The organism is Dechloromonas agitata is5 (assembly GCF_000519045.1).
Classification (GTDB): domain Bacteria; phylum Pseudomonadota; class Gammaproteobacteria; order Burkholderiales; family Rhodocyclaceae; genus Azonexus; species Azonexus agitatus.
This window is the reverse complement of sequence record NZ_KI912532.1, coordinates 1,693,063-1,748,581: the sequence shown is the minus strand read 5'-3', so window position 1 is coordinate 1,748,581 and position 55,519 is coordinate 1,693,063. Positions and strand designations below refer to the sequence as shown.

At 63.6% G+C, this 55,519-nt stretch carries 58 protein-coding genes (1 of these 58 cut by a window edge); 28 read left to right on the top strand and 30 right to left on the bottom strand.

All coding sequences use genetic code 11. The annotated features are described in order from the left end of the window. The first annotated feature begins 48 nt into the window (after positions 1–48). The 6 genes from K420_RS0108660 (at position 49) to K420_RS0108635 (ending at position 4,181) form a co-directional block, all read left to right on the top strand. Positions 49–1,047, top strand: coding sequence for a KpsF/GutQ family sugar-phosphate isomerase (locus K420_RS0108660; protein ID WP_027457708.1), 999 nt, complete (start codon positions 49–51; stop codon positions 1,045–1,047). Continuing rightward, complete coding sequence (locus K420_RS0108655; RefSeq protein WP_232422748.1) at positions 1,044–1,574, top strand: KdsC family phosphatase; 531 nt, start codon at positions 1,044–1,046, stop codon at positions 1,572–1,574. Before K420_RS0108660 ends, K420_RS0108655 begins: the two co-directional genes overlap by 4 nt. Beyond that, positions 1,571–2,152, top strand: coding sequence for an LPS export ABC transporter periplasmic protein LptC (gene lptC, locus K420_RS0108650; protein WP_027457706.1), 582 nt, complete (start codon positions 1,571–1,573; stop codon positions 2,150–2,152). The genes K420_RS0108655 and lptC overlap by 4 nt, the downstream gene beginning before the upstream one ends. Beyond that, positions 2,149–2,751: a lipopolysaccharide transport periplasmic protein LptA gene (gene lptA, locus K420_RS0108645; RefSeq protein WP_027457705.1), complete on the top strand. Its 603-nt coding sequence runs from the start codon at positions 2,149–2,151 to the stop codon at positions 2,749–2,751. The genes lptC and lptA overlap by 4 nt, the downstream gene beginning before the upstream one ends. A 226-nt stretch (positions 2,752–2,977) precedes the next feature. Beyond that, positions 2,978–3,535 (top strand): phasin family protein, encoded by a 558-nt coding sequence (locus K420_RS0108640; RefSeq protein ID WP_027457704.1) that lies wholly within the window; start codon positions 2,978–2,980, stop codon positions 3,533–3,535. A gap of 76 nt (positions 3,536–3,611) precedes the next feature. After that, a complete protein-coding gene (locus tag K420_RS0108635) occupies positions 3,612–4,181 on the top strand; it encodes a phasin family protein (RefSeq protein ID WP_027457703.1) in 570 nt (189 codons plus the stop codon). A 70-nt stretch (positions 4,182–4,251) separates the two neighbouring features. Here the strand turns inward: K420_RS0108635 and K420_RS0108630 are convergent, their stop codons facing one another. The 6 genes from K420_RS0108630 to crcB form a co-directional block, all read right to left on the bottom strand. Next, complete coding sequence (locus K420_RS0108630) at positions 4,252–5,016, bottom strand: competence/damage-inducible protein A (protein ID WP_027457702.1); 765 nt, start codon at positions 5,014–5,016, stop codon at positions 4,252–4,254. Further along, positions 5,013–5,747, bottom strand: coding sequence for an EI24 domain-containing protein (locus tag K420_RS0108625; protein WP_027457701.1), 735 nt, complete (start codon positions 5,745–5,747; stop codon positions 5,013–5,015). The genes K420_RS0108630 and K420_RS0108625 overlap by 4 nt, the downstream gene beginning before the upstream one ends. After that, complete coding sequence (hrpA, locus tag K420_RS18480; RefSeq protein WP_051453023.1) at positions 5,740–9,687, bottom strand: ATP-dependent RNA helicase HrpA; 3,948 nt, start codon at positions 9,685–9,687, stop codon at positions 5,740–5,742. The genes K420_RS0108625 and hrpA overlap by 8 nt, the downstream gene beginning before the upstream one ends. A gap of 108 nt (positions 9,688–9,795) precedes the next feature. Further along, entirely contained in the window at positions 9,796–10,260 is a 465-nt protein-coding gene (locus K420_RS0108615) for a VF530 family protein (protein WP_027457700.1), read from the bottom strand. A 268-nt stretch (positions 10,261–10,528) separates the two neighbouring features. Further along, the gene (locus K420_RS0108610) at positions 10,529–10,783 is read right to left on the bottom strand and encodes a hypothetical protein (RefSeq protein WP_027457699.1); all 255 of its coding nucleotides are present in this window, start codon (positions 10,781–10,783) and stop codon (positions 10,529–10,531) included. 224 nt (positions 10,784–11,007) lie between these two features. Next, entirely contained in the window at positions 11,008–11,415 is a 408-nt protein-coding gene (gene crcB, locus K420_RS0108605; RefSeq protein ID WP_035854638.1) for a fluoride efflux transporter CrcB, read from the bottom strand. A gap of 68 nt (positions 11,416–11,483) precedes the next feature. On the opposite strand from crcB, the gene K420_RS0108600 reads away from it, so the two are divergent. From K420_RS0108600 to K420_RS0108570, 7 genes are read left to right on the top strand one after another with little or no spacing between them, the layout of a single operon-like run. After that, positions 11,484–13,289: a glutamine--tRNA ligase/YqeY domain fusion protein gene (locus K420_RS0108600; RefSeq protein WP_027457697.1), complete on the top strand. Its 1,806-nt coding sequence runs from the start codon at positions 11,484–11,486 to the stop codon at positions 13,287–13,289. 1 nt (position 13,290) lies between these two features. Beyond that, positions 13,291–13,503: a hypothetical protein gene (locus K420_RS0108595; RefSeq protein ID WP_027457696.1), complete on the top strand. Its 213-nt coding sequence runs from the start codon at positions 13,291–13,293 to the stop codon at positions 13,501–13,503. Then, the gene (locus tag K420_RS0108590) at positions 13,503–14,672 is read left to right on the top strand and encodes an Eco57I restriction-modification methylase domain-containing protein (RefSeq protein WP_027457695.1); all 1,170 of its coding nucleotides are present in this window, start codon (positions 13,503–13,505) and stop codon (positions 14,670–14,672) included. The genes K420_RS0108595 and K420_RS0108590 overlap by 1 nt, the downstream gene beginning before the upstream one ends. Next, a complete protein-coding gene (pyrF, locus tag K420_RS0108585; protein WP_027457694.1) occupies positions 14,669–15,481 on the top strand; it encodes an orotidine-5'-phosphate decarboxylase in 813 nt (270 codons plus the stop codon). The genes K420_RS0108590 and pyrF overlap by 4 nt, the downstream gene beginning before the upstream one ends. A gap of 13 nt (positions 15,482–15,494) precedes the next feature. Then, positions 15,495–16,349, top strand: a complete 855-nt coding sequence (ypfJ, locus tag K420_RS0108580; protein WP_027457693.1) for a KPN_02809 family neutral zinc metallopeptidase — start codon at positions 15,495–15,497, stop codon at positions 16,347–16,349. Between the two features lie 7 nt (positions 16,350–16,356). Next, on the top strand, positions 16,357–16,887 hold the full coding sequence (locus tag K420_RS0108575; protein ID WP_232422747.1) for a protein disulfide oxidoreductase: 531 nt from the start codon (positions 16,357–16,359) through the stop codon (positions 16,885–16,887). 2 nt (positions 16,888–16,889) lie between these two features. After that, positions 16,890–17,699, top strand: a complete 810-nt coding sequence (locus K420_RS0108570) for a peptidoglycan DD-metalloendopeptidase family protein (protein ID WP_027457691.1) — start codon at positions 16,890–16,892, stop codon at positions 17,697–17,699. A 51-nt stretch (positions 17,700–17,750) separates the two neighbouring features. Here K420_RS0108570 and K420_RS21045 read toward each other — a convergent pair whose 3' ends face one another. Beyond that, positions 17,751–17,879 (bottom strand): hypothetical protein, encoded by a 129-nt coding sequence (locus K420_RS21045; protein ID WP_269746423.1) that lies wholly within the window; start codon positions 17,877–17,879, stop codon positions 17,751–17,753. A 30-nt stretch (positions 17,880–17,909) separates the two neighbouring features. On the opposite strand from K420_RS21045, the gene K420_RS0108560 reads away from it, so the two are divergent. After that, the gene (locus tag K420_RS0108560; RefSeq protein ID WP_232422746.1) at positions 17,910–18,263 is read left to right on the top strand and encodes a hypothetical protein; all 354 of its coding nucleotides are present in this window, start codon (positions 17,910–17,912) and stop codon (positions 18,261–18,263) included. Between the two features lie 16 nt (positions 18,264–18,279). Here K420_RS0108560 and K420_RS0108555 read toward each other — a convergent pair whose 3' ends face one another. The 5 genes from K420_RS0108555 to K420_RS18475 form a co-directional block, all read right to left on the bottom strand. Beyond that, entirely contained in the window at positions 18,280–18,624 is a 345-nt protein-coding gene (locus K420_RS0108555; protein WP_027457688.1) for a RidA family protein, read from the bottom strand. Positions 18,625–18,887: 263 nt separating this feature from the next. Then, positions 18,888–19,304, bottom strand: a complete 417-nt coding sequence (locus tag K420_RS0108550) for a hypothetical protein (protein WP_027457687.1) — start codon at positions 19,302–19,304, stop codon at positions 18,888–18,890. A gap of 3 nt (positions 19,305–19,307) precedes the next feature. Further along, complete coding sequence (locus tag K420_RS0108545) at positions 19,308–20,588, bottom strand: hypothetical protein (protein ID WP_157275045.1); 1,281 nt, start codon at positions 20,586–20,588, stop codon at positions 19,308–19,310. Between the two features lie 24 nt (positions 20,589–20,612). Further along, positions 20,613–21,698, bottom strand: coding sequence for a response regulator (locus K420_RS0108540; protein ID WP_035854636.1), 1,086 nt, complete (start codon positions 21,696–21,698; stop codon positions 20,613–20,615). Continuing rightward, the gene (locus tag K420_RS18475) at positions 21,691–24,924 is read right to left on the bottom strand and encodes a hybrid sensor histidine kinase/response regulator (RefSeq protein WP_051453021.1); all 3,234 of its coding nucleotides are present in this window, start codon (positions 24,922–24,924) and stop codon (positions 21,691–21,693) included. The genes K420_RS0108540 and K420_RS18475 overlap by 8 nt, the downstream gene beginning before the upstream one ends. 156 nt (positions 24,925–25,080) lie before the next feature. Here K420_RS18475 and K420_RS0108530 point away from each other — a divergent pair, with 156 nt between their 5' ends. The 6 genes from K420_RS0108530 (at position 25,081) to K420_RS0108505 (ending at position 30,549) form a co-directional block, all read left to right on the top strand. Next, positions 25,081–25,668 (top strand): hypothetical protein, encoded by a 588-nt coding sequence (locus tag K420_RS0108530; RefSeq protein ID WP_027457684.1) that lies wholly within the window; start codon positions 25,081–25,083, stop codon positions 25,666–25,668. 7 nt (positions 25,669–25,675) lie between these two features. Next, positions 25,676–26,824, top strand: a complete 1,149-nt coding sequence (locus K420_RS0108525) for an efflux RND transporter periplasmic adaptor subunit (RefSeq protein WP_027457683.1) — start codon at positions 25,676–25,678, stop codon at positions 26,822–26,824. Next, positions 26,825–27,508 carry an ABC transporter ATP-binding protein gene (locus K420_RS0108520; RefSeq protein WP_027457682.1) on the top strand — a complete coding sequence of 228 codons (684 nt, stop codon included), beginning with the start codon at positions 26,825–26,827 and terminating at the stop codon, positions 27,506–27,508. 2 nt (positions 27,509–27,510) lie between these two features. Next, positions 27,511–28,719 (top strand): ABC transporter permease, encoded by a 1,209-nt coding sequence (locus K420_RS0108515; protein WP_027457681.1) that lies wholly within the window; start codon positions 27,511–27,513, stop codon positions 28,717–28,719. 119 nt (positions 28,720–28,838) lie between these two features. Next, positions 28,839–30,038: an ABC transporter permease gene (locus tag K420_RS0108510; protein ID WP_027457680.1), complete on the top strand. Its 1,200-nt coding sequence runs from the start codon at positions 28,839–28,841 to the stop codon at positions 30,036–30,038. 73 nt (positions 30,039–30,111) lie between these two features. Continuing rightward, the gene (locus tag K420_RS0108505; protein WP_027457679.1) at positions 30,112–30,549 is read left to right on the top strand and encodes a MaoC family dehydratase; all 438 of its coding nucleotides are present in this window, start codon (positions 30,112–30,114) and stop codon (positions 30,547–30,549) included. 71 nt (positions 30,550–30,620) lie between these two features. Here K420_RS0108505 and K420_RS20105 read toward each other — a convergent pair whose 3' ends face one another. Continuing rightward, positions 30,621–31,946: a pseudouridine synthase gene (locus tag K420_RS20105; protein WP_084019598.1), complete on the bottom strand. Its 1,326-nt coding sequence runs from the start codon at positions 31,944–31,946 to the stop codon at positions 30,621–30,623. Next, positions 31,943–32,287, bottom strand: a complete 345-nt coding sequence (locus tag K420_RS0108495) for an FKBP-type peptidyl-prolyl cis-trans isomerase (RefSeq protein WP_027457677.1) — start codon at positions 32,285–32,287, stop codon at positions 31,943–31,945. The genes K420_RS20105 and K420_RS0108495 overlap by 4 nt, the downstream gene beginning before the upstream one ends. Before the next feature lie 128 nt (positions 32,288–32,415). On the opposite strand from K420_RS0108495, the gene rplU reads away from it, so the two are divergent. From rplU to proB, 4 genes are all read left to right on the top strand, one after another. Then, entirely contained in the window at positions 32,416–32,727 is a 312-nt protein-coding gene (rplU, locus tag K420_RS0108490) for a 50S ribosomal protein L21 (protein ID WP_011289195.1), read from the top strand. Positions 32,728–32,749: 22 nt separating this feature from the next. Beyond that, positions 32,750–33,013, top strand: coding sequence for a 50S ribosomal protein L27 (gene rpmA, locus K420_RS0108485; RefSeq protein WP_027457676.1), 264 nt, complete (start codon positions 32,750–32,752; stop codon positions 33,011–33,013). 132 nt (positions 33,014–33,145) lie between these two features. Further along, a complete protein-coding gene (gene cgtA / locus K420_RS0108480) occupies positions 33,146–34,225 on the top strand; it encodes an Obg family GTPase CgtA (protein ID WP_027457675.1) in 1,080 nt (359 codons plus the stop codon). Further along, on the top strand, positions 34,222–35,376 hold the full coding sequence (proB, locus tag K420_RS18470) for a glutamate 5-kinase (protein WP_051453020.1): 1,155 nt from the start codon (positions 34,222–34,224) through the stop codon (positions 35,374–35,376). The genes cgtA and proB overlap by 4 nt, the downstream gene beginning before the upstream one ends. A 485-nt stretch (positions 35,377–35,861) precedes the next feature. Here the strand turns inward: proB and K420_RS0108470 are convergent, their stop codons facing one another. From K420_RS0108470 to K420_RS0108455, 4 genes are all read right to left on the bottom strand, one after another. Next, on the bottom strand, positions 35,862–37,031 hold the full coding sequence (locus K420_RS0108470; protein ID WP_027457674.1) for a porin: 1,170 nt from the start codon (positions 37,029–37,031) through the stop codon (positions 35,862–35,864). Positions 37,032–37,379: 348 nt separating this feature from the next. Continuing rightward, the gene (gene trpC, locus K420_RS0108465; protein WP_027457673.1) at positions 37,380–38,168 is read right to left on the bottom strand and encodes an indole-3-glycerol phosphate synthase TrpC; all 789 of its coding nucleotides are present in this window, start codon (positions 38,166–38,168) and stop codon (positions 37,380–37,382) included. Further along, positions 38,168–39,196, bottom strand: coding sequence for an anthranilate phosphoribosyltransferase (gene trpD / locus K420_RS0108460; protein ID WP_027457672.1), 1,029 nt, complete (start codon positions 39,194–39,196; stop codon positions 38,168–38,170). The genes trpC and trpD overlap by 1 nt, the downstream gene beginning before the upstream one ends. Next, positions 39,193–39,765, bottom strand: coding sequence for an aminodeoxychorismate/anthranilate synthase component II (locus K420_RS0108455; RefSeq protein WP_027457671.1), 573 nt, complete (start codon positions 39,763–39,765; stop codon positions 39,193–39,195). Before K420_RS0108455 ends, trpD begins: the two co-directional genes overlap by 4 nt. A gap of 114 nt (positions 39,766–39,879) precedes the next feature. On the opposite strand from K420_RS0108455, the gene K420_RS0108450 reads away from it, so the two are divergent. Continuing rightward, positions 39,880–40,890 (top strand): glycosyltransferase family 2 protein, encoded by a 1,011-nt coding sequence (locus K420_RS0108450; RefSeq protein ID WP_027457670.1) that lies wholly within the window; start codon positions 39,880–39,882, stop codon positions 40,888–40,890. 71 nt (positions 40,891–40,961) lie between these two features. Here K420_RS0108450 and trpE read toward each other — a convergent pair whose 3' ends face one another. The 3 genes from trpE to rpe all read right to left on the bottom strand — a co-directional run bounded on the left by trpE (position 40,962) and on the right by rpe (position 43,951). Further along, positions 40,962–42,437, bottom strand: coding sequence for an anthranilate synthase component I (trpE, locus tag K420_RS0108445; protein WP_027457669.1), 1,476 nt, complete (start codon positions 42,435–42,437; stop codon positions 40,962–40,964). A 139-nt stretch (positions 42,438–42,576) separates the two neighbouring features. Further along, entirely contained in the window at positions 42,577–43,248 is a 672-nt protein-coding gene (locus K420_RS18465) for a phosphoglycolate phosphatase (RefSeq protein ID WP_035854633.1), read from the bottom strand. 1 nt (position 43,249) lies between these two features. Further along, positions 43,250–43,951 carry a ribulose-phosphate 3-epimerase gene (rpe, locus tag K420_RS0108435; RefSeq protein ID WP_027457668.1) on the bottom strand — a complete coding sequence of 234 codons (702 nt, stop codon included), beginning with the start codon at positions 43,949–43,951 and terminating at the stop codon, positions 43,250–43,252. Between the two features lie 36 nt (positions 43,952–43,987). On the opposite strand from rpe, the gene apaG reads away from it, so the two are divergent. Further along, positions 43,988–44,368 carry a Co2+/Mg2+ efflux protein ApaG gene (apaG, locus tag K420_RS0108430; RefSeq protein WP_027457667.1) on the top strand — a complete coding sequence of 127 codons (381 nt, stop codon included), beginning with the start codon at positions 43,988–43,990 and terminating at the stop codon, positions 44,366–44,368. Next, positions 44,365–44,958: a class I SAM-dependent methyltransferase gene (locus K420_RS0108425; RefSeq protein ID WP_027457666.1), complete on the top strand. Its 594-nt coding sequence runs from the start codon at positions 44,365–44,367 to the stop codon at positions 44,956–44,958. The genes apaG and K420_RS0108425 overlap by 4 nt, the downstream gene beginning before the upstream one ends. On the opposite strand, the gene ydiK is transcribed toward K420_RS0108425, so the two are convergent. The 5 genes from ydiK to K420_RS0108400 all read right to left on the bottom strand — a co-directional run bounded on the left by ydiK (position 44,914) and on the right by K420_RS0108400 (position 52,118). Further along, positions 44,914–46,041 (bottom strand): AI-2E family transporter YdiK, encoded by a 1,128-nt coding sequence (gene ydiK, locus K420_RS18460; protein ID WP_035854632.1) that lies wholly within the window; start codon positions 46,039–46,041, stop codon positions 44,914–44,916. The two genes, K420_RS0108425 and ydiK, sit on opposite strands and share 45 nt — an antisense overlap. A gap of 23 nt (positions 46,042–46,064) precedes the next feature. Further along, complete coding sequence (locus tag K420_RS18455; protein ID WP_051453019.1) at positions 46,065–46,976, bottom strand: ankyrin repeat domain-containing protein; 912 nt, start codon at positions 46,974–46,976, stop codon at positions 46,065–46,067. Between the two features lie 134 nt (positions 46,977–47,110). Continuing rightward, complete coding sequence (gene argJ / locus K420_RS0108410; RefSeq protein ID WP_027457665.1) at positions 47,111–48,337, bottom strand: bifunctional glutamate N-acetyltransferase/amino-acid acetyltransferase ArgJ; 1,227 nt, start codon at positions 48,335–48,337, stop codon at positions 47,111–47,113. A gap of 53 nt (positions 48,338–48,390) precedes the next feature. Beyond that, positions 48,391–51,102 (bottom strand): preprotein translocase subunit SecA, encoded by a 2,712-nt coding sequence (gene secA, locus K420_RS0108405; RefSeq protein WP_027457664.1) that lies wholly within the window; start codon positions 51,100–51,102, stop codon positions 48,391–48,393. 95 nt (positions 51,103–51,197) lie between these two features. Continuing rightward, positions 51,198–52,118 (bottom strand): M23 family metallopeptidase, encoded by a 921-nt coding sequence (locus K420_RS0108400; protein WP_027457663.1) that lies wholly within the window; start codon positions 52,116–52,118, stop codon positions 51,198–51,200. Between K420_RS0108400 and K420_RS0108395 the strand changes: the two genes are divergently transcribed. Then, positions 52,108–52,563 carry a DciA family protein gene (locus K420_RS0108395; RefSeq protein WP_198293818.1) on the top strand — a complete coding sequence of 152 codons (456 nt, stop codon included), beginning with the start codon at positions 52,108–52,110 and terminating at the stop codon, positions 52,561–52,563. The genes K420_RS0108400 and K420_RS0108395 overlap by 11 nt on opposite strands. Here the strand turns inward: K420_RS0108395 and K420_RS0108390 are convergent. The 4 genes from K420_RS0108390 to ftsA form a co-directional block, all read right to left on the bottom strand. Next, a complete protein-coding gene (locus K420_RS0108390; RefSeq protein WP_027457661.1) occupies positions 52,550–52,738 on the bottom strand; it encodes a hypothetical protein in 189 nt (62 codons plus the stop codon). The genes K420_RS0108395 and K420_RS0108390 overlap by 14 nt on opposite strands. Before the next feature lie 6 nt (positions 52,739–52,744). Next, a complete protein-coding gene (gene lpxC, locus K420_RS0108385) occupies positions 52,745–53,659 on the bottom strand; it encodes a UDP-3-O-acyl-N-acetylglucosamine deacetylase (protein ID WP_027457660.1) in 915 nt (304 codons plus the stop codon). Positions 53,660–53,744: 85 nt separating this feature from the next. Next, positions 53,745–54,932, bottom strand: a complete 1,188-nt coding sequence (gene ftsZ / locus K420_RS0108380; RefSeq protein ID WP_027457659.1) for a cell division protein FtsZ — start codon at positions 54,930–54,932, stop codon at positions 53,745–53,747. 35 nt (positions 54,933–54,967) lie between these two features. Beyond that, on the bottom strand, positions 54,968–55,519 hold the 3' portion of the coding sequence (gene ftsA, locus K420_RS0108375) for a cell division protein FtsA (protein ID WP_027457658.1). It continues 678 nt past the right edge of the window; the window shows 552 of its 1,230 coding nt (coding positions 679–1,230); the start codon falls outside the window, past its right edge; its stop codon occupies positions 54,968–54,970.

The window sequence follows — 55,519 nt, the reverse complement described above, 5'->3', positions numbered from 1 at the left end:
GTTTTCTCGATTCGGGTATACTTCGCACATCTTAACCGCAGCCCAGCCATGAACCCAAGCCTCAACGCCCATCGCTTTTCCCCGGAACGCGCTCTGGAACTGGGTCGCCAGACCCTGAGCATCGAGGCTGCGGCAGTTTCCGCCCTGCAAGGCCGCCTGAATGGCGATTTCAGCCGCGCCGTCGAGCTGATCCTGAGCAGCCAAGGCCGCCTGATCGTCAGCGGCATGGGTAAATCCGGCCACATCGCCCGCAAGATCGCGGCGACCATGGCCAGCACCGGCACGCCGGCCTACTTCGTCCATCCCGCCGAGGCCAGCCATGGCGACCTCGGCATGATCACCCGCGAGGATGTGCTGCTCGCCCTCTCCAACTCCGGCGAATCGGGTGAACTGCTCAGCATCCTGCCGGCGCTGAAGCGCCAGGGGGCCAAGATCATCGCGATGACCGGCGTACCCACCTCGACACTGGCCCGCGAAGCCGACATCCACCTCGACGCCGGCGTCGCACAGGAAGCCTGCCCGCACAACCTGGCGCCCACCGCCAGCACAACGGCCGCCTTGGCGCTGGGCGATGCGCTGGCCGTCGCCCTGCTCGACGCCCGCGGTTTCGGCCCGGAAGATTTTGCCCGCTCGCATCCCGGCGGCTCACTCGGCCGCCGCCTGCTCACCCATGTCCGCGACGTGATGCGCGGCGACGACCGCGTGCCGGCCGTCAGGCCTGACACCCCGATTACCGACGCCATCATCGCCATGTCGCGCGGCGGGCTGGGCCTGGTGGCGATCACCGACCCCGCCAACGCCGTACTGGGCATCTTCACCGATGGTGACCTGCGCCGCGCCTTCGAAAAGCGCATCGATCTGCAGCAGGGCGACATCGCCTCGGTCATGCACCCGAACCCCCGCACCATCGGCCCGGATCGCCTGGCCGTGGAGGCCGTCGAAATGATGGAGCGCCTGCGCATCAACGCGCTGCTCGTCGTCGACACCGACAATCACCTGATCGGCGCCCTCAACATGCACGATCTGTTCACCGCCAAGGTCATATGATGGACGCCAAAGCCCGCGCCGCCCGCATCAAACTCATCGCCTTCGACATCGACGGGGTGATGACCGACGGCGGCCTGCACTATTCCGACGACGGCCACGAGTTCAAAACCTTCAACGTCCAGGACGGCCTCGGTATCGTGCTGCTCAAGCGCGTCGGCATCGAGGTGGCGATCATCACCGGTCGCAATTCCGGCGTCGTCTCGCACCGCGCCGCCGACCTTGGCGTGGCGCACGTCTATCAGGGTGTCGGCAACAAGCGCGATGTTGCCGAGAAACTGCTCCAAAAACTCGGCCTGACCTGGTCCGAACTGGCTTTCATGGGCGATGACCTGATCGACCTGCCGGCCATGGCACTGTGCGGCCTGGCCATCGCACCGGCTAACGCCCGCCCGATCGTCAAGGAACGCGTGCATGCCATCACTGAGGCAGCCGGCGGCCACGGTGCCGTGCGCGAGGCCATCGAATTCATCCTCGCCGCCCAAGGCAAGCTGGACGAAGCCTTCGCGCCCTACCTCGCCGCCGCATGAAGCACTGGCCGAGCCAACTCTTCCCGATCATCATCCTGTCCGTGCTGGCCGGGCTGACCTTTTGGCTGCAAAGCGCCACCGCTCCCGGTGACGACAAGCACGACGGCAAGTTCCGCCATGACCCCGACGCCATTGCCGAAAACTATGTTGTGCGCCGGTTTGATGAAACCGGCCAGGTCAAGTACCGGTTGACTGGCCCCCACCTGGTGCACTACCCGGACGACGACAGCTCCGAACTGACCTCGCCGGTGCTGATCAGCTACCGCCCGGATGCACCGCCGATCAAGGTCGAATCGAATTTCGCCAAGGTCACCTCGAAGGGCGAAGTGGCCTTCCTGTGGGACAACGTGCGCATCACACGCGCCGCGACGCCGGACAGCCTCGAACTGGTGGCCCGCACGCCCGACCTGACGGTGCAGACCGAGACTGGTTTCGCCTTCACCAACAGCCCGGTCGAGATTACCCAGGGCCCCTCCTGGATAACCGGCGTCGGCGCCGAGATCGACAACAACAAATCCACCTTCGTTCTGCAATCGCAGGTCAAGGGGCAGTACATTCGACCGAGTAACAAGCCATGAACGTTCGCCTCGTCACGCTGAGCCTCTGCCTACTGGCCACCCTTCCCGCCCACGCCGAAAAAGCTGACCGCGACAAGCCGATGCTGGTCGAAGCCGGCAAGGTGTCGATCGATGACGCCAAAAAGATCCAGATCCTCGAAGGCGACGTCGTCATCACCAAGGGCAGCATGGTGCTCAAGGCCGAACGGGTGATCATCACCGAAGACCGCTACGGCTTCCAGAAGGGTACCGCCTTCAGCGGCAAGAAAGGGCTCGCCTATTTCCGCCAGAAGCGAGAAGGCAAGGACGAATACGTCGAGGGCGAGGCCGAACGCATCGAATACGACACCAATACCGAGGTCGCCGAACTGTTCCACCGCGCCTGGGTGAAAAGCGGCGAGGATCAGGTCAAGGGCGACTACATCTGGTACGACGCGGTGAATGAAAAATACCTGGTCACCGCCGGCGAGACGCGTACGCCGACAGGCGCCGCACCGCGCGTTCGCGCCGTCATCCAGCCAAAGAACAAGGAAACGGAACCGGAACGCCCGGCCAACCGCGGCGAACGCCTGCAGCTCAAGGGTGCCGCCGGCCTGGGCGTCGAACCTGCACAAGAATAGTGCAACACCGCCTGCTGCGCCGCGAAAAGCTTCAGCCATCCGCCATTTCAAGCAACGCCAAGCACATGATTTACATCGGTTTATTCAATTTGGTGCACTGCACAAAATAGGCTTGACAAGCAGGCAATCATCCCTATAATGAAGTCCATGCTGCAGCGCAACATCCAACAGGGCAGCACTGCAAAAACTCATAGCACTGCATGACTTTTCATTAGGAGATAAACCCATGTTCACCACCCCCGAGCAATTCGCCGCTGCCAACAAGGCCACCGTCGACTCCCTGCTGTCCCTGGCCAACACCGCCCTGGCTTCCGCCGAGCGCATCGCCGCCCTGAACCTGAACACCGCCCGTTCCGTGATGGAAGATTCCGTCTCCGGTGCCAAGGCCCTGATGGGTGCCAAGGATGTCCAGGAAGCCATGTCCATCCAGGCCTCCCTGGCCCAGCCGAACGTCGAGAAGGCCGTTGCCTATTCCCGTTCAGTCTATGAAATCTCGGCCCAGACCCAGGAAGAGCTGTCCAAGATGGTTGAAGCCCAGTTCTCCGAGTTCCAGAAGTCGGTCGCCGGCCTGCTGGACAAGGCTGCCAAGTCTGCCCCGGCTGGTTCCGACGTTGCCGTCGCTGCCGTCAAGAGCGCCATCGCCGCCGCCAACTCCGCTTTCGACAACATGAACAAGGCTGCCAAGCAGGTTGCCGAAATCACCGAAGCCAATGTTGCCGCCGCCACCAACGCCACCGTCAAGGCCGTTGGCGCTACCGCGACCGCCGCCAAGAAAGCCAAGTAATCTCGCTGCAATCAGGCCCCTGCCCCGGCAGGGGTCTTGTTTCATCCACGCCTGCAAACACGAACTGGAGAAGATGATGAGCAACCCGAATATCGAACAACTGACCGCCGCCCAGAAAGCCAACGCCGAAGTCATGATGGCCCTGATGCGTACCGCCTTCAACGGTGTCGAGCGCCTGACCGCCCTGAACATGGCGGCCTCCCGCGAGTTCTTCAACAACACGGTTGCCAACGCCCAGCAACTGTTGTCGGCCAAGGATGCCAACGAAGTCGCCAAGCTGAACAGCGAACTGGCCCAGCCGAACGTCGATAAGCTGATGAGCTACTCACGCAGCGTCTATGACCTGGTTTCCGAAATGCAGAAGGAAATCACCTCGGTCATGGAAGCCCAGTACAGCACCTTCACCAAGACAGCCGAAACCGCCGTCGAGAAAGCCAAGGCCTCCGCACCGGTCGGTGGCGACGTGTTCGCCGCCACGATGCAGTCCATGCTCGGCGCCTCGACCAAGGCCTTCGACCAGATGACCTCGATGGCCAAGCAACTGTCGGATATCGCCGAAGCCAACCTGCAAGCAGCCTCCCAGGTTGCCGCACCGGCCAAGAAGAGCGCCACCGCGGCCGCCGCCAAGAAGGCCGCCGCCAAGTAATTCACCGCGCTCCGGCAAAAGAAAGCCCGCTTTGCAGCGGGCTTTTGCTTTTGGGGGGGGGCGCAAAAAACTACGGCCGCCAGACCCAGGTAATGCCGCGCCGCTCGACCTCAAGGCGAATCTCCTCCATCGCCTTGTCGACCAAGGCCGGAGCCCCCTCGACGCCGAGTTCCAGATGCTTGCGCTCCTTGCCGACCAGCGACGGCAGCGAGAACAGCCGCAAGGTCGGGTAGACGGCGACGATGCGCTCCATCAGGTCGAGCAGCGCGCTCTCGTAGGCGGTCGGGCCGGTGAGCAGGAAGGCCTTCTCGATGGTATCGGCGACCGGCTGGAATTCGCTCTTGTAGAAGGTGTCGAGCACCCACTCGATCATCGGGTGCGCCATCTGCGGGAAGCCCGGCACGAAGTAATGCTCGTTGGCCATGAAACCGGCGATGCGGTTGAAGGGATTGGGAATCATCTTCACCCCTTGCGGGAAAGTGACCAGCAGCTTGCGCTGGTCGGTGATCTCCTCGCCGGCAAAACGGATCTTCAGATCCTCGAACGCTTCAGCATGCAATTCCAGCCCGACACCAAGCGCTGCAGCGGCCGCCTGCCGGGTGTGGTCGTCCGGCGTATTGCCGATGCCGCCGCAGGAGAACACCACGTCGCCAGCGGCCATCGTGCGCTTGAAGGTCTCGGTCAGGCGTTGGCGGTCGTCGCCCAGGTATTCCACCCAGCTCAGGCGCAGGCCGCGCGCACCGAGCATTTCGGCAATTTTGGCGAAGTGCTTGTCCTGCCGCTTGCCGGACAGGATTTCGTCGCCAATGATGATGGCGCCAAAGGTACGGCTCATACACGTTCTCCCTCGATAGTGACCAGCGCGCCGCCGCGCGAGCGGCGCAGGGCCTCCAGCCCGTAATGGACGAATGATAGCGCCGCCAGCGCCGGCACCAGCAAGCCGATGACCGGGATATGGGCAAGCAGGGCCATGGTCAGGCCGAGCATGAAGAGCGGCGTTTTCTGGTCGCGGCGGATGGCCTGCCATTCGCTCTCCGTGGCGTGCATCGACAGCGCGTCGTAGGCAAAGGTACGGCGGTTCAGCCAGCCCATCAGCAACAGGGGGATGAGCAGCGAGAAGCCGGGAATCAGCCAGAGCGGGATGGTTGCCACCCAAGCCAGCACAAAAACGACCGACGCAACCAGGCTGTTCATGGCTGCCGCCACGAAGCTGTCCTTGCCCATGGCCGCCACGTCGCGGTACTCGCTGGCCGACAGATGATTGAGGATCAGCGGCAGGATGACGACGGCGGCGAGCAGCGAGGCCGTCAGGTAGGCGATGGCAAAGATCGCCATCCAGCCCCCCAGGTAAGCCAAGATGTTGGCCAGCCAGACCAGCCCCCAGCCGACGAGCAAGGTCATCGGCGGGTATTCCATCATTTGCTGCACGACAGCGCCCAGCACCCAAACGGCAAGGCCGATGGAGAGCAGCAGCGAGAACAGTGCCGGGGTCAGCACATAGAGCCAGACCTTGCCTTGGCGCAGTGAGGCGAAGGTGCGCGCCAGCGCCAGCATGACATCACCCATGCTTGATGCCCTCCCATTGTTTTTCCAGACGTTTGACCGAGACCGGCACCGGCGTCCGGAGTTCCTGCGCGAACAGCCCGACACGCAATTCTTCGAGCAGCCAGCGGAACTGCTCGACCTGCGGATCGACCGCGCCCATCTTGGCCAGTTGCAGCGCCCGGCGCTCGTAGTTGGTCCATAGCTTGGCGTAGTCGGCCATCGACTGGGCATCGCGCCCCGGGTTCGCCTTCAGCTTGTCGAGCCGCACGCCGATCGCCTTCAGGTAGCGCGGGAAATGTTGCAGGCGCTCAAAAGGTGTCGCGACGACGAAGTTCTTGCTCACCAGCCGCTTCAACTGCGCCTCGATGTCGGCGACCACCGCCGCCTGCGCCTTGAAGGCCGGCAGCTTCTTGGTCACCACCTGCCATTCGGTCAGGATCGCGCCAACCAGCCGGCAAACCTCCTGCATGATCAGACCCAGCCGCGCCTTGGCTTCGCCACAGCGCGCCTTGAAGGCTTCCAGCGTGGTCGGCAGCGGTTCGGTCAGGCAGGCGCGCTCGAAGGTCAGGTCGACGATCTGTCGCTTCAGTTCGTCGGTCGTCCCCAAGGCCATGAACTGCATGCCCATCTGGCTCATGCCCGGCACGTTCTTGTCGAAGTACTTCACCTGCTCGCGGAACTGCAACATGAACAACCGGGCCAGGCCCTTGCGGTGCGTCTCGGCGGCCTCCTCGGCCGAATCGAAGACCTTCAGACTGACCGTCTCGCCGTCATCGACCAGCGCCGGGTAGCCGATCACCGTCTGCTTGCCGACCGGCACCTCCATCAGTTCTGGCAATTCGCCGAAGGTCCAGTCGGTCAGGTTGGTGTATTCGGACGGCGTTTCGTGCAGCTCGGCGAATTCCTCCTTGGCTTCCTTACCCCACTCGCCGCGCAGGGCGACCAGGCTGCGGTTCATGTCCAGCTGCCGCCCATGTTCGTCGATCAGCTTGTAGTTCATCGAGAAATGCGGCGGCAGCGCGTCGGGCCGGAAGGCGTCTGGCGTCACCGCCCAGCCGCGGGCATTCAGGCCGCGCGCTTCGAGGATGTAGTCGATCAGCGGCGGGATCAGCCCGGCGTTCATCTTCTTGTCGTTGCCGGCCGTAGCGGCGATGAACTCGTCGACGAACTCCGGCACCGGCACCAGCTTGGCGCGGATTTTCTGCGGCAGCGTCTTGATCAGCTGCACCAGTTTTTCCTTCAACAGCCCGGGGACCAGCCACTCCATGCGCAGCGCCGGAATCTGGTTCAGTTGCGCCAGCGGCAAGGTCAGCGTCACGCCGTCCTTGGGCGAACCCGGCTCGAAGTGGTAACTCAGCGCGTAATCGACGCCGCCGACCTTCAGGTGATGCGGGAAAGCCTCGGTGGTCACGCCGGCCGCCGAGTGGCGCATCAGGTCGTCCTTGGCCAGGAACAGCAGCTTGGCGTTGTCCTGCTCGGCGGTCTTGCGCCAATGGTCGAAGGTGGCGCCGTTGTGGATGCCTTCCGGGATGATGTGGTCGTAGAAGGCGAAGATCAGCTCGTCGTCGACCAGCACGTCCTGCCGGCGCTGTTTGTGCTCGATCTTCTCGATGTCGCGGATCTGCTTCTGGTTGTGCTGGAAGAAGGGCCAGCGCCTGGCGTAACTCTCGTCGATCTCCTCGGCAACCAGGCCCTGGCGGATGAAAATCTCGCGCGCCTCGGCCGGCGCCAGCGGGCCGTAATGGATGCGCCGCTTGGGGTTGATCACGATACCGTAGAGCGTCGTCCGCTCCCAGCCGGCGACCTGCATCGCCTTCTTTTCCCAGTGCGGATCGAAGTACTGGCGCTTGATGAGGTGAGCGCCCACTTTCTCGATCCAGCCATCTTCGATGCGGGCGACGCAGCGACCGAACAGGCGCGTCGTCTCGGTGATCTCGGCGGCCATGATCCATTTTCCGGCCTTTTTTTGCAGCGGCGACGAGGGGTGGATCAGGTAGCGGATGCCGCGCGCGCCGAGGTAGTAGCCGGATTCGTCGGACTTGCAGCCGATGTTGCCGAGCAGGCCGGAGAGCAGCGCCATGTGGATGGCGTCGTAGGTGCCGGGAATCTCGTTTTCCTTCCAGCCCAGCTCGGTGACCATCGCGTGCAACTGGCCATGTACCTCGCGCCACTCGCGCAGGCGCAGGTAGGACAGGAAATGGGCGTGGCAGGTGTCGACCAGCGACTTGTTCGATTTCTTGTGGTCGACGGCATTCTTGAACCATTGCCAGAGCTTGACCCAGCTGAGGAACTCCGACTTCTCGTCGGCAAACAGCTTGTGCTTTTCGTCGGCGGCCTGCTGCCGCTCCTGCGGCCGTTCGCGCGGGTCCTGCGTCGATAGCCCGGCGGCGATGATCAGCACTTCCGTCAGGCAGCCGAGGTCGCGGGCAGCGACCAGCATGCGGCCAATGCGCGGATCGAGCGGCAGTTTGGCCAGCGCCTCGCCGACCTTGGTCAGGCGATTCTCGTCGTCGAGCGCGCCGAGCTCCTGCAACAGCGCGTAGCCGTCGCTGATCGCCTTGCTCGGCGGCGGCTCGATGAAGGGGAAGGTCTCGACGTCGGTCAGGCGCAGCGACTTCATGCGCAGGATGACGCCGGCCAGCGAGGACCGCAGGATTTCCGGATCGGTAAACGGTGCCCGGGCGTTGAAATCGGCCTCATCGTATAAACGGACGCACACGCCGGCCGCCACCCGGCCGCAACGGCCGGCCCGCTGGCGCGCCGCGGCCTGCGAAATGGGCTCGACCTGCAACTGCTCGACCTTGTTGCGGTAGGAGTAGCGCTTGACCCGGGCCAGCCCGGTATCGATCACGTAGCGGATGCCCGGCACGGTCAACGAGGTTTCGGCGACGTTAGTCGCCAGCACGATGCGCCGCTGGCCGCCGGAAGGTTTGAAGATGCGGTCCTGCTCGCCGGCCGACAGGCGCGAGAACAAGGGCAGGATTTCCGGTGCGTGCGCCGTGCTCAGGCCGGGCCGGGCCAGCGCGTGCTTGCGCAGCGCTTCGGCGGCCTCGCGGATTTCCCGCTCGCCGGGCAAAAAGACCAGGATATCGCCGGGGCCGAGGCGGGCCAGTTCGTCGGCGGCATCGACGATGGCGTCGTAGAGATCGCGCTCGTCGTCCTGCTTGTCGATATCCTCGACCGGCCGGTAGCGCACCTCGACCGGGTAGAGCCGGCCTGACACTTCGATCACCGGCGCGCCGTTGAAGTGCTGCGCAAAACGCTCGGCGTCGATGGTCGCCGAGGTAATGATCAGCTTCAGGTCCGGGCGCTTCGGCAGCAGCTGCTTCAGGTAGCCGAGCAGGAAGTCGATGTTCAGGCTGCGCTCGTGCGCCTCGTCGATGATGATCGCCTCGTAGGCGTTCAGGTAAGGATCGGACTGCGATTCGGCGAGCAGGATGCCGTCGGTCATCAGCTTGACCCAGCTGTCCGGCGTCGTCTTGTCATGGAAGCGGATCTTGACACCGACGCCAGCCCCGACCTGCGTCTTCAGTTCCTGTGCCAGACGCGTCGCCACCGAGCGGGCGGCCAGCCGGCGCGGCTGCGTGTGGCCGATCAGGCCACGGGCGCCAATGCCGAGGTCGAGGCAGATTTTTGGCAATTGCGTCGTCTTGCCCGAGCCGGTTTCACCGCAGACGATCACGACCTGGTGCTTGGCGATCAGCTCGGCAATGTCGGCCCGCCGCTCGTTGACCGGCAGGTCGGACTGGAATTCAGGCTTAGGCAGCTTGTCGCGCCGGGCGGCCACAGCAGCCTGCGACTGCGCCAGCAAGGCCCCGAGGTCGGCCTGCAGTTTTTGTTTTTTTTCCCCGCTCGACCGCAGCAATTCGCGCTGCAGGCCGCGCAGGCGCTTGGCATCTGCTGTCAGGAAATCAGGGGAAAGATCATCATGCGCAAGGCGCTTGCGGGAGGGAGTAGCCATGGGGCCGCATTATATTCGCCCACCCGGACAAAACCGGCGCTTGCCCCCCGGACAGCCATCGTCTCCAGGCTCACTGCGAGAACGACCCCACCAGGCATTCAGCCCCCTCTATTTTCTCCACTTGGCCCAAGGATCAGAAGCGTCCACGGCGGCAGCTCCCGCCGTGTTCGGGGCTCGTCGGCCGGCAACGGCTGCACGGTCGTGCAAGGCCGCCTTCTTGGCGCGCTTCTCGCGCAGGCGTTCGGCATCTTCCAAACTCAACTCGGCCGGCGCCCCCGGCTTCTGGTCTGCCGGCACGATGCGGTCGCGCGGCGGCAATTCGAATTGCTCGGCCGACGCCCGCGGTAGGCTCTTGAACTGGTAAAGATAAAAAGCCTCGACCTTCTCCCGCGCCCAATCGGTCTTTTTCAGGAACTTGACGGCGGACTCGACGCTCGGGTTATTCGCGAAGCAGTTGATGTTCAGGTAGGCAAAGAGGATTTTGAACCCATAGTGCTGGGCGATCTCGGTCACGAGCTGTTTCAGACTGACGCCGTGCAAGGGGTTGTTCTGGTAATCGGGATCTTGGGTCATGGCGGTGTCCAAACGAGCGCGGGGTTGTTCAATTCGTCAGACGCAGAGACGACAAAACAGTCCCCACGCCCTCTCCGAGTCTGCCAGAGAAGGGGCGGCATGCTACCTGTTTTTGTTGCTGTCGGTTGCCCGCTGAGTCAAAACAACAACTGCCACTCCCTTTTGGCAGGCCCCCGAACGTGAACGCCGGGCACCGGGACGATTTCCGGGCATACCAATGACAACGCCGCCCGCAGGCGGCGCTGGCTGCTCGGCGGGGTGCCGGCGATCAGTGCTTCTTGCCCATCCACTGGGCGTTCTTGCCGTCCGAGGTCTTTTCGCAGGTGACTACAACACCGGAGATGGTGGCCTGGGTGCCGACATCCTGGAAGGCACCGGCATCGCCGTTCCAGCACTGCGGCGCCTTTTTGGCAGCCGGGGCAGCTGCGGCCGGAGAGGCCGGCTTTTCGGCGGGGGTCGGGGCTTGGGTAGCACAGGCGGTCAGGCCGAGCGCAATGGCGGAAGTTGCCAGGAAGGAACGCATGGAAGTCTCCGGATAGTGAGTTGGGGCAGATAACGGCGCGCATTGTGGGCGTCGAATGTTTCCGTTTCTTTGCAACTTGCTTTCTGCCCGAACAGGACGGGCTGCGGCAATCGGTCACATGGTCAGGCATGAGCGGTCCGGCTATGCTGGCGGGGCTTCAGACATGCCGGAAAAACCGGCCTCCTTTTACCAGCCTCGCCCAAGCAGCGAGGCTGTTTTTTTGCTCAGCCCCAGATGCGCGTTGCGCCGACGGTGAGCAGGCCGAGGTAGGTAGCAAGCAGCGAGCCGGCGAGATGTACCGTCGCCAACCCGATGGCCAGCGCAGCTTGGCCAGCCAGCAGACGTTCGACGACTTCAGCCGAGAAGGTGGAGAAGGTGGTCAGACCGCCAAGGAAGCCGGTGATGGCGAACAGTTTCCAGGCCAGCGGAAAATGCGTGTTCAGATGGAACACGCCAACCGCCACACCGACCAGGTAGCCACCGAGCAGGTTGGCGGCCAGCGTGCCGAGCGGCAGGGCGATGAAGAGGGGATTCAACGCCAGCCCGAGCAACCAGCGCGCCCAGGCGCCAAAGGCGGCACCGAGGCCGACGGCGAGAAAATTCAGCGGGCTGAGGAGGTGCAGGACGGACATGGCCGAATTCTACTGTCTGACAGCGTTCGGGCGGGTAAAATAGTGCGCTTAATCAAAGAGGTTTAACCGTGAGCAGCCCGAACCAGCCCGCCAACACCCCGGCCCCCGCCGCCAATTTCATCAAGAACATCGTCGAGGCCGACCTCGCCGCCGGCAAGCACGCGCAACGCCGCTGGGCCGGCCGCCCCGGCACGGCCACCGACCATGCCGCCGCACCGCTCGATCCGGCCAAGATCCGCACCCGTTTCCCGCCCGAGCCGAACGGTTACCTGCACTTTGGCCATGCCAAATCCATCCTGTTGAACTTCGGCCTCGCCGAACAATACGGCGGTCGCTGCCACCTGCGTTTCGACGACACCAACCCGGAGAAGGAAGAGCAGGAATACGTCGACGCCATCATCGACTCGGTGAAGTGGCTGGGTTGCTCGTGGGAACAGGCCGGCGAAACCAACCTCTACCAGGCCTCCAACTACTTCGACTGGATGGCCCGCTTCGCCGAATACCTGATCAGCACCGGCCACGCCTACGTCGACAGCCAGAGCGCCGAGGCAATGCGCGCCAACCGCGGCACGCTGACCGAGCCGGGCAAGGATTCCCCCTTCCGCAATCGCACCGTCGAAGAGAACATGGACCTCTTCAAGCGCATGCAGACCGGCGAGTTCCCGGACGGCGCCCACATCCTGCGCGCCAAGATCGACATGGCCTCGCCCAACATCAACCTGCGCGACCCGGCCATCTACCGCATCCGCCACGCCACCCACCACAACACTGGCGACAAGTGGTGCATCTACCCGATGTACACCTTCGCCCACCCGATCGAGGATGCGCTGGAGTGCATCACCCACTCGATCTGCACGCTGGAGTTCGAGGACCAGCGCCCGTTCTACGACTGGCTGCTCGAACGCCTGGCCGAAGGCGGCCTGCTGCAGCGCCCGCTGCCGCAGCAGATCGAATTCTCCCGCCTCAACCTGACCTACATCGTGCTCTCCAAGCGCAAGCTGATCCAGCTGGTGCAGGAAAAACACGTCGACGGCTGGGACGACCCGCGCATGCCAACCCTGGTCGGCGCCCGCCGCCGCGGCTACTCGCCGGACGGCTTCAAGCTGTTCATGGAACGCGTCGGCGTCACCAAGAACGACTCGCTGATCGACTACGTGCTGTTCGAGGACGCCCAGCGCGAGGTGATGAACGAATCGGACGAACGCCGCGTCGCCGTGCTCGATCCGCTCAAGCTGATCATCGACAACTATCCGGAAGGCCAGTTCGAGGACTGCACCGTCACCAACCACCCGCTGCATCCGGAACTCGGTTCGCGCACCATGCCCTTCGGCCGTGAGCTGTGGATCGAAGGCGAGGATTTCCAGGAAGTGCCGGAAAAGGGCTTCCGCCGCCTCTTCCCGGGCAACAAGGCACGCCTGAAGTACGGCTACATCGTCGAATGCACCGGTTGCGACAAGGACGAAAACGGCAAGGTCATCGCCGTGCATTGCACCTACCTGCCCGACACCAAGTCCGGCACGCCGGGCGCCGACAGCGTCAAGGTCAAGGGCAATCTGCACTGGGTCTCGGCCGCCCACGCCTACCCGGCCGAAGTGCGCCTCTACGACCGCCTGTTCGCCGTGCCCGCCCCCGGCGCCCGGCGCGAGGGCGATGCGCCGGATCTCGAGCGCGACTTCCTCGACGACCTCAACCCGGCTTCGAAGACCCTCATCACCGCCATGCTCGAACCCTCGCTGAAGGATGCCCTGCCCGAGCAGCGCTTCCAGTTCGAGCGCCACGGCTACTTCGCCGCCGACCGCATCGACTCCAAGCCCGGCGCCCCGGTCTTCAACCGCACCGTGACGCTCAAGGACTCCTGGGGAAAGGGGAACTGACATGGCCGGAAGCTGGGGCTGCCCGCATGAGGTCAACGACCGCTGCACCAAGATCAACAACCTGCCGTGCAACCCCGGCATGAAGGGCTGCGAACTCGCCGGCCGCTACCGCTTTGTCGACGAGAGCAAGAACGAACGCTACTGGGAGAAGAAGGCGCGGGAGCAGGCTGCGGCGGAGCAGGCTGGTCATAAAAAGGCCGACGATAGCCGCTGATGCCGCTCGACGTCGCGCAACTCGGCCAGGTCTTCACGCCGCCCAATGTCGTGGCCTTCATGCTCGACCTGTGCCGCAACAAGGGCCGGGTGCTCGAACCGTCGGCCGGTGATGGCGCTTTCTTCGACACGCTGCGCCAGCGCGGTGCCGACGTCGTCGGCATTGAGATCGACCGCGGCGTGGCACCAGAAGGGGCGCAGGTCGGCGATTTCTTTGCCTACCCGCTGAGCGAGCAGTTCGACACCATCATCGGCAACCCGCCTTACGTACGTTATCAGGATGTCGCCCGGGAAACGAAGAAGCATCTCCGTTCCGAGCTGTTCGACGCACGCAGCAACCTCTTCCTGTTCTTCATCGAAAAAGCCGTGCGCCACCTGAAACCGGGCGGTGAGCTGGTTTTCATCGTGCCGCGCGAGTTCATCAAGCTGACCGCCGCCAAGAAACTCAACGCGTGGCTGTACGAGCAGGGCAGCATCACGCATTTCTACGAAACAGGCGACGTGCGCGTCTTCGATGGCGCGACGCCCAACTGCGCCATCTTCCGCTTCGAGAAGGGACGCTTCGACCGCCACATGGCCGACGGCCGCATCTTCACCGAAGTCGATGGCCAACTGATGTTCCTGCGCGACGATCATCGGATCCGGTTGGCCGATGTATTCACGGTAAAAGTCGGCGCGGTATCCGGGGCCGACCATATCTTCGCCCACCCCAAGGGCAACATGGAATTTGTCTATTCCAAAACCGTCGACACCGGCGAGACGCGCCGCATGCTCTATGGCATCAAACACCCGCACCTCGACAAGCACAAGGCCGAGCTGCTCGCCCGCCGCGTCCGCAAGTTCGATGAAAGCAACTGGTGGCAATGGGGCCGCCATTTCCCGATCAACGAACTGCCACGCATTTATGTGAATGGCCGGACGCGCCGCCCCGAACCCTTCTTCCTGCACGACTGCCACGCCTTCGACGGCTCCATCCTCGCCCTGTTCACCAACAACCGCCGCATGCAACGCCGCGACCTGATCGAATGCACGATGATGCTCAACAAGGAAGTCGACTGGCAGCAACTCGGTTTCGTCTGCGACGGCCGTTTCATCTTCACCCAGCGCAGCCTGCAGACCTGCCTGCTTCCGGACAAATTCGCCCGCTATCTACCCAAGGATCAGTCATGACCTTCACCCAGCAACTCGCTGCCGCCTGGCAGAAGAACAACTCCCTGCTTTGCGTCGGCCTCGATCCCGATCCCGCCAAGTTCCCGGCCCACCTGAAAGGCCGCGACGATGCCATCTTCGAATTCTGCAAGGGCATCGTCGATGCCACGGCCGACCTCGCCTGCTCTTTCAAGCCGCAGATCGCCTACTTCGCCGCCCGCCGCGCCGAAGATCAGTTGGAAGCGCTGATCGCCCACATCCACGACCAGCACCCGGGCATCCCCGTCATTCTTGATTCCAAGCGCGGCGACATCGGCTCGACCGCCGAGCAATACGCCGTCGAGGCCTTCGAGCGTTACCAGGCCGACGCCGTCACCGTGAACCCCTACATGGGCCGTGACTCGGTCGAGCCCTACCTGGCCTATCCGGACAAGGGCGTCATCCTGCTCTGCCGCACCTCCAACCCGGGCGGCTCCGACCTGCAGTTCCTCGATGTGAATGGCGAAAAACTGTATGAACGCGTCGCCCGCCTGGCGGCCCAAGACTGGAACACCACCGGCCAGATCGGCCTTGTCGTCGGCGCCACCTTCCCGACCGAAATCGCCCGCGTGCGCGCCATCGTCGGCGACATGCCGCTGCTCGTCCCGGGCATCGGTGCCCAGGGCGGCGACATCGAGGCCACCGTCAAGGCCGGCAAAACCGGAAATGCCACTGGCTTGATGATCAACTCCTCGCGTGCCATTCTGTACGCCGGCAAGGACGAAGGGTTTGCCGCTGCCGCCCGCCTGGCGGCACAGGAAACCCGCGACGCGATCAACCTGTACCGTTAAGAGGAAAACCGCCATGCGCATGGACGACTACCGCGAGAGCGACAATATCGAAGACCGCCGGGGCGGCGGTGGCATCGGTCGCGGCGGGGTCGGCATTGGCGGTATCGTCCTCGCCCTGGTCATCAGCTACTTCACCGGCATCAATCCGATGACCCTGCTCGGCATCATGGAGCAGACGCCGCTCGCCCGCCAGGAAGCACCGGTCGCGCACAAGCCGCCGGCCAACGACGAGACAGCGCTGTTCGTCTCCAAGGTGCTGGCCTCGACCGAGGATGTCTGGAACCAGACCTTCCGCGAAGCCGGGCGCCAATACGAGAACCCCAAGCTGGTGCTGTTCACCGGCGCGACACCGACCGCCTGCGGGACCGGCCAGACCGCCATGGGGCCGTTCTACTGCCCGGGCGACCACAAGGTTTACATCGACCTCGCCTTCTACCGCGAGTTGAAGGACCGCTTCCGCGCCCCCGGCGAATTCGCCCAGGCCTACGTCGTCGCGCACGAGGTCGGCCATCACGTGCAGAACCTGCTCGGCATCGCCGACCAGGTGCACAAGGCCCGTCAGCGGGTCAGCGAACGCGAGGCCAATGCTCTGTCGGTACGCATGGAACTGCAGGCCGACTGCCTGGCCGGCGTCTGGGGCAAGCGCACCGACACGATGAAGCAGGTACTCGAACCGGGTGATCTGGAAGCGGCGCTGACCGCTGCCTCGGCGATCGGTGACGACCGCCTGCAACAGCAGGCGCAGGGTCGCATCGTGCCGGAAAGCTTTACCCACGGCTCCTCCGAGCAGCGCGTGCGCTGGTTCCGCCGCGGTTTCGAGACCGGCGACATGAACCAGTGCAATACCTTCAAGACCGACCGCCTGTAAGCCCCGCTTGGACGACCACACCCCTCGCACGAGACCGCGCTGGCGCCGCTGGGGCATCGAAGCCCTGATCTTCATCGCCGGCATGGTCGCCCTCCTGCTCTGGCAGAACCGCAACGCCCCCAGCGGCCCCGCCCCGACCCTCGCCGCGCAGAGCATCGCCGGCCAGCCCTTCGACCTCGCTGCCTGGCGTGCCAGGCACCCCGGCCAGCCGGCCCTGATCTACTTCTGGGCCGAGTGGTGCACCATCTGCAAGACGACCGCCGGGACGGTCGAGAACGTCGCCCGCGACTGGCCGACCGTGACCCTCGCCATCCAGTCCGGCGAGAGCGCCGCAGTCGCCGGTATCGTGCAGCAGCGCGGCTATACCTGGCCGATCACCCTCGCCGACCCCCAGGCCGAGCACTTCCGGCACTACGGCTTCCAGGGGGTGCCCGCCATGGCCGTCATCGATCCGGCCGGCAACATCCGTTTCGTCAGCCAGGGCTACACCAGTGAAATCGGGCTTCGCCTGCGCCTGTGGTGGGCCGGACTGCACTAGCCATGCGCCATCTCCTGCTACTGTTCGTCCTGTTCACTCCCCTGCTGGCCGGCGCCCTGCCAAAGCAGGCAGCCGTTCCCGGCGGCGTCGCCGTGATCGACCTCGGCCCGGCCGGCAATACGCTGCCGACCGCCCATTGGGGCGAGCAACCGCTGGCGGTGATCCAGGAAAATGGCCGCTGCTTCGCCCTGCTCGGCATTCCGCTCGACACCCTGCCCGGCGAGCTGGCAATACGCATCAGCCGGGGTCGTGCGGTAGAGACGAAAGCGGTTGCCATCGGCATCAAGAATTACCCGGAGCAGCGCCTGACCATCAAGGACAAGCGCAAGGTGGAGCCGTCACCGGAAGACCTGGCGCGCATCGAGCGGGAACAGAAAATCACCGAGGCGGTGAAGAAGCGCTTTTCCGATGGCCAGCCCGACACCGCGCTGGCCCAGCCGTCAGCCGGGCCGCTGTCGTCACGTTTCGGCCTGCGCCGCATTTTCAACGGCCAGCCGCGCAATCCCCACGCTGGACTGGATGTGGCGGCCGGCACCGGTACACCGGTGCGCGCCCCGAGCGATGCGGTGGTCGCCGATACCGGCGATTACTTCTTCAACGGCAACACCGTTTTCCTCGACCACGGCCAGGGCCTGATCACCGCCTACATGCACCTCTCGCGCATCGATGTCCATCCCGGGCAGAAGGTCAGGCGCGGCGAACTGCTCGGCGCCATCGGCGCCACCGGCCGGGTAACCGGCCCCCACCTGCACTGGGCCGTCATCCTCAACAACACGCCCGTCGATCCGGAACTCTTCCTGTCACCCCGCTAAAAAAACGACGGCGGCCGCAGCCGCCCTCGCTGACGGACCGATGGCCGGATTTCAGACTTTGGTCTTGCCCGGGGTACTCATCTGTTTCTCGTCCTTCGCCTTGTCGCCTGGGCAGGCGATGGCATTAACGCTGCCGATGACGAAAACGGCGGCCAACAGACTGGAAAGCAATTTCTTCATGGCGAACTCCTGTCGTGAGAGGACAGTCGTTTGATCATTGTCGTCAGACATGGTTCATTACGCACGATGCGCGAGGAAATCATCCATCTCCACCCGGCCGCACCTGCCAAGCCGCCGGCCGGCCAGCCCTGCAACGGCTGCGGTGTCTGCTGCGCGCTGAGTACCTGCCCGGTGGCGCGATTGCGCTTCCTGCAAATCAACGGCCCCTGCCCGGCGCTGACATGGGACCCGCTGGTACACCGTTATCGCTGCGGCCTGCTCAGCGAACCGGCCCGCCACCTGCGCGGGCTGCCAGCCCGCGCCGTACCACTGGCCCGACGGCTGATGCACCGCTGGATCGCCGCCGGCCGGGGTTGCGATTGCGATGTCGACATCCTCGGCTGACGCGCCCCCATCAGTCTCAGCAGGCGGCCGTGATCGCCATCTCGACCCGCCAACCCGGCTTGGCCAGGCGCGCCTGGACACAGGCACGGGTCGGCGCATGGCCGTCGGGCACCCAGGCGTCCCAGACGGCATTCATGCCATCGTAGTCGGCCATGTCGGCGAGATAGACGGTGACCATCAGCAGTTTGCGTTTGTCGCTGCCCGCCTGGGCCAGCAAGGCATCGACCCCGGCCAGCAGGCTGGCGGTCTGGGTGGCGATGTCACCCTCGGTACTGGCCGGCACCTCGACCAGATAAACAGTGCCGTTATGCACCACACTGTCGGAATAGCGGCGGGTCGTGCCGTGACGCTGAATCTGCATTTCGTATCCCCCAAAACGTGAAGCCCATGCGTTTGAGGCACGGGCTTCGGTTACTGCAACCCCGGCTCTTTCGGCAGGGGCATACGGCGTATCGCCGTCACGGAGTACTACACGGTAATCTCAAGAAACAATCCCTGTGATAACTGCCATAGAATCTCCAGCAGCGCAGCGGGTGTTGCCACAACATGCCGATTTTGCTGCACAACCGACACGCTTCCAGCTTAGCACGACCGGCCGAAAAAGCCAGGACAAACTCAGCCCCCTCAGCGACCGACGATCACGTTCGTCCCGCGCGGCAAGCGCGAAGCCGGGACGTAGCCAAGTGCGCCCGGCGTACTCTGGACGTATTTGATGACCTCGTCGATACCGCCCAGTTCGAGTGGCGGCGTACCCTTGCCGACATAGCGGCGAACCAGCCAGTAGCCGGTGTATTGCTCTTCCTTCTGGCCAAGATAGCTGAACAGGAATTCGTCGCGCACCGGGTTGCCCGGTGGCAGGTTGATCGGTACCACGGCCTGCTCGCCGAGCGACACGACCCGCCCGGTGTAGATGCGTTGCACGGTGACCCGGTCGGTTTTCGGCAAGGCCGGGTGACCGATCACCAGCACATCCTCTCCCGCCAGACACGCCCCGCTCCCAAGGATGAGGCTCGCCAGGCAGATGAGCAAGAGGCGCTTCATGGGTCAGAACGTGAAGCTGTACGACAGCGAGAAGATATCGATGCGCCGGTTGCCGCTTTCGCCACCCACCGGCGCATCCACGAAGCTGGACACGAGACCGGTATCGACCCGCGACCATTCCGCCTTGATGACGCTCTTCGAACTTACCCAGTACGAGGTTCCCAGCGCCACTGTCGACTGGTCGTAGGCCGCCAGCAGATCGGCCATCAGACGCTGGTAGGTGCGATACGCCGGATTGACCACATTGGCATTGTCATTGAATTGCCGGTACAGCGAACGGGCCTCGTCGCTCGACTTGACCTTGGCGTAGTAGACATAAGGCGTCCAGGCGCCGATGCGCTTGGATAGCGCGAGATAGCCCCCCCAGCGGTTCAGGCCGCGACTGGCGGAATCGATCCGCATCTTGCCAAATTCGCCGGTCAGCCGGAAGTTTTCGGGCAGGCTGACACTGGCGGCGAGGGTGACGATAGGGACACGAATCTTGTCCATGCCACTCGGTGCGAGGTTGTAGCAATAGGGCGGCGGCAGCCCCCCGCCTCCGGGAAGGGGGCACGGACCATACGTGAATCCTGCCCCGGTTTTCTCACCCGGCCGGGATGCCTCGCCTTCATGGTAGCCAACCCGGAAGGTGTGTTCGAGACTGCGCGCCGTCAGCACCAAGCCACTACTTTTCATGTCGATCGGCAGGAACCAGCTGCCCGGTTTGTTCACATCGTATTGCCGCTCCCGCCCGTAGTAGCGCCAATAAGTGCTCGCCTTGCCGGAATAGGCCTCGGCCATCCAGTCGAAGGTTTCGCCGAACCAGGTCTTGCTGACGCTCAGGCCAACCACGTCGGTGGTCGGGGCAATGGAATAGACCTCCTGCGGCAGGCGTACGAAGTCGTAGGTCGCACCGACATCGGCGTTTTCGGTGTTGAGCATGAAAGGCAGGCGCAGCTTGCCGGCGCGAATCAGCCAGTCGTCGCTCGGCCGCCAGGAAACGAAGGCCCAGGCCAGCGAGGCCTGCCATTGCGTATCGGAATGATCGGAGGGTGCCAGCTTGACCTGAGCCGTCGCCCCCCACTGCTGCGAGAAACGCGCATCGACCTGAGCCCCCAGGATGCTGTCGCGCTTGAACGTTCCCTTTTCGTCGATGAAGCGCTGGTAATTGACCGGTGCATCGGACTGGGCGTAGCCGAAGGTACCGAAGCCGGACCATGCCAGGTCGACGGCTTGCGCCGGGCTGGCCGCGGCGACCAGAAACGGCATGACACCTGCACTGAAAATGCCTCTGAGCTTATTCATTGGAATTATTCTTGCCATGACAAATCATTCGTCTGCCAGTTTAGTCGCAATTTCGCCGAATGCGGCCTCCTGTGCCAAAAAAGCCTCAACCAGCAAGGGATCGAACTGGCTGCCCTGCCCCGCGACGATCAGTGCGACGGCCTCGGCATGGGAAAACTCCTTCTTGTAGGGACGGCGCGAACGGAGCGCGTCATACACATCGGCCACCGCCATCAACCGGGCTGCCAGCGGAATCGACTCGCCAGCCAGGCCGTCGGGATAACCGCTGCCATCCCAGCGCTCGTGGTGGCTGCGGGCGATCTGGCAGGCGAAGGCGAGCATTGCGTTATCGCCCCCCATCTCGCGCAACGACTGTTGCAGCATGCTCTCGCCCTTGACGCTATGCGTCTTCATGATGGCGAACTCTTCGGGCGTGTGTTTGCCTGGCTTCAGCAGGATGTAGTCCGGAATGGCGATCTTGCCAATATCGTGCAGCGGCGAGGCCTTGGCGATCCGGTCGATCTGCTCCGGCGTCAGGAAGGCCGCATCACGCGGCTGCCGGCTCAGGTATTCGGCCAGCAGGCGGACGTAGGTCTGCGTGCGACGGATGTGGTTGCCGGTACATTCGTCGCGGAATTCGGCCAGCGACACCATCACCCGGATCGTTGCCTCCTGCAGGCGAGACACCTCACTCACCCGGGCTTCGACCTCCTTCTGCAACCAGTCGCTCTTGTCTTCGAGGAAGGTCTGCCAGTTGCGGATCTGCAGATGTGTCCGCACCCTGGCCAGCACGACAGACGGTGCGATCGGCTTGTGGATGAAATCCACGGCCCCTATCGCCAGACCGCGTTCCTCATCCTCCGTTCCCGACTTGGCAGTCAGGAAGATGACCGGAATGCGGCGGGTGACCGGGTCGGCTTTCAGGTGCTCGAAAACCTCGTAACCGTCCATTTCCGGCATCATGATGTCGAGCAGGATCAGGTCGGGCGGTGCCAGGGTAGCCAGTTCCAGGCCGCGCTGGCCGCTGTTCGCCAGCTTGACGCGGTAGTGGGTGCGCAGGAGCTGGTTGAGCAGGCTGAGGTTGCCCGGGGTGTCATCGATCACCAGAATACTTGCCCGATCTTCATGCATGACGTTCTCCTTCACCTGGCTGCCCGATTCGTTCGAGTATCGACAGGGCTTCGCCAAAATTCCACTGATCAATGGCATGCGCCAGCGCACTGGCCTGCTGCTGCCCCAGGGCGGCAGTCAGCCGTGCCCGGTTGGCACGCCACAACTCCTCGACTTCGCCATCCCCCTGCCGCAACTGGTCGCACAGGCGCTCGACCAGGCGAGCCACGCTCTCATCGCCTGCTAGATCGCGTTCTACTGCCTCGTTTGTTGCTGCCGATTCGCCAGACAAGGCGTCCAGCGCCGGCAGCAAAACGGACAAGCGCAGTTCGATATCAGCCAGCATCGCACCGGCATCCTGCCCATCGGCCAGTGCCGACTCCAGGCTGGCCAACACAGCCTGCAGACCGGGCATGGCGAAGGTACCGGCCAGGCCCTTCAAGCTATGTGCCTGGCGCCGCGCGGTCTCACTGTCGCCGGCGGCCAGGTACCCGGCCAGCATATCCGGCCAGTTGCGGCAATCGTCGGCAAAACGCTGCAAGGCACGCCGCAGGAAGGATTCCCGCCCGGCAAAGCGACGCAGCAATACCGCCGAATCGATTTCCCCAATGGCCGCCAGTAGCTCGACCAAGGCAGCATCCGGTTGACCCGAGAGCGGCGGAAGCGCCGAAGCCAGCCGGGTCTGATCGGCCCGCCAGAAGCGGAGCAGCATGTCACGCAGGAGATCCGGCTCGAACGGCTTGGCAATGAAGGCCGTGATCCCCTCGGCCCTGGGGTCGTGCAGGCCATGGCCGACAACATGGGCCGTCATGGCGACGATGGGCAGATTGGCGTAACGGCCATCGGCCCGCAGGCGGCGCGTCGCCTCGTGGCCATCCATCACCGGCATTTCGATATCCATCAGGACCACCGCATAATGATCCGGTGCATGGGCGGCCAGCCTGTCGATCGCCTGCTGGCCGTTGCGGGCGATATCGACATGCGCCCCCCAACTGCGCAGCAGTTCGCAGGCCACCTGACGATTGATTTCGTTGTCCTCGACGAGCAGGATCGGCATGCCTTCGAGCTGCAGCGAACGGCTCAGCGATAAGGCCGGAGCGGCTTCCCGCCGGCCCGGCGCAGCCCCGCCCAGCTGACGCAAATCCTTGGGTTGCAAGGATTTCTGAACGACATCGCTGACTGCCGGTGGCAAGTCATCCTGGCGTAACACGGCCGGGTCACTGGCCGATACGACGACCACCGTTCCAGGCATTGCCCGCCCAGTTGCCTGCAGACGACGGACAAGTTCGCTGCCGGTCATGTCCGGCAGCGTCCAGTCGATGACCAGCAGGTCGTAGCCAAGCGCTGCCGCATCATCTGCCGATAGCCGGGCCAGGGCCGCTTCGCCATTGGCGGCCCCCTCGACACGGCTGCACCCCAGTGTGGCAAGTAACTCGCTCATGCTCTGCTGCGCCGGAAGATAATCATCGACGACCAGCGCCCGACGCCCCGCCAGGGGCAGTGCGGCCGGCACCTCTTCATCGGCATCCTTGACGACCGGCAAGCGCAGGGTGAAGTGAAAGACACTGCCCTCGCCAAGGCGGCTTTCCGCCTGCAGATCGCTGTGCATTGCCCCCACCAGGCGCTTCGAGATGGCGAGCCCGAGGCCGGTGCCACCATATTTGCGCGTCGTCGATCCGTCGGCCTGTGAAAACTCGCTGAACAGGCGGCCCATCTGCTCGACGCTCATACCGATACCCGTATCCTCGACCCGGAAGTCGATCGTCACCGTCTGGTCATCGCCGCCGGTGGCGAGCACCTGCAAACGAACATGGCCATGCTCGGTGAACTTGACCGCATTGCTCAGCAGGTTGATCAACACCTGGCCGAGGCGGAGGGGGTCACCCACGACCTGATGCAGTGAGTGCACCGGCCGAAAATCGAGAATCAGCTCCAGGCCCTTGCTCTCAACCTTTTCCTGCACCATGAACAGCGCATTCTGGATAACCGCCTCCAGGTCGAACGGCACGGCCTCCAGCACCACCTTGCCGGCCTCGATCTTCGAGTAGTCGAGAATGTCGTTCAGGATACCGAGCAGGGAGCGCGCCGCGGTGTGGATCTTCGACACGTAGTCGTGCTGGCGCGGCGGCAGTCCGGATTTGAGGGCGAGATAGGCCATGCCGATGATGGCGTTCATCGGCGTCCTGATTTCATGGCTCATGTTGGCCAGGAAAATGGCCTTCGCCTCGGCGGCGACCTCGGCCCTTGCCCGGGCCTCGCGCAGCGCGCGCTGGGCCGTCTCGCGCTGTTCAAGATCGGCCTCGATGGCACTGGCCATGCTGTCGATCGTATTGGCCAGCGCATGCACCTCCTCAACCCCCTGCACATCGCCGATCCGCTCTCCGAATGATTTTTCGGCCAGGGCGATGGCGGTGTGATGCATCGCCGTGAGGGGGGCCAGCAGATGGCGCCTGAGGTAGTAATAGCCGAAAACCAGTACGGCGATGGCCCCGATCAGGAAGCCAAGGGCGATGACGATCCAGCGCTGCAGCTTGTCGCCAGCCTTGACCAGTGAATCGCGGGTCCGCCGGTCGACCTGGGCCGACAATTCGGCAACTGCGATAGCCAGGTCAGCCCGCAGTTTCAGGTAGCGTGATTCGTGCAGCAGCCGGCCGGCGAATTCCGGATGTGGCTCGGTCTCGGAAACCATTTCGCCCTTCACGGGATCGTAGAGGCCTTGTGTCGCGGCAAAGGCGATCTGCTCGACTTCCTTCATGTCGTCGGAAATCCGAAAAACGCGCAACAACAGCGCCTGCTCGACGGCATCGAAGCCCAGGCGACCGGCGCGTTCGGGCAGCGGCACACCCGGTCCGGGCGGCGGCGGCACATACGGCCGGGTGCCGCCGACCACCTCTTCCCAGTAGGCGGCAGTCACGCCCTGCAAGGCCGGTTTGCTACCTTCGCGAATGGCGAGAACATCATAGTAGTAGATCAGGAAGCGGGGATTGGCGGTGGCGACGTAGGAGGCCACCAGGCGACTGAGCAGATCGACCTCACGCCGCACCTCGACCATCAGTTCGAGGGACTCCTGGCGATGCGTCGCGGCCTCATGGGCATCGTCATAAGCCGAGAGGGCGACGAACGTCGCCAGCGTGATCATGCCGAGCATGCCCCCCAGCGCCAGAAGCACGGACAGCAGCGCCTTGCGCAGGCTGACCCGCCGCTCGCGCCCAGTCGATTCGCCCGTCCGCTTTCCTTGAATGAGCACGCCCAGTCCCCTCGGCCATCCCGCCAGACACAAGAATATCGAATGATATGACAAAGCGAATAATGCGAGGTGATTCGCATCAACCCGGCCCGCCCCGATTGGCCTAAACTGCGCCTTGCCCCACAATATGGCCCACGCCCCCGACGCTGCCGCACCATGGACAACCTGATCAAGGACACCGCTACGCTGGAGCTGTTCTGCTGGCTCGACCCCGGTGCCGAGCTGCCGGGCTGGGACATCCTGAAAGGCAGCCCGTTCGGTGCGACGCTGGCCGCACCGGAAGGCGGGGCGCCGCAAGCGGGTGACCAGTTGCTGTTGGTGCAGAACTACTTCGCCGAATACCATCTCGAATATTTCCGCCAGCGCCGCTACAACCACTTCCCCAGCCGCCTGCACGCCTTGCTGCAGTTCGCCACGCGGACCGACGCGATGACCTTCCGCCACAAGCATCCGGACCGCGTCTTCGGCAAGAACCTGGTCTGCGCCCAAACCAAGGGCGCCTACATCTGTTCGTTCCACGATGCCAGCTGGCTCGATTACCTGCGCCTGCCGCACAGCCTGTCGCTCGCCGCGCTCGATGAAGTCGCCGACCACTACTGGTCGGGCCGCACCGTCGAGGAAATCGGCCTGACCTTCATGGATGAGCCCTGGCCGGAGCCACCGGTCATCGAGGCGCTCTACCAGGGTACGCTCGAACCGGTCTGGGGCCATCAGCAATCGGGCTGGCTGCCCGGCTTCCGTTAGGATTTCCATGCGCCGCATCGCCATCGCTCTCGTCATACTGCTGCTCATCGGCGGCGGGCTGTTCTTCATCACCCGACCCAAGTCCATCCCGGTCGTTCTGGCCGAAATCGGCCCCGGCCGCGTCGAAGCGACACTGGCCAACACCCGGGCCGGCACCGTCGACGCCTGCCAGCGCACCAAGCTGTCGACCATCATGGGCGGCCGTATCGAGGTACTCGCCGTCAAGGAAGGCGACCGGGTGAAGAAGGGCCAGCTGCTGCTCAAGCTGTGGAACGACGACCAGCAGGCCCAGGCCAGCCTGGCCCAGGCGCAGATCACGCTGGCTGCCAAGCGCAGCGAGGAAGCCTGTATCGCTGCCACCAACGCCGAAAACGAGGCCCGACGCCAGGCCGACCTGCGCGGCAAGGGCTTCGTCTCGGCCAGCAAGGAAGAGGCCGCCCGCACCGAAGCCGAAGTCCGCCGCGCCGCCTGCAACACGGCAAAGGCCGACGTCGCGCAGGCCGAGGCCAGGCTCAAGGCGACCCGCGTCGAGCAGGGTCGCGTCGCGCTCTACGCCCCGTTCGACGGCATCGTCGCCAAGATCGTCGGCGAGCTGGGTGAATATTCAACGCCCTCGCCCCCCGGCGTGCCGACCCCGCCGGCCATCGACCTGATCGACGACACCTGCCTCTATATCACGGCGCCGATGGACGAAGTTGACGCGCCCAAGATCGCCGTCGGCCAGCCGGTCCGCATCACCCTCGACGCACTGCCCGGCAAGACGCTGCCCGGCAAGGTGCGGCGTGTCGCGCCCTACGTCTCGGCAGTCGAGAAGCAGGCGCGCACGGTCGATATCGAAGTCGATTTCGAGCGGGCAACCGAAGCGGGCAAGCTGCTGGTCGGCTACAGTGCCGATGTCGAGATCATTCTTGCCGTCCGCGACAACGTATTGCGCGTGCCAACCGCCGCCATCCAGGAAGGCAACACGGTGCTGGTGTACAACCCCGCCAGCGGCCAGCTCGACGCGCGCGCGATCCGGATCGGCCTGGCCAACTGGGAATACAGCGAAATCACCGAGGGCCTGCAGGCCGGCGAACGCATCGTCACCTCGCTCGAACGGGCCGGTATCAAGGCCGGAGCCCTGGTGACGCCGGAAGAGAAGCCGGCCGGCAAATAGATGGCACTGATCGAACTGGCCGGCATCGAGCGCCGCTTCCAGCTCGGCGACACGACGGTCCATGCGCTGGCCGGGCTGGATTTGCAGATCACCGCCGGTGAATACGTCGCCGTGATGGGCCCCTCCGGCTCCGGCAAATCGACGCTGCTAAACCTGCTCGGCCTGCTCGACCGGCCGCAGTCCGGCACCTACCGGCTCGACGGACGCGATGTGACGACGCTGTCGCCCGACGAGCAGGCCAAGGTACGCAGCGCCAAGATCGGCTTCGTTTTCCAGAGCTTTCACCTCGTGCCGCGCCTGACCGCCGCCGAGAATATCGCACTGCCGATGATGCTGGCCGGCATCCCCGCCGCCGAGCGCAACCGGCGCGTCGCCAAGGCACTCAAGGATTTCGGTCTGGACCAGCGGGCCGACCACAAGCCGGACCAGTTGTCCGGCGGCCAGCGCCAGCGCGTTGCCATCGCCCGCGCCACGATCATGCAGCCGCCGCTGCTGCTTGCCGACGAGCCGACCGGCAACCTCGACCGCCATACCGGCGACGAGGTCATCCACCTGCTCGAAGAACTGAATGACCGCGGCGTTACGCTGGTCGTCGTCACCCACGACGCGACGCTGGGCGCCCGCGCCCGCCGCCAGCTGGCCATGGAGGACGGCCGGCTGCAGCGCGATTCGGCACGCAGCTAGCCATGCGCCTGGCCGACACCCTGCGTTTTGCCCGCGATGCCGCCACCGGCTACCCGGTGCGTACCGCGCTGTCGGTGCTGGCCATGGCCATCGGCGTCGCCGCCGTCGTACTGCTCACCGCACTGGGCGACGGGGCGCGGCGTTATGTCGTGGGGCAGTTCTCATCGCTCGGCACCAACCTGGTCATCGTGCTGCCCGGCCGCTCCGGCACAGGCGGCTTCAACCCGGCGAACGCCATTACCAGCACGCCGCGCGACCTGACTATCGACGATGCCGCCAGCCTGCGTCGCCTGCCCCATGTCCGCCGCGTCGCGCCGCTCGCCGTCGGCACCTCGGAAATGGCCTTCGGCGGCAAGCTGCGCGAAGTCATGGTTGCCGGCTCGACGGCCGAATTCATCCCGATCCGCCATTTCGAGCTGGCCCAGGGCAAGGCATTGCCCGACGAGGACTGGAACCACGGCTCGTCGGTCGCCATTATCGGCGCCAAGCTGCACGAGGAACTGTTCGGCGCCACGCCGGCCCTCGGCCAGCTGATCCGCATTGGCGACCGCCGCCTGCGCGTCATTGGGGTACTCAAGCCGAGCGGACAGGGGCTGGGCATGAATACCGACGAACTGGTCATCGTGCCGGTCGCCCTGGCCCAGGCGATGTTCAACTCGAACACCCTGTTCCGCATCATGCTCGAAGCCAACAGCCGCGACGCCATCCCGGCCGTCAAGGAAGCGGCGCTCAGCCTGTTGAAGCAGCGCCATCGCGGCGAGGAGGACGTCACCGTCATCACCCAGGACGCCATCCTCGCCACCTTCGACAAGCTGCTCGGCGCGCTGACCCTGGCCGTCGCCGGCATCGCCGCGATCAGCCTGGCCGTGGCCGGCATCCTGGTCATGAACGTGATGCTCGTCGCCGTCACCCAGCGCACCGGCGAAATCGGCCTGCTCAAGGCACTTGGCGCCTCGGCACGCACCATCCGCCTCGCTTTCCTGAGCGAGGCCGCCATGCTCTCGGCAGCCGGTGCCCTGGTCGGCTACGGCCTCGGCCAGATCGGCGCCTTCGTGCTGCGCCAGCTCTTTCCCGTCTTTCCCGCCTATCCGCCGGAGTGGGCGGTGATCGCCGGCCTGGGTACTGCCATCGGCACCGGCCTGCTGTTCGGCGTCATGCCAGCGCGGCGGGCCGCGCAACTGGATCCGGTACAGGCCTTGATGAAGCGCTGACGATGCAAAGTCCACCGCCCAGGCGCCAAACCGCCGCGTCCGTACACAGCCATTCCGTCCTTGCCTTGCTGGGCAACGCCCTGGTGCCGCCGCGCCTTGGCGGTGGACGCTAAGCGCCCATGCTGTTCACCGATGCCCTCAACCTCGCCCTGCGCGCCATCACCGCGCAACGCCTGCGCAGTTTCCTGACCCTGCTTGGCATCGCCGTCGGCATCGCGGCCGTCATACTGCTTACCTCGATCGGCGAAGGCATCCACCGTTTCGTGCTCGGCGAATTCAGCCAGTTCGGCACCAACAACATCACCGCCCTGCCGGGCAAGACGAAAACCGGCGGCACCCCCTCCGGCCTGCCGTCGAGCGCCCGGCCGCTGACGCTGGACGATGCCCGTTCGCTCGAACGCCTGCCGCACATCCTGGCGGTAACGCCCCAGGTCCGCGGCAATGCCGAGGTCGAAGGCAATGGCCGGACGCGGCGGACGCTGGTCTATGGCGTCAACAGCCAGTCGCAGAAGGTATTCAAATCGACCGTGCGCAGCGGTCAGTTCCTGCCCCCCGACGAAGCCGGTAGCGCCCGCGCCTTCGCCGTGCTCGGCGCCAAGGTCAAGGACGAGTTGTTCGGCCCCGATAGCCCGCTCGGCCAGCGCCTGCGCATTGGCGGCCTGCAATTCCGCATCATCGGCGTACTGGAGCCAAAGGGCCAGTTCCTCAGCATCGACCTCGACGACACGGTATTCATCCCCGCTGCACGCGGCCAGGAGCTGTTCAACCGCGAGGGTGTCGACGAGATCAACCTGGCGGTGGCGGAAGGGGCACCCGCCAAGGTCGTTGCCGAGCGCATCCGCCAGCAGCTGATCGAACGCCATGGCCGCGAGGATTTCACCATCGTCACGCAGGAGGAGATGATGGCGACGCTGTCCAACATCCTCAATGTGCTGACCATGGCCGTCGGCGCCCTGGGGGGCATTTCGCTGCTGGTTGGCGGAGTCGGCATCGTCACCATCATGACCATCGCAGTCAGCGAGCGGACCGGCGAGATCGGCCTGCTCGTCGCGCTCGGCGCACCGCGCCGCACCATCCTGCTGCTTTTTCTCGGCGAGGCCATCGCGCTCTCCGCGATCGGCGGCCTGCTCGGCCTGACCATCGGCTTCGGGCTGGCGCAGCTGATCCACCTCCTGCTCCCTGCCCTGCCGGTGCACACGCCGCTCACCTTCGTGCTCCTCGCCGAAGGCCTGGCCATCGCCATCGGCCTCGCCGCCGGCGTGCTGCCTGCCCGCCGCGCCGCGCTGCTCGACCCGGTCGAAGCCTTGCGCGCCGAGTGAGGGGCTATTCATCCATACGCATCAGTATGGTAGAGTGCCTTTTTCCCAACCGATCAAACGCAAGGAGTCCAGCATGACCTATCACATCGATCAGCTGCATCCCGGCATGTCCGCCAGCACCTCCAAGACCGTCACCGAAGCCGACATCATCCTGTTCGCCGGCATTTCGACCGACGTGAACCCGGCCCACCTCGACGAGGAATACTGCAAGGGCACCATGTTCGGCACCCGCATCGCCCACGGCATGCTCTCCGCCGGCTTCATCTCCGCCACGCTGGCCAACAAGCTGCCCGGCCCCGGCACCATCTACCTGTCGCAAACCCTGAAGTTCAAGGCCCCGGTCAAGCCGGGCGACACCGTCACCGCCACCGTCACCGTGCGCGAAGTCAATGTCGAGAAGAACCGCGTCATCCTCGACACCGTGTGCACCGTCGGCGGCAAGACCGTGATCGACGGCGAATGCCTGATGATGCCGCCGGTGCGCGCTGCCAAGCCGGTCGGCACCGTCTGATCGCCGCTGCTCCCAAACAAAAACGCCGGCTGCGAGCCGGCGTTTTCATTGAGGGAACGGGCAGCCTCCAATCAGAAGGCCTCGCCCTCGCGCAGGAAGCGCCACTGCCCCAACGGCAGGTCGCCCAGGCGAATCCGGCCGATGCGCACGCGCTTCAGGCCAATCACCTTCAAGCCGACCAGTTCGCACATGCGACGAATCTGCCGCTTCTTGCCTTCCTTGAGGATGAAGTGCAACTGGTCCTCATTGAGCTGCTTGACCCAGGCCGGCTTCAACGGCTTGCCGTCAAGTTCCAGGCCATGGCGCAACAAGTCGAGGCCGCCCTTGATCATCTCGCCGGAAACGCGCACCAGGTATTCCTTTTCGGCCTGGCTGTCCTCGCCGATCAGCCGCTTGGCTACCCGACCGTCGCTGGTCAGCACCAGCAGACCGGTCGAATCGACGTCCAGCCGCCCGGCCGGGGCCAGGCCACGCAGCATCCACGGCTTGAATTCCGGGTCGCCCGACTGCACCACCTGGGTTTCCGGCGTAATCAGCGTGACGGCTGGAATGCAACCGGGTTCCGGCTGGCCGGAAACGTAACCGACCGGCTTGTGCAACAGGATAGTGACCTGCTTGGCCTGATCCTTCTGCGCTGCCTTCGAAATCGTGATGTCCGCCGACGGATCGATGCGTGTACCCAGTTCGCTGATCTGCTCACCATTGACGAACACCCAGCCGCGCTCGATCCACAGGTCAGCCTCGCGGCGCGAACACAGGCCGCGTTCGGACATCACCTTGGACAGGCGGACACCGCTCGGTGCATCGGCCCGGGCAACCGGTGCCGTAACGGGCCCCTTGTCTACCGGTCGAACCGGGCGCCGCTCGGCCGGCTTGCCGGCCGATGCCCAGGGGCTCTCCGCGGACGGCGCAGTCGCCTTGACCGGCCGGGCAACGCGCTCGTCCCGCCGGTCGCCCCGCACTTCCCGGGGCTTGCCAGCAGGCGCCCACGGATTTTCGCCGGCAACGGACTCCGGACGCGGCTTGCGCAGAGCATCCGGACGATCCGCCTTGCGCTCGGCCGGCTTGCCAGAAGCACCCGACGTTTTTTCGCGCGGTGGCGCGCCAGACGTTTCAGTCACGCCTGAACGCGGCTTGCGCGGCAAGGCGCCGCCGCGCAGCGGGCGTTTGCGCGCCCCTGGCTCGCCCAGCGCCGCCTTGTTCACCCCCAGCGTGCCGGAAGGGTTCGCTGCCGGCTTGTCAGCCAGCGGCTCGGCGGCCGCCGACTCAACCGGCGGCGCGGCAGGCCTGGCTTCCGACTTGGGCTCGCCTTTCCGGTCGACCTTCGTGGCGCCGGCCTCCGGCTTGCGCCACTTGGCCCACGGGTCGCCCGGATTATCCTTGCCTGATTCGCTCATTGCAGGTCGAGCAGCTCAACCTCGAAAACCAGCGTCGCGTTCGGCGGAATCACACCGCCGGCTCCCCGGGCACCGTAGCCCAGGTGGGCCGGAATGGTCAGCTTGCGGGCGCCACCGATCTTCATGCCCTGCACGCCCTCGTCCCAGCCCTTGATCACATGGCCCTGGCCGAGCGGGAACTGGAAGGGATCGTTGCGATCCTTGCTGGAATCGAACTTGCTGCCGTTGGTCAGCCAGCCGGTGTAATGCACGGTCACGAAATGACCGGCCTTGGCCTCGGCGCCTTCGCCGACGACGGTATCCTCATAAACCAGCCCGGAGGCAGTGGTGATCTCAGCCATGAAACGCTCCTTTGCGAAAGGCGGGAAGTCTACCATAAGCCATTGAAAACCCTTTGACTTATCGGAGTTTCTCCGTATAATGCGCGGTTCTTCGTAGTACCCTTTGTATTAATTTCGGAGTCCAACCCATGTATGCGGTCATAAAAACCGGCGGCAAGCAGTATCGCGTTTCCGCTGGCCAAAAACTCAAAGTAGAACAGATACCGGCAGACGTTGGCGCAGAAGTCACGCTCGATCAGATCCTCATGGTAGGTGAAGGCGAGTCCGTGAAGATCGGCGCCCCCTTCCTTGCTGGCGCCACCGTCAAGTGCACCGTGGTTTCCCACGGCCGTCACGACAAGGTCAAGATTTTCAAGATGCGCCGTCGCAAGCACTACCAGAAGCGTCAGGGCCATCGTCAGAACTACACCGAACTGCGCATCGACACGATCGCTGCCTAAGTTCAGACAAGGAGCTAGTTAAATGGCACACAAAAAGGCAGGCGGTAGTTCGCGTAACGGCCGCGACTCACAGGCACAACGACTGGGCGTCAAGCGCTACGGCGGTCAATTCGTCCTGGCTGGCAACATCATCGTTCGCCAGCGCGGCACCGAATTCCACCCGGGCGAAAACGTTGGCTGCGGCAAGGATCACACCCTGTTCGCCCTGAAGGACGGCGTGATCCAGTTCACCGTCAAGGGTGAAAAGAAGCGCCGCACCGTGTCGATCGTTCCGGCCGCCGAATAATTCGGCCCGGCGGAAGAATCAGAAAAGCCCTATCCGCCCGGATAGGGCTTTTTGCTTTATCGGCCTGCGCTTTCCCCGAGAGCCCAGCCCGATAAAGCATCAACGCCTCACACGAGGCAGGAAGAACACACCATGAAGTTCATCGACGAAGCAAAAATCTTTGTGAAGGCCGGCGACGGCGGCAACGGCATCGCCACCTTCCGGCGCGAGAAATACATCCCGATGGGCGGCCCGAACGGCGGCGACGGCGGCAAAGGCGGTAGCGTCTATGTCGTGGCCGACCGCAACATCAACACGCTGGTCGATTACCGCTACACCCGCAAGTTCCTCGCCCAGCGCGGCGAAAACGGCGGCAGCGCAGACTGCTACGGCGCAGGCGGCGACGACATCGTGCTGCGCATGCCGGTCGGCACCGTGGTCACCGACCTCGCCACCGGCGAAGTGCTGGCCGACCTCGCCGAGCACGACCAGAAGGTGCTGATCGCCAAGGGCGGCAAGGGCGGCCTCGGCAACATCCATTTCAAATCCTCGACCAACCGCGCCCCGCGCCAATGCACCAAGGGCGACCCCGGCGAGGAATTCGAACTCGGCCTCGAACTGCGCGTCATCGCTGACGTCGGCCTGCTCGGCCTGCCCAACGCCGGCAAGAGCACGCTGATCCGCGCCATCTCGGCCGCCCGTCCGAAAGTCGCCGACTATCCCTTCACGACGCTGCACCCGAACCTCGGCGTTGTCCGCGTCGGTGCCGAAAAGAGTTTCGTCGTCGCCGACGTACCCGGCCTGATCGAAGGCGCCGCCGATGGTGCCGGCCTCGGCATCCGCTTCCTCAAGCATCTGCAGCGCACCCGCATCCTGCTCCACCTCGTCGACATCGCCCCGATCGACCCGGATGCCAACCCGGTCAAGGATGCCAAGGCCATCGTCGGCGAACTCGAAAAACACGACCCGGAACTCGCCGCCAAGCCGCGCTGGCTGGTGCTCAACAAACTCGACCTGATCCCGGAAGAAGACCGCGAAAAGGCCGTAAAGGACTTCCTGAAGGCCTACAAGAAAGCCATGAAATACGACGGCCCGGTCTTCACCATCGCCGCCATCAACGGCGAAGGCACTAAGCCGCTGATCTACGCCATTCAGGAAGCGCTGGAACAGATGGCCATTCCAGTCGAAACCGACGATACCCCGACAGACGAACCCCCTGAGGCCGGCGCATGAGCAAGACACAGCTTGCGACGTCTCGCCGACTGGTCGTCAAAGTCGGCTCAGCCCTCGTTACCAACAACGGCAATGGCCTTGATCTCGCCGCCATTGCCGACTGGGCCCGCCAGATCACCCAATTACGCGCCGCAGGCAAGGAAATCGTGCTCGTTTCCTCCGGCGCCGTCGCCTGTGGCGTGCAACGCCTGGGCTGGGGGCGCCGACCGAAAACCGTGCACGAAAAACAGGCCGCCGCCGCTGTTGGCCAGGCCGGGCTGGTCGAAGTTTATGAAGCCGCTTTCATGCAGCACGGTCTGCACACCGCGCAACTGCTCCTCACCCATGACGATCTCGCTGACCGCAAACGCTATCTGAATGCCCGGTCAACGCTCGCCACCCTGCTCGAACTCGGCGTCGTCCCGATCATCAACGAAAACGACACAGTCATTACCGACGAAATCAAGTTTGGCGACAACGACACCCTGGGCGCCCTGGTCGCCAACCTGATCGAAGCCGATGCGCTGATTATCCTCACCGATCAGCAAGGGTTGTACACCGCCGATCCGCGCAAGGACCCGGCCGCTACACTGGTTAGCGAGGCCACTGCCGGCGACCCCGCACTCGAAACCATGGCCGGCGGCGCCGGCAGTTCGGTCGGCACCGGCGGCATGATCACCAAGGTTATTGCCGCCAAGCGCGCCGCCCGCAGTGGCGCCCACACCGTCATTGCCAATGGCCGGGAAACCGATGCCATCCTGCGCCTGGCCACCGGCGAATCCGTCGGCACGCTGCTCACCGCCCAAACCCAGCCCCTCGCTGCCCGCAAGCAATGGCTGGCCGATCACCTGCAACTTGCCGGCCGCCTGATGCTTGACGCTGGCGCCGTGCAAGCCCTGGCTGCCGGCAAAAGCCTGCTCCCGATTGGCGTCGTTACCGTGGACGGTGAATTTGAACGTGGCGCCGCTGTCGCCTGCATCGACCCGAGCGGCAAGGAAATCGCCCGCGGCCTAAGCAACTACGGCAGCGGCGAAGCTCGCCTGATCGCCCGCAAATCGACCGGCGAAATCGAGGAACTCCTTGGCTACGTCGATGAGCCCGAGATCATCCACCGCGACAATCTGATCCTGCTCGACGGAGCAGGACCTCGGATTGGCAACTTCTCACACTAAAAAAGGGACAACTTCAGATACGGCGCTCACTACGCCCCCCCCCCCGAGAACAGCAAGTCATCAGCCCACTTATTGGACAGCGCTTTGGCGTAAGAATTCAAGCATCCCTATGCTGCTCTCCTGCCGAAACCGGCAAAACTGAGGTCTCCCCCTGTTTACCTTGACCGTCGCCAAAGTCTGCGGCGTGATTTTGGGCGCAACAGGCGGAGCAGACTATCTCAATTGAAATCAAGAAATCCGCCCAAATACGGCAAATACGTCTGCCAAGTAAGAGACTTGGGCACCCCGCGGATTTGTTGCTTCAGGACTAACGCAACGGCGAATGGCTCAGAGTTGAGTTAACCGGGAATCACCGCACCACGAGGAGGAGCATAGTGATTGGTCCAGTTCAGCGGTTGCTGAAAGGCATCGACAGAATCTGACACCTCAAAGAAAAACGGGAGCCGAAGCTCCCGTTTTTGTATCTAGATCTGGTTTAAGCCAGATTAGAAGGAGTGACGTACGCCGAAGGAGAAACCTTGAACGGCAGCGCCATCAGCAACACCAGCGGTAGTGGCGGTGGAGTTAGCGTTGGAAACACCGTACATGTAGTCGTAGTTAGCGTTGTTCTTGTTGTTGATGCGGCTATAAACAGCCTTCAGGACGGTACGCTTGGACAGGTTGTGCTCGTAGCCCAGAACGTAGTGGTTAGCACCTTCCTGATCTTGCACGTTGTTCTTGACGTCGCCCGCGTGACCCCACTGAGCCAGAACAGCACCGCGACCAACGTTGAACTTACCAGACAGATACCAAACGTTTTGCTTCAGATCGTCGCCGTTGGTCAGGTTGATACGAGCACGGTCAAACAGAACGCCCACTTGACCGAAGGCAGCCTTGTACATAACGGCAGCGCGGTGATCGTCCAGCTTGTTCCAGCCGGCGGCCAGGCCATCAGAAGCCAGGGAACCATTACCCGCGGCATTCACGGCGGTGTAAGCATAACCAGCATAGATCGGGCCAGTTTCATAGTTCAGGCCCAGGGTCCAAGCGGTGTTACCTTGGTTGGCATTATCTTGACCCATAGACTCACGACCAGCCAGCGCGGTACCGTTGAAGGTATTGGTCAGGCCAGTGGAGTAGCCGATAACACCGCTGAAGCCAGCGAAGTTCGGGGAAACGTAAGCGATAGCGTTGTTGATGCGCTGGTCGAAAGCACCTGCACCAGCACCACCACCCAGCTTGCCCAGCAGAGCGGTGTTAGCACCAATGCCAGTAGCGCCAGTGTTAACGTCAAACTTGGCACCCAGAGCGCGGGTCGGGCCAGTCAGGTTACCCATCAGCAGGGTGCCGTAGTTGCTGGACAGACCAACGTAGGAGTCGCGGTTGTTCCAAACGCCAGCAGCGCCGTTTTCGGTGGTCAGACCGTTTTCGAACTGGAAGACAGCCTTCAGACCGTTGCCCAGATCTTCAACACCCTTGAAACCGATGTAGGAAGAGTTGGCGGTAACGCGATTGCGGTTGTTGTAATCCAGGCGATCGCTGTTGCCAGTCGAACCAGTAGCGCGAACGCTGTCGAAGGTTGCGTCAGCAACGCCGTAGATGGTGACGTTGGTTTGGGCGAAAGCGGCCGAAGAAGCCAGAGCAGCAACTGCCAGAGCGATAATCTTCTTTTGCATCAGAAAATCTCCTTAGTGGTTAGTTTTTGATCTGACCCGCGGGCCAGACCAAGCTTTACCTCTCGGATCGAGAAGTTGCGTCGATTGTCGCAAAGAGCCAAAGCCGGCAGCAACCTTCGAATGCGTCGTTGCCACACTAAAACCGCCCTTTGTTGCATTGGCGCAACACATCTGCCAGACCGAGCGAAAAGCCTTTCCAACCTGGCAGACGGGGGTTTCCAAGCCCCCCCTCGATTAAATTGGAGAGCCAACAGCGTTGGCTGACGGCTGGCCAACCGGAATGATGGCTTTTTTAATTAGGGCCAGTAAATTGTCAGGTAACTGCGGAGAAGCCCAGCCCGGATATCCTCACGCAAACAAGCGGGCGAGTTCTTCCCCCGGCTCGCTGGCCCGCATGAAGGCTTCGCCGACCAGGAAGGCATCGACCTTGTTGGTACGCATCAAAGCGACATCGTCCGACTTGAGGATGCCGCTTTCGGTCACGACGATGCGGTCATGCGGAATGCGGGACAGCAGCCCGAGGGTGGTATCGAGCGTGACGTCGAAAGTACGCAGGTTACGGTTATTGATACCGAGCAACGGCGTCTGCAGCTGTAGCGCGACATCGAGTTCTTCCCCGTTGTGGACCTCGACCAACACGGCCATGCCGTAGCCCATGGCCTGTGCTTCAAGCGCCTGCATGTCGGGCAGGCTCAGAGCAGCGGCGATAAGCAGGATGGCATCGGCCCCCATCGCCCGCGCTTCGGCGACCTGGTAGGCGTCGACCATGAAGTCCTTGCGTAGCACCGGCAGATTGCATGCGGCACGGGCTTGCTGCAAATATTCCGGGCAGCCTTGGAAGTATTGACGGTCGGTCAGCACCGACAGACAGGCTGCGCCGTGCTGCTCGTAGCTGCGGGCGATGTCGGCCGGTTTGAAATCCGGGCGAATAATGCCCTTGGAAGGGCTGGCCTTCTTGATCTCGGCGATGACGGCTGGCTGGCCGGCGGCAATCTTGCGGCGGATGGCGCCCACGAAATCGCGCGGCGCCGCCTGGGCGGCCGCTTCGACCTCGACTGCGGCCAACGGCTTGACTGCCCTTGCGGCGGCGACCTCTTCGTACTTGGTCGCGACGATTTTATCGAGAATATCAGCCATCACCGACCACCCAATCGTTGCGTGCATTGCACGAACTGGTCGAGCTTGGCGCGCGCCGCGCCGCTGGCGATGGCTTCGCGGGCCTTGGCGATACCGTCGCCGATGCTTTCCGCCACATTGGCGACATAGAGCGCGGCACCGGCGTTGAGGCAGACAATTTCGCGTGCCGCACCGGGCTGGTTGGCAAGAACGCCGAGCAGCATTTCCCGGGATTCCCCGGCGCTGCCGACGCGCAACTGGCGCAAGGACTGCATCTGCAAGCCATAGTCTTCCGGATGGATCTCGTACTCACGGACTTCACCATCCTTCAGTTCACCGACCATGGTGGCGGCACCGAGGGAAATTTCGTCCAGGCAATCCTTGCCGTGCACAACCAGCACGCGCTCGGCGCCCAGGCGCTGCATGACGCGCACAAGAATGCCGACGAGGTCGGGATGGAAAACCCCCATCAGGGTGTTCGGCGCACCGGCCGGATTGGTCAGCGGGCCGAGAATGTTGAAGATGGTACGGACCCCCATCTCGCGACGAACCGGCGCGACGTGCTTCATGGCGCTGTGATGATTCGGCGCGAACATGAAGCCAAAGCCGGTTTCCGCGATACAGGCGGCAACCTGTTCGGGCGACAGCATGATGTTGGCACCGAGCGCCTCCAGCACGTCGGCCGCGCCGGAACTGGACGACACGCTCCGCCCGCCGTGCTTGGCGACCCTGCCGCCGGCGGCGGCCACGACGAAGGCCGAGGTCGAGGAGATATTGAAGGTATGGGCCGCATCGCCCCCGGTGCCAACGATATCGACAAAATGCTTGTCATAAGGCACCTTGACCGGCGTCGCCAACTCCCGCATGACGCTGGCGGCGGCGGCAATCTCGCCGATGGTTTCCTTCTTGACGCGCAGCCCGGTGATGATGGCGGCGATCATGACCGGCGACACCTCGCCGCCCATGATCTGGCGCATCAGGGAGATCATTTCGTCATGGAAGATTTCGCGGTGCTCGATGACACGCTGCAGGGCGGCTTGCGGGGTCATTTCTGGTGTTCCTCGAGGAAATTCTTCAACAGGTCGTGACCGCGCTCGGTCAGGATGGATTCGGGGTGAAACTGGACGCCCTCGACCGCCAGCGTCTTGTGGCGAACGCCCATGATCTCGCCATCGTCCGTCCAGGCGGTGATCTCCAGGCAATCGGGCAGCGATTCGCGCTCGATGGCCAGCGAGTGGTAGCGCGTGCAAGTCAGCGGGTTGGGCAAGCCCTTGAAGACGCCGATATCCTTGTGATGCACTGGCGACACCTTGCCGTGCATCAGCTGCTTGGCGTGCACGATCTTGCCGCCGAAGGCTTCGCCGATGGACTGGTGGCCGAGACAGACGCCGAGCAACGGAATCTTGCCGGCGAATTCCTTGATCGCGGCAAGCGAGATACCGGCCTGGGCCGGCGCGCAGGGGCCGGGAGAAATGACCAGATAATCGGGCTTGAGCCGGGCGATCTCGGCCAGCGTGATCGCATCGTTGCGGAACACCCGGACGTCCTGCCCGAGCTCGCCGAAATACTGGACGATGTTGTAGGTGAAGCTGTCGTAATTATCGATCATCAGCAGCATGCTGTTGATTCCTTGCCTGTTTGGTTAGTCATGAATTCTACCTCGGCGACACGCCGGGCAGGCGAAGGAGCATGCTTTCACGCTAAAATGCGCCCTTTCCCGCCGGACCCGTTTATGACCGCCGCTCTCTCCATTCCGCCGCACAGCCTCTCCATCGTCGTCCCGTTCTACAACGAGGAAGACAACATCGCGCCGCTGGTCAAGCGGGTGCATGAGGCGCTGGCCGGTTACCAGCATCCGTGGGAACTGGTGCTGGTCGACGACGGCAGCAGCGATGCGACGGTGGATCGCGCCATGCAGTGTGCGCGCGAATATGGGCCGCATGTCCGCGTCGTCGAACTGACCCGCAACTTCAAGCAGACCGCCGCCATGCAGGCTGGCCTGGATGCAGCGCGCGGCGACGTGATCGTGACCATGGACGGCGACCTGCAGAACGACCCAGTGGACATTCCGCGGATGGTCGCCCGCCTGCTCAATGAAGACCTCGACCTGGTCGCCGGCTGGCGGCAGAACCGCCAGGACGGCCTGTTCCTGCGCAAGATTCCGTCGAAGATCGCCAACCGCCTGATCGCCCGCATGACCGGTGTCAAGCTGCGCGACTACGGCTGCAGCCTGAAGGCCTATCGCGGCGACGTGATCAAGCGCGTCCGCCTGTACGGTGAAATGCACCGCTTCATCCCGGCCTGGATGGCGACCGTGACGACGCCGCGCCGCATCGCCGAGGAGCCGACGACGCACCACGCCCGCACGGCTGGCGTTTCCAAGTACGGTATTTCGCGCACCTTCCGTGTCATCCTCGACCTGATCGCGGTTTATTTCTTCATGCGCTTCCGTGCCCGCCCCGGCCATTTCTTCGGCAGCATCGGCCTGGCGCTGACCGCCATTTCCGGCCTGGTGCTGGCCTGGCTGGCCTGGGTGAAGTTCGGACTGGGCGAGTCGATCGGCGGCCGGCCGCTGCTCATTGTCGGCATCGGCACACTGATCGCCGGCGTACATTTCATCACCACCGGCGTGCTGTCCGAGCTGCTCGCCCGCATCTATTTCGAGTCGGGCACCGTCCGTTCCTACTCGGCGCGCCAGATGCCGGAACTGGCTGCCGACGAAGCCTGGCACCAGCCAGACTGAACCACCCGCCAAGGCAGCCCGAGAAGCCGCTCCGAATGAGCGGCTTTTTTGCGCGAACATGCTGCCCCCGCTCAGTTGAAGCGGGTATCGAGACCTTGTTCGGCCAGCTCGGCGGCGCGTAGCACGGCCCGGGCCTTGTTCTGGGTTTCCTGCCATTCCGATTCGGGATTCGAATCCGCGACGATGCCGGCCCCGGCCTGGACATGCAGTTTCTTGTCCTTGATGACGCCGGTGCGGATGGCGATGGCGACGTCCATGTCGCCGTTGAAACTGAGGTAGCCGACCGAGCCGGCGTAGATGCCGCGCTTGACCGGCTCCAGTTCGTCGATGATTTCCATGGCCCGCACCTTGGGGGCGCCGGACACGGTACCGGCCGGGAAGGTGGCGCGCAGCACGTCGAGGGCATCGAGACCGGGCTGCAGCCTGCCTTCGACGTTCGAGACGATGTGCATCACGTGCGAGTAACGCTCGACGATCATGTTTTCGGTGACCTTGACCGAACCGACCTTGGCGACGCGGCCGCAGTCGTTACGACCGAGATCGAGCAACTGGGTGTGCTCGGCGCGTTCCTTCTCATCGGCCAGCAGTTCGACGGCCAGTGCGGCATCCTCTTCCGGCGAAGCACCGCGTTTGCGGGTACCGGCAATCGGTCGCACGGTGACCCGCTCGCCCTCCAGGCGTACCAGGATCTCCGGCGAGGCGCCGACGACATGGTAGTCCTCGAAGTCGAAATAGAACATGTAAGGCGACGGATTCAGGCTGCGCAGGGTGCGGTACAGGGCCAGCGGGCTGGCCATGAACGGTTTGGTCATCCGTTGCGACAGCACGACCTGCATGATGTCACCCTCGGTGATGTAGCGCTTGGCCTTGAGCACGGCCTGCTTGAAGGCAGCCTCGCCGAAGGTGGATACCGCCGGCTCGGAATGCACTGGCTGTTCGGCCGGCAAAGTCACTGGCGTGCGCAGCTTGCCGAGCAACTCCTTCAGGCGGGAACGCGCCTTCTGGTAGGCGCCGGGGAAGCCGGGCTCGGCGTAGACGATCAGGGTCAGCTTGCCGGACAGGTTGTCGACGACAGCCAATTCTTCGGAGAGCAGCAGGCCGATGTCCGGCGTGCCGATTTCGTCCGGCTTGTTCGTACGGGTCAAGCGGGTTTCGACATAGCGCACGGTGTCGTAGCCGAAACAGCCGACCAGACCACCGCAGAAACGCGGCAGGCCGCTGGCCGGCGGGGCACGGAAGCGCTGCATGTACTTGCCGATGAAGTCGAGCGGATTGGTATCGTCCTCGCGCTCAGCGATGCGGTTCCCGGTCAGCACCAGCACCTGGTGGCCATTGACCACAATGCGGGTCTGGGCAGCCAGGCCGATGATGGAGTAGCGGCCGAAACGCTCGCCGCCCTGCACGGATTCGAGCAGGTAGGTGTAGGGGCCGTTGGCCAGTTTCATGTAGATCGACAGCGGGGTGTCGAGGTCGGCAAACGTCTCCAGCGAAACGGGGATACGGTTGTAGCCTTGCGCGGCCAGCGCGTTGAATTCGGTTTCAGTCATGGGAAGCCTCGAAAATGACGGTTGTTTTTGCACACTGCATGCGCCCTGTCTCAACGTGGGCGCCGAACGGACGAGCGATTACGGACGCCAGCGGCGCCAACGAAGCTCGATGTTCCAGTGATGCAAGGGGGTCATTTCGTCAGGAGGTCTTGAAGGTGAGGGCTTGCTGGTAGGCAGCAAGCAGATCGGATACTAGCGCATCGCAATCGGCACTGTCCACCGGCTTGCCTTCGTTGTAGCCGTAGGGCACGCAAAAGGCCGGGCAACCGGCGGCATGGGCGGCGTGGATGTCGTTTTCGGAATCACCGATGTGCAGATTGCGGTCGGGCCGCACGCCGAACAGGCGGCAGGCGTGCAGGATGGGCTCGGGATGCGGTTTCTTGTGGGCGGTGGTATCACCGGAAACGATTACGTCGAAGAAATCGCTCATGCCCATGCGGTCGAGCAGCGCCTCGGTAAACATGCCGGGCTTGTTGGTCACGACGCCCATTTTCGCGCCGCTGGCTTGCCACGCCTTCAGGCCGTCGAGCACACCCGGATACACCAGCGTGAAACGACCGTTGACCTCGGTGTAATGACGCTTGAAGGATTCGATGGCGGCCTGCAGCGCCTCGGCCGTCGGCGGCTTGTCGTGGGTCAGGCAACGCTCAACCAGTACCGCCATGCCCTTGCCGACGAAGCTGTGCACCTCGGCCGGGGTGCGCTGCGGGGCGCCGATCTCGTCGAGCATCAGGCGGCAGGCTTCGGCCAGGTCGGCGATGGTGTCGAGCAGGGTGCCGTCAAGGTCGAAGGTGACCGATTGGAAACGCATCTCAGACCTTGGCCAGTTCGCTGCGCAGCGCACCAATGATCGAATCGTAGCGGTGCGGATCGCTGTCCTTGCCGGCCCCATAGACGGCCGAACCGGCGACAAAGGCATCGATGCCGGCACGGGCGATTTCGGCGATGTTGGCAGTGTTCACGCCACCATCAATTTCAAGGCGGATGCGGCGGCCGGTTTCGCGCTCGTAGGCATCGAGCTTGGCGCGGGCCTGCTTCGCCTTGGCCAACGTGCCGGGGATGAATTTCTGACCGCCGAAACCCGGGTTGACGCTCATCAGCAGGATGAGGTCGAGCTTGTCCATGACGTAGTCCATGTGGTCGAGCGGGGTAGCCGGGTTGAAGACCAGGCCGGCCTGGCAGCCGCCGTCGCGAATCAGCGACAGGCTGCGGTCGATGTGCTCGGAGGCCTCCGGGTGGAAGGTGATGATGTTGGCCCCGGCTTTCACGAAATCGGGAATGATGCGATCGACCGGCTTGACCATCAGATGCACGTCGATCGGTGCCGTCGTGCACGGCCGGATGGCCTCGCAAACCAGTGGGCCGATGGTCAGGTTGGGAACATAATGGTTGTCCATCACGTCAAAGTGAATCCAGTCGGCTCCCGAGGCAATGACGTTGGCCACTTCCTCGCCCAGTTTGGCGAAGTTGGCGGACAGGATGCTCGGTGCGATGACGTAATCTTTGGCTGACATAATGACCCCTTCCACAAGAACAACCGAAATTATCCCATGCCCGACAACAAGTATCGTATCGAAGTCCATCCCCGCCCGCAGTTCATTCCGGAGCAATCCGATCCGGAAAATGACCGCTACATCTTCGCTTACACGATCACCATCACCAACACCGGGCAGATTGCAGCCCAGCTGGTTTCCCGACACTGGATCATCACCGATGCACACAATACGATTCAGGAAGTGCGCGGCCTGGGCGTCGTCGGCCAGCAGCCGCTGCTGCAACCGGGCGAAAGCTACGAATACACCAGCGGCTCGTCGCTGACGACGCCGATCGGCACGATGAAAGGCACCTACCAGATGGTGGCCGAGGATGGCACGCACTTCGAAGCCGAAATTCCGGAATTCGTACTTGCCACGCCGCGCGCCCTGCATTGAGCCTCAAACACACCTACACGCTGATCGCGCCCTTCTACGATGCGATGCTGGCCCGTGCCACGCGGGCGGCCCGGCAACGCAGCCTGGCGGCCCTGCCGACCGACCCCGGCCGCGTGCTGCTGGCCGGGGTCGGCACCGGACTGGATTTGCCGCACCTGCCGGCGCAGCACCACTACATCGGGCTGGACCTGACCCACGCCATGCTGCGCCGCGCCCTGTCGCGCGTCGGCCCGGTCGATTTCGCCCCCGTGCAAGGTGACGCCCAGCGCCTGCCGTTTGCCGATGGCGCCTTTGACCATGCCGTGCTACACCTGATCCTGGCCGTCGTCCCGCACCCGGCCGCCTGCTTCGCCGAAATTGCCCGCATCGTCAAACCCGGTGGCAGCGTGCTGGTATTCGACAAGTTCCTGCGTCGTGGCCAGCCAGCCCTGCTGCGCCGACTGGCCAATCCGCTGGTGCGCCGGGTGGCTACCCGGCTCGATGTCGTGTTTGAAGACCTGCTCCCCGCGGCACCACAACTGGCGCTGGAGCACGACCAACCAGCCCTAGCCGGCGGTTGGTTCCGGATGATCCGCCTGCGCCGGTACTAGGGGCTCGACCGGGAGCGGCTCCGGCTCGTCCTTGCCGAGTGCGTCCTCGATCCAGGCCAGCATCAGCGTGTAGGTCACGGCCAGCACGACCGGCCCGACGAAGATGCCGATCAGCCCGAAACCGAGCATGCCGCCAATCACCCCGGCAAAGATCAGCAGCAGCGGCAGATCGGCGCCACGCTTGATGAGCATCGGACGCAGGAAGTTGTCCAGGCTGCCAACGACCAGACTCCACACCAGCAGGAAGCTGGCCCAGCCGGTAGCCTCCGTCCAGAACAGCCAGCCGGCCGCCGGCAAGAGCACCAGCATCGGCCCGATCTGCGCAATGCACAACATCAGCATGAGGGCAGACAGCAGGGAAGCCAAAGGCACACCGGCGACAGCGAGGCCGATGCCGCCGAGCGCTGTCTGGACGATGGCCGTGACGCCCACGCCCAGCGCCACGCCACGTATCGCCTGACCAGCCAGGATGATTGAATTCTCGCCCCGCTCGCCGGCCAACCGGCGGCCGAAACGCCTCGCCATGCGCGCGCCCGACTCACCGCCCGAATAGAAAATGGCGGAAATCGTGACAACCAGCAGGAACTGGATGAGCATGCCGCCCAGGCCACCAACCTGGGCCAGCAGCCATTTGCCGGCATCGGTGGCGTAGGGCATCGCCTTGGCGAACACACCTGCCGTTCCACCGGCCGCCAGTTGGCTCCAGGCCGTTGCGATCCGCTCGCCCACCAGGGGCAAGGCACCGACCCAGGCCGGTGGCAGTGGCAGACCATGGGCTGCGACGGATTTGCCCGCTGCCGCCAGTTGATCCGCATGATCGAGCATGGTGTCGATCGCCAGCCACAGGGGCAGCACGAGGAGGAGGAGCATGGCGAGGCTCATCAACGCCACCGCGACGCCGCGCCGCCCGCCGAGACGTTCTTCCAGCCCACGGAAGAGCGGCCAGGTGGCGACGACCAGCATGGCCGCCCAGACCGAAGCGGCCAGGAAGGGGCGCAAGACCCACAGGCTCAGGCCGATCAGACCGAGAATACAGAGGATGGCCAGGGTATTGCGCGCCAGGTCGCGGCGGATATCGGTCATGGCAGCAAAAAGGAAAACGGGAATCAGCCGAATATAGCGCGGATTCGCAGATCCTTTGTCTTCGCGACAATGTCGTCGAGCGTCGTACCGTCTGCCAGTGTCACCTGCCGATGGGCCCCGGCATTGAGCAAGACCTGGATCACCGCCAGATGGCCGTTGGCAACAGCCTTGAGCAACGGGGTGGAGCCGTCATTCGCATCCAGGTTGGGATTGGCCTGGCGATCAAGCAGTTGATTCACCACCGCCAGATGACCGCGGGCCGCTGCTTGCAGCAGGGGGCTGATTCCAGCGTTGCTCAGCACGTTGGCCGGCACGCCCCTATCAAGCAGTAGTTTCACCACCACCGGATAACCGCTGAAGGCCGCCCAGTGCAAGGGGGTGTAACCCCCGCGATCCTTGGCGAAAAGATCGGCCCCGCATTCGAGCAACATCAGCGCCAACTGTTCACGGCCGTGGAAGGCGGCGATCGTCAGCGGGGTCCATTCCCGTGCATCGCGCGTATCGACATCAAAACCGGCCTGTACGAACATGGCACAAACTTGATGATTACCCGCCTCGGCAGCCTTGGCAAAGCCTTCGCGACTGAAGGCGAAGCCCAGGTTTTCGATCTCTTTGACCAGGCGCTCCTGATCCCATTGATATGCAGCCAGCGGAGCGCGGACAGGCGCCTCCTCGGCCACCAGTAAATGACCGATGCGATCGTAGGCAATGCTCAAGGACATGATCTCGGCCGCCACTTCTGGCGGGAATCCCTGGCGATTGGGCCGGCTCGGGATCATCAATTCGGTGAAATAATCCGCTGTCGCTCCGGCGTCACCCCACATCGCTTCGATTTTGCGGGCGACATGAGGGAAGCGTGCCACCAATTGATGGGGGTACTTGTTGCGAAAGTCGCTGTCCAGCAGAAAAGCGAGAGGGGGCTTGTCATCGCTCATGTCACGCCGACGCTCCGGAAATCATGGGTCAAAAGTACAACTTTCCGGCCGGTAGCACAAACGCCCATTCCACGTGACAAGGCCCGCACACCGGCGGGCCTTGTGTTTGCTTCGTAGCCCCGCGGGGCATTCGGCTACGAACGATAGTCGGCGTTGATCTTGACGTAATCGTAGGAGAAATCGCAGGTGAAGACGCTGGCCTGCGCATTGCCGCGACCGAGGTCGACGCGTACGGTGATCTCGGCCTGGGCCATGACGCGGGCGCCCTCCGCTTCCTGATAGGCCGCCGCGCGGCCGCCGTTCTCGGCAACCAGCACATCATCCAGCCAGACCTTGACGCCATCGACATCGAGATCGGCGATGCCAGCGTAGCCAACGGCAGCCAGAATGCGGCCAAGGTTGGGGTCGGACGCGAAGAACGCCGTCTTGACCAGCGGCGAGTGGCCGATGGCATAGCCGACCTGGCGGCATTCCTCGACCGTCTTGCCCCCCTGCACGGCGATGGTGATGAACTTGGTGGCGCCCTCGCCGTCACGGACGATGGCCTGAGCCAACTCAACGGCAACGGCAACGATGGCCGCCCGGACCTCATCCCAGCCGGCATCGGCTTCCGAAGCGAAGGCTGCACCGGATTGGCCGGTGGCGATCATCACGAAGGAGTCGTTGGTCGAGGTGTCGCCATCGACGGTGATGCAGTTGAAGGACGCATCGGCCGCCTCCTTGACCAACTTGTCGAGCAGGGACTGGGCAATGCCGGCATCCGTGGCGACGAAACCAAGCATGGTCGCCATGTTCGGCTTGATCATGCCGGCACCCTTGGAGATGCCGGAAACGGTAATCGTCTTACCACCCACCGTGATGCGGCGCGAAGCGGCCTTGGCCACCGTGTCGGTGGTCATGATGGCGTGCGCGGCGGCATGCCAGTTGTCCGCCTTCAGATCGGCCTTGGCAGCCGGCAGGCCGGCCTTCAGACGGTCGACCGGCAGCGGTTCGAGGATGACGCCGGTCGAAAAGGGCAGAACCTGGTCGGCAGCAATGCCCAGCAACGCGGCCACCGCTTCACAGGAAGCCTGCGCCGTCTGGCGCCCCGGCTCGCCGGTGCCGGCATTGGCGATGCCGGTATTGATGACCAAGGCACGGATTTCCTTGCCGGTTGCCAGATGGTTACGGCAAAGCTGAACCGGCGCCGCGCAGAAACGGTTCTGCGTGAAGACGCCGGCCACGGTGCAGCCGCCATCGAGCGCAACCAGGGTCAGGTCGCGGCGGTTCTTCTTGCGGATTTCAGCCTCGGCGACACCGAGGCGAACACCGGCGACGGGAAGGAGTTGGTCAGCAGCAGGCGTGGCGTAATTGACAGGCATTCGTTGGACTCCAAAAGCATCAAGGCACCGCCTTGGGTGCCTTGGGGGTCAGATCAGGAAAGTTTTCCGTGGCAGTGTTTGTACTTCTTGCCCGAGCCGCAGGGGCAGGGGTCGTTGCGACCGATCTTCGGGCCGCTTTCGACCGGCGACGCAGTCTGCGGCTGAGCCCCACCTTCGCCCAGCGCCTCGTCGTAACCGGCATGCTGGTACTGCACATTCTGCACATCGGCATGCGGCGCGGTTTCCTCGACATCTTCCGGCGAACGAATCTGCACGGTGTAGACGATGCGGGTCACTTCACGGCGTACGAGGTCGAGCAAGCCCTCGAACAGTTCGAAGGCTTCGCGCTTGTACTCCTGCTTCGGGTTCTTTTGCGCATAGCCGCGCAGATGGATACCCTGGCGCAGGTGATCGAGCGCCGCCAGATGCTCGCGCCAGTGGCTGTCCAGGCTCTGCAGCATGACATTGCGTTCGAACTGGTGGAAAGTCGGTGCGCCGACCAGTTCCACCTTGGCCTGATAAACCTCGTCGGCCCCCTTGACGATGCGTTCGAGGATTTCCTCGTCGGACAGCGTCGGCTCGCTCTTGAACCACTGGGCGACCGGTGCCTCGATCTGCAATTCGGCCGCCAGGGTGCGTTCCAGACCTTCCATGTCCCACTGCTCTTCGACGGAATCGGCCGGCACATGGGCGCGGAAGATCTCGGCGATGACGCTCTGCCGCATGGCGGTGATGGTTTCCGAGATGTCTTCGGTTTCCAGCAATTCGTTGCGCTGCTGGTAGATGACCTTGCGCTGATCGTTGGAAACGTCGTCGTATTCCAGCAACTGCTTGCGGATATCGAAGTTGCGGGCCTCGACCTTGCGCTGCGCCGATTCCAGCGAGCGGGTGACGAGCGGATGCTCGATCGCCTCGCCCTCCGGCATCTTCAGCTTGTCCATGATGGCGCGCAGGCGCTCGCCGGCGAAGATGCGCAGCAACTGGTCGTCGAGCGACAAATAGAAGCGCGACGAACCGGCATCGCCCTGGCGACCGGCGCGGCCGCGCAGCTGGTTGTCGATACGGCGCGACTCGTGGCGCTCGGAACCGATGATATGCAGGCCACCGGCGGCCAACACCTGTTCGTGCACCTTCTGCCATTCGTCCTTCAAGGCCGCCACCTTCGCCGCCTTGTCGTCGGCGGACAGGGCCTCATCGCTGTTGATGGCGTCGATGTCCTTCTGGATGTTGCCGCCAAGGACGATGTCGGTACCGCGACCGGCCATGTTGGTGGCGATGGTGATCATCCCCGGACGGCCGGCCTGGGCGACGATCTCGGCTTCGCGGGCATGCTGCTTGGCGTTGAGCACCTGGTGCGGCAGCTTTTCCTGGTCGAGGAGGTGCGACAGCAGTTCGGAATTCTCGATCGAGGTCGTGCCGACCAGCACCGGCTGGCCGCGCTTGGCGCAATCCTTGATGTCGGCGATGATCGCCGCATGCTTCTCGTCGGCCGTCTTGTAGACCAGGTCGTTCATATCCTTGCGGACCATCGGACGATGGGTCGGGATGACGACGGTTTCCAGACCGTAGATCTGCTGGAATTCGTAGGCTTCAGTGTCGGCCGTGCCGGTCATGCCGGACAGGCGGCTGTACATCCGGAAATAATTCTGGAAGGTGATCGAGGCCAGGGTCTGGTTCTCGGCCTGGATTTGTACACCTTCCTTGGCCTCGACGGCCTGGTGCAGGCCGTCGGACCAGCGGCGGCCGGCCATCAGGCGACCGGTGAATTCATCGACGATGACCACTTCGCCGTTCTGCACGACGTAATGCTGATCCTTGTGGAACAGCGACAGCGCACGCAGGGCGGCGTTCAGGTGGTGCATCAGTGAGATGTTGGCGGCGTCGTAGAGGCTGGAGCCTTCCTTGAGCAGACCATGCTCGGCGAGCAATTGCTCGGCGCGCTCGTAGCCAGCCTCCGATAGATGGACCTGGTGACCCTTCTCGTCCACCCAGTAGTCGCCCTCGCCCTTTTCTTCCATGGCGCGCGTCAGCTTGGGCACAACGTCCTTCATGCGCAGGTAGAGATCGGTATGGTCGTCGGCCTGGCCGGAGATGATCAGCGGCGTACGCGCTTCGTCGATCAGGATGGAGTCCACTTCGTCGACGATGGCGAAGTTCAGGCCGCGCTGCACGCGCTGGTCGGCCGTATAGACCATGTTGTCGCGCAGGTAGTCGAAACCGAATTCGTTGTTGGTGCCGTAGGTGATGTCGGCGGCGTAGGCAGCCTGCTTGGCCTCGTGGTCCATCTGCGACAGGTTGACGCCGACGGTCAGGCCGAGGAAGCGGTGCAGGCGCCCCATCCACTCTGAATCGCGGGTTGCCAGATAGTCGTTGACCGTGATGACATGGACCCCCTTGCCGGAGATGGCGTTCAGGTAGGCGGGCAGCGTACCGACCAGCGTCTTGCCTTCACCGGTCCGCATTTCGGCGATCTTGCCGTAGTGCAGGACCATGCCGCCGATCATCTGGACGTCAAAGTGGCGCATGCCGAGCACGCGCTTGCCGGCTTCGCGCACAACCGCAAAGGCTTCCGGCAACAGGTCGTCAAGCGACTCGCCGTTGGCGTGGCGCTGACGGAACTCGTCGGTCTTGGCCTGCAACTGCTCGTCGGAGAGCGCCTGCAGGGCTGGCTCCAGCGCATTGATGCGCTTGACGGTCTGGGTGTATTGCTTGATCAGCCGGTCATTGCGGCTGCCGAAAATCTTCTTGAGTAGGCCGGATATCATCGCGTTCTTCAGTGGTTGCGCGGTGCAGCAAAGGGCGGATTCTAACACGCCCCTCCCGGGCGATGACGACGACCTGAATCAAGTCCGGCGCTGCTTCAACGCCGCTTCAGTGCGGCATATTCGCCACCCTGCCTGAGGAATGGCGCGGGATCCCGGGCCACGCCGAACTGGCGCACCTCGAAATGCAGGTGCGGGCCGGTTGACCGGCCGGTATTGCCTACCGCACCGATCCGGGAGCCCCCCTTGACCAAGGCGCCGGGCGTGACATCCATGCGGGAAAGATGGGCATAGCGGGTCGTCAACCCCTGGCCATGATCGACCTCGACCAGATTGCCGTATTCCGGGTGGAAGCTGGCCGCCAGCACTACGCCGTCAGCGGCGGCAACGACGGGGGTGCCCGGTTCGGCCGAGAAATCAAGCCCCTCGTGCATCGAGCGCAGACCGGCGAACGGATCGGTGCGATAACCGAAGAACGAACCCAGCGCCGCATCCTTGACCGGCAGCGTGGTCGGCAACAGGCGATCCTTGACCCGCTTGTCGAGCAGGCGCGCCTCCAGGTAAACCAGGTCGTCGCTGTATCGCTCGACATCACCGGCCAGACGATCGATTTCGTCCTGCAGCGCATAAGGATTCATGGGGGCCGGCAGGTAAGGGCCGCCCTGGGGCGCCTTCGCAGCTTCCACCGGGCGCTCGCGTTGGATGCCGGCCAGGCCGGACACCCGGTCGCCCAGCGCATCGAGCTGCAGGACCTGCCCCTGCAGCTCGCCGAGGCGGGTCGCCATCAACTGCAGATTGCTGTCGAGATAGCTGCGGGTCTTCTGGCTTTCCTGCAGCTGCAGCTTGACCAACAGGTCTTCGACCAGCGGCAGACGGAGATGCACCGACAACCAGGAGAGAAACAGCGACGAAGAGACGACCAGGGCCAAAAAGAGGAATGCCGCGGCGACCACATGCCGAGGCATAATGGTAATTGTGCGCGCCGCCTTCAGATGGCGTGAAACCAGAATGATCTGCACGGAACCTCCTATGTACCAAGGGCCAGAGCACTACCTCGACAGCGACGCCGCGATCGGCCGGGTCATGGCCCATGCGCGCCTGCTGCAAAAGCTCTCGCGCCGCTTCGAAGCCATCGCCCCGGGCGGGCTGCGCCACGCGGCACGAGTGGCCAATTACAAGTCGGGGAAAATCGTTATCCACGCCGATAACGGCGCGGTCGCCGCCAAGATTCGCCAGATGAGCCAGCGACTGTGCAACGAGTTATCCATGGGAGGCGCGGAGTGTAGCGCTCTTGAAGTCAAAGTGCAACCGCGCCAAAATCCTTACCAAACAAGGACATCGACACCAAAACCGCTCTCCGGCAAGGCTTTCGGGGCGCTGCTGGCAACCGCGGAAAAATTGCCGCCGGGCCCCTTGCGGGCAGCACTCGACAGCCTGCTGCAGCGGGCCGCTAGAACGGAATGACGGCCAGGCGCTCGAGGAACATCAGCGCAAAAACCAGCAAGGCAAAGACAATTGCGTAACGAAAAAGGCGCCAACTGAAGGCGAGATACTGGCGATTGCCGGTGAAGGCATAGACCACGATGCCGGCGCCAATGGCGATGACAACGATGACTGCCAGCAGGCGCAGCAGCCACATGGTGGCTTAAGCGGCCTGGGCCAGCCAGCGGGTGACGCCTTGCGGCGCGGCGGCTTCCTGATCGAAGCTGACGAACTCCCAGCAGTCCTGTTGCTGCAACAGGGCGCGCGCCAACTGATTGTTCAAGGCGTGACCGCCTTTGTGCGAGGAATAGGCAGCCAGCAGCGGATGGCCAAGCAGATAGAGGTCGCCGACCGCATCGAGAATCTTGTGCTTGACGAACTCGTCGCCATAACGCAGGCCATCCTGGTTCAGGACGCGAAACTCGTCGAGGACGATGGCGTTTTCCAGACCACCGCCCAGGGCCAGGCCGTTTTCACGCAGATACTCCACTTCCTGCATGAAGCCGAAAGTACGAGCGCGCGACACTTCGCGGACGTAGGACTGCTCGGCGAAATCGATCTCGGCCTTCTGAGCCGACTTGTCGATGGCCGGATGGTTGAAGACGATGGAAAAAGCCAGCTTGTAGCCATCGTAAGGCTCGAAACGGGCCCATTTGTCTCCCTCCCGCACCTCGATGGGCTGGGTGACGCGAATGAATTTCTTGGCGGCGTTCTGCTCCTCGATCCCAGCCGACTGGATCAGGAAGACGAAAGGCGCGGCCGAACCGTCGAGGATGGGTACTTCCGGCGCATCCAGGTCGATCCAGGCGTTATCGATGCCCAGCCCGCAGAGGGCCGACATCAGGTGTTCGATGGTTCCCACCTTGACCCCGTCCACTTCGAGACAGGAGCACATGCGGGTATCGCCAATCAGTACCGCCTTGGCGGGAATATCCTTGGGCTCGGGCAAATCGACGCGGCGGAAGACGATGCCGGTATCCGGGGCTGCCGGGCGCAGGGTCAGGTTGACCTTGACGCCGCCGTGCAGGCCGACACCTGAGGCGCGAATAACCGTCTTGAGCGTGCGTTGCTTGAGCATGCTAAGTGCTTGAATGATTGGGGAAGGCGGCGGATTGTAACACAACCCGCCACCGCCCTTTTTCAGAGAATGGTTTTGTTACGCTTTAATCCGCCTGCTTGCGCAAGAAAGCCGGAATGTCGTAACGGTCGACGCCGCTGTTGGCCAGGGCTTCGACGGTGACGTTGCGCTTGCGCACGACGGCCGGAACATCGGCGATCTGGTTGTAGTCGATGGCCGGGCCGGCACCGAAGGCCACCGCGTCGTGCGTGCCCGTGGCCTGGGCCTGGACCAGCACAGGCTGGGTAAACACTTCCGGCTTGCTGCGGGAGGCCGCAACCGCCTGGCCGAGGCCGGTGGCGACGACGGTGACACGCAGTGCGTCGCCCATCAGTTCGTCGTACACCGCACCGAAGATGATGTGCGCGTCTTCGGCGGCAAAGGCCTTGACGGTATTCATCACCTCATTGACTTCCTTCATCTTCAGGTTGCCCTTGGCAGCGGTGATATTCACCAGCACGCCCTTGGCGCCGGACAGATTGACGCCTTCGAGCAGCGGCGAGGCGACGGCCTGCTCGGCGGCGATGCGGGCACGGTCGACACCGGCGGCGGCGGCGGAGCCCATCATGGCGCGGCCCATTTCACCCATCACCGTGCGGACGTCTTCGAAGTCGACGTTGACCAGACCGGGGTAGGTAATGATTTCGGCGATACCGCCGACGGCGTTCTTCAGCACGTCGTCAGCTGCCTTGAAGCAGTCGTCGACATCGGCGTCGTCGCCCATGACTTCCATCAGCTTGTCGTTGAGGATGACGATCAGCGAATCGACGTGCTTGGAGAATTCGGCGATACCGGCTTCAGCGGCCTTCATGCGCTTGCCGCCTTCGAAGCTGAACGGCTTGGTCACCACGCCGACGGTCAGGATGCCCATTTCACGGGCGATTTCGGCCACCACCGGCGCGGCGCCAGTACCCGTGCCACCGCCCATGCCGGCGGTGATGAAGGCCATGTGGGCCCCTTCCAGCGAAGCGCGGATTTCGTCGCGGTGGGCCTGGGCGGCTTCCTGGCCCTTTTCCGGCTTGGCGCCGGCACCGAGGCCGGTCTTGCCGAGCGACAGCTTGCTCGCAGCGGCGTTGCGGCTCAATGCCTGGGCGTCGGTGTTGGCGGCGATGAACTCCACGCCGTTCACACCCTCGTTGATCATGTGCTCGATGGCGTTGCCGCCGGCACCGCCGACGCCGAACACCTTGATGATCGTACCGCAGTCTTCGTCTTTCTCGATGATCTCAAACATGACTACCTCCTCTGAAAAAACCGTTCAAATTCAAATTAAAAGTTCTTGACGAACCAATCCTTCATGCTGGAAAAGACATCCTTGATGCCCTGCTTTTCCTGAATTTTTTGCCCCCGCTTGCGCTGGGCCTGTGCTTCGAGCAGCAGGCCGAATGACGTCGAGAAACGCGGGCTCTGCACGACGTCAGCCAGGCTGCCGTGGTACTTCGGGTTGCCCAGACGAACCGGCATGTGGAAGATTTCCTCGCCCAGCTCGACCATTCCGGGCATGACGCTGGCGCCGCCGGTCAGCACGATGCCGGAGGACAACACTTCCTCGAAGCCGGCACGGCGCAGTTCGTTCTGGATCAACTCATACAGTTCCTCGACGCGCGGCTGGATCACGTCGGCCAGCGCCCGGCGGCTCAACTTGCGGCTCGGACGATCGTCCACACCGGCCACATCGAGGTTCTCGTTGATGTCGGCCAATTGCGACAGGGCGCAACCGTATTTGCACTTGATGTCCTCGGCTTCGCGCGTCGGCGTACGCAGCGCCATGGCGATGTCGTTGGTGATCTGGTCGCCGGCGATGGGAATCACCGAAGTGTG

What these genes read in the sequence shown, in the direction of transcription:
- K420_RS0108660 (WP_027457708.1), top strand. Translation starts at nt 49, where the DNA reads ATGAACCCAAGCCTCAACGCCCATCGCTTTTCCCCGGAACGCGCTCTG.
- K420_RS0108655 (WP_232422748.1), top strand. Translation starts at nt 1,044, where the DNA reads ATGATGGACGCCAAAGCCCGCGCCGCCCGCATCAAACTCATCGCCTTC.
- lptC (WP_027457706.1), top strand. Translation starts at nt 1,571, where the DNA reads ATGAAGCACTGGCCGAGCCAACTCTTCCCGATCATCATCCTGTCCGTG.
- lptA (WP_027457705.1), top strand. Translation starts at nt 2,149, where the DNA reads ATGAACGTTCGCCTCGTCACGCTGAGCCTCTGCCTACTGGCCACCCTT.
- K420_RS0108640 (WP_027457704.1), top strand. Translation starts at nt 2,978, where the DNA reads ATGTTCACCACCCCCGAGCAATTCGCCGCTGCCAACAAGGCCACCGTC.
- K420_RS0108635 (WP_027457703.1), top strand. Translation starts at nt 3,612, where the DNA reads ATGAGCAACCCGAATATCGAACAACTGACCGCCGCCCAGAAAGCCAAC.
- K420_RS0108630 (WP_027457702.1), bottom strand. Translation starts at nt 5,016, where the DNA reads ATGAGCCGTACCTTTGGCGCCATCATCATTGGCGACGAAATCCTGTCC.
- K420_RS0108625 (WP_027457701.1), bottom strand. Translation starts at nt 5,747, where the DNA reads ATGGGTGATGTCATGCTGGCGCTGGCGCGCACCTTCGCCTCACTGCGC.
- hrpA (WP_051453023.1), bottom strand. Translation starts at nt 9,687, where the DNA reads ATGGCTACTCCCTCCCGCAAGCGCCTTGCGCATGATGATCTTTCCCCT.
- K420_RS0108615 (WP_027457700.1), bottom strand. Translation starts at nt 10,260, where the DNA reads ATGACCCAAGATCCCGATTACCAGAACAACCCCTTGCACGGCGTCAGT.
- K420_RS0108610 (WP_027457699.1), bottom strand. Translation starts at nt 10,783, where the DNA reads ATGCGTTCCTTCCTGGCAACTTCCGCCATTGCGCTCGGCCTGACCGCC.
- crcB (WP_035854638.1), bottom strand. Translation starts at nt 11,415, where the DNA reads ATGTCCGTCCTGCACCTCCTCAGCCCGCTGAATTTTCTCGCCGTCGGC.
- K420_RS0108595 (WP_027457696.1), top strand. Translation starts at nt 13,291, where the DNA reads ATGGCCGGAAGCTGGGGCTGCCCGCATGAGGTCAACGACCGCTGCACC.
- K420_RS0108590 (WP_027457695.1), top strand. Translation starts at nt 13,503, where the DNA reads ATGCCGCTCGACGTCGCGCAACTCGGCCAGGTCTTCACGCCGCCCAAT.
- pyrF (WP_027457694.1), top strand. Translation starts at nt 14,669, where the DNA reads ATGACCTTCACCCAGCAACTCGCTGCCGCCTGGCAGAAGAACAACTCC.
- ypfJ (WP_027457693.1), top strand. Translation starts at nt 15,495, where the DNA reads ATGCGCATGGACGACTACCGCGAGAGCGACAATATCGAAGACCGCCGG.
- K420_RS0108570 (WP_027457691.1), top strand. Translation starts at nt 16,890, where the DNA reads ATGCGCCATCTCCTGCTACTGTTCGTCCTGTTCACTCCCCTGCTGGCC.
- K420_RS21045 (WP_269746423.1), bottom strand. Translation starts at nt 17,879, where the DNA reads ATGAAGAAATTGCTTTCCAGTCTGTTGGCCGCCGTTTTCGTCATCGGC.
- K420_RS0108555 (WP_027457688.1), bottom strand. Translation starts at nt 18,624, where the DNA reads ATGCAGATTCAGCGTCACGGCACGACCCGCCGCTATTCCGACAGTGTG.
- K420_RS0108550 (WP_027457687.1), bottom strand. Translation starts at nt 19,304, where the DNA reads ATGAAGCGCCTCTTGCTCATCTGCCTGGCGAGCCTCATCCTTGGGAGC.
- K420_RS0108545 (WP_157275045.1), bottom strand. Translation starts at nt 20,588, where the DNA reads ATGAATAAGCTCAGAGGCATTTTCAGTGCAGGTGTCATGCCGTTTCTG.
- K420_RS0108540 (WP_035854636.1), bottom strand. Translation starts at nt 21,698, where the DNA reads ATGCATGAAGATCGGGCAAGTATTCTGGTGATCGATGACACCCCGGGC.
- K420_RS0108530 (WP_027457684.1), top strand. Translation starts at nt 25,081, where the DNA reads ATGGACAACCTGATCAAGGACACCGCTACGCTGGAGCTGTTCTGCTGG.
- K420_RS0108525 (WP_027457683.1), top strand. Translation starts at nt 25,676, where the DNA reads ATGCGCCGCATCGCCATCGCTCTCGTCATACTGCTGCTCATCGGCGGC.
- K420_RS0108520 (WP_027457682.1), top strand. Translation starts at nt 26,825, where the DNA reads ATGGCACTGATCGAACTGGCCGGCATCGAGCGCCGCTTCCAGCTCGGC.
- K420_RS0108515 (WP_027457681.1), top strand. Translation starts at nt 27,511, where the DNA reads ATGCGCCTGGCCGACACCCTGCGTTTTGCCCGCGATGCCGCCACCGGC.
- K420_RS0108510 (WP_027457680.1), top strand. Translation starts at nt 28,839, where the DNA reads ATGCTGTTCACCGATGCCCTCAACCTCGCCCTGCGCGCCATCACCGCG.
- K420_RS0108505 (WP_027457679.1), top strand. Translation starts at nt 30,112, where the DNA reads ATGACCTATCACATCGATCAGCTGCATCCCGGCATGTCCGCCAGCACC.
- K420_RS20105 (WP_084019598.1), bottom strand. Translation starts at nt 31,946, where the DNA reads ATGAGCGAATCAGGCAAGGATAATCCGGGCGACCCGTGGGCCAAGTGG.
- K420_RS0108495 (WP_027457677.1), bottom strand. Translation starts at nt 32,287, where the DNA reads ATGGCTGAGATCACCACTGCCTCCGGGCTGGTTTATGAGGATACCGTC.
- rplU (WP_011289195.1), top strand. Translation starts at nt 32,416, where the DNA reads ATGTATGCGGTCATAAAAACCGGCGGCAAGCAGTATCGCGTTTCCGCT.
- rpmA (WP_027457676.1), top strand. Translation starts at nt 32,750, where the DNA reads ATGGCACACAAAAAGGCAGGCGGTAGTTCGCGTAACGGCCGCGACTCA.
- cgtA (WP_027457675.1), top strand. Translation starts at nt 33,146, where the DNA reads ATGAAGTTCATCGACGAAGCAAAAATCTTTGTGAAGGCCGGCGACGGC.
- proB (WP_051453020.1), top strand. Translation starts at nt 34,222, where the DNA reads ATGAGCAAGACACAGCTTGCGACGTCTCGCCGACTGGTCGTCAAAGTC.
- K420_RS0108470 (WP_027457674.1), bottom strand. Translation starts at nt 37,031, where the DNA reads ATGCAAAAGAAGATTATCGCTCTGGCAGTTGCTGCTCTGGCTTCTTCG.
- trpC (WP_027457673.1), bottom strand. Translation starts at nt 38,168, where the DNA reads ATGGCTGATATTCTCGATAAAATCGTCGCGACCAAGTACGAAGAGGTC.
- trpD (WP_027457672.1), bottom strand. Translation starts at nt 39,196, where the DNA reads ATGACCCCGCAAGCCGCCCTGCAGCGTGTCATCGAGCACCGCGAAATC.
- K420_RS0108455 (WP_027457671.1), bottom strand. Translation starts at nt 39,765, where the DNA reads ATGCTGCTGATGATCGATAATTACGACAGCTTCACCTACAACATCGTC.
- K420_RS0108450 (WP_027457670.1), top strand. Translation starts at nt 39,880, where the DNA reads ATGACCGCCGCTCTCTCCATTCCGCCGCACAGCCTCTCCATCGTCGTC.
- trpE (WP_027457669.1), bottom strand. Translation starts at nt 42,437, where the DNA reads ATGACTGAAACCGAATTCAACGCGCTGGCCGCGCAAGGCTACAACCGT.
- K420_RS18465 (WP_035854633.1), bottom strand. Translation starts at nt 43,248, where the DNA reads ATGCGTTTCCAATCGGTCACCTTCGACCTTGACGGCACCCTGCTCGAC.
- rpe (WP_027457668.1), bottom strand. Translation starts at nt 43,951, where the DNA reads ATGTCAGCCAAAGATTACGTCATCGCACCGAGCATCCTGTCCGCCAAC.
- apaG (WP_027457667.1), top strand. Translation starts at nt 43,988, where the DNA reads ATGCCCGACAACAAGTATCGTATCGAAGTCCATCCCCGCCCGCAGTTC.
- ydiK (WP_035854632.1), bottom strand. Translation starts at nt 46,041, where the DNA reads ATGACCGATATCCGCCGCGACCTGGCGCGCAATACCCTGGCCATCCTC.
- K420_RS18455 (WP_051453019.1), bottom strand. Translation starts at nt 46,976, where the DNA reads ATGAGCGATGACAAGCCCCCTCTCGCTTTTCTGCTGGACAGCGACTTT.
- argJ (WP_027457665.1), bottom strand. Translation starts at nt 48,337, where the DNA reads ATGCCTGTCAATTACGCCACGCCTGCTGCTGACCAACTCCTTCCCGTC.
- secA (WP_027457664.1), bottom strand. Translation starts at nt 51,102, where the DNA reads ATGATATCCGGCCTACTCAAGAAGATTTTCGGCAGCCGCAATGACCGG.
- K420_RS0108395 (WP_198293818.1), top strand. Translation starts at nt 52,108, where the DNA reads ATGATCTGCACGGAACCTCCTATGTACCAAGGGCCAGAGCACTACCTC.
- K420_RS0108390 (WP_027457661.1), bottom strand. Translation starts at nt 52,738, where the DNA reads ATGTGGCTGCTGCGCCTGCTGGCAGTCATCGTTGTCATCGCCATTGGC.
- lpxC (WP_027457660.1), bottom strand. Translation starts at nt 53,659, where the DNA reads ATGCTCAAGCAACGCACGCTCAAGACGGTTATTCGCGCCTCAGGTGTC.
- ftsZ (WP_027457659.1), bottom strand. Translation starts at nt 54,932, where the DNA reads ATGTTTGAGATCATCGAGAAAGACGAAGACTGCGGTACGATCATCAAG.